Here is a 57,671-nt window from a genome sequence, read left to right as displayed (position 1 = left end):
GGAACACTAAAGAAGCCCTGGATCTGATCGGCGTGTAGGTCGACTGTTAATACGCGGTCAATACCGATCGCGTCCATCATGTCTGCTACAACCTTCGCAGTAATCGCAACACGTGCTGAACGTGGTCGGCGATCTTGGCGTGCATAACCGAAGTAAGGCACTACCGCGGTGATACGTGAAGCAGAAGCGCGGCGAAGAGCATCAGCTAACACAATCAATTCCATTAGATTGTCGTTAGTTGGAGCGCAAGTAGATTGAATGATGAAAACGTCTTTTCCTCGAACGTTTTCTTGGATTTCAACGCTTACTTCGCCATCACTAAAGCGACCAACATTTGCTTTACCCATAGGGATATCAAGGCGATCAACTACTTTTCGCGCAAGTTCCGGGTTTGCATTGCCAGTGAAGACCATCATCTCGGACACAGCGTGCACCTTTTCGATTGTAATTTGTTCGGAATCTATAGATCGGGAACCGTTCATAGGTTTTTTGGCTGGGGTAGGAGGATTCGAACCTCCGCATACTGGTATCAGAAACCAGTGCCTTACCGCTTGGCGATACCCCAACATTTCTCCTGGAGGTTCGGCCTCCCTTTGAAAGAGGCGCAGATTATCTAGGATTGCTATTTTAATGTCAAACCTAAGGCGTATGAGGCACTTAATTGAGAGGTTGTTTTTTTAGCGCTTAATCCAGCTATTTATAACGACAGTAATTCTTAAATCCTGCCGTGATAGGGTGAGTTTGCTGGGCAGTACAGGGCTTAGGCTGTTGTAACGCAGGTAATTGATATTCCATCCGTCTTGATGGAGTGTTTTAAGGCGATTATTTTCTAGCGTCTGGCTAAAATTCATTCTAGGGGAGGGTAGTCCTCTGATCCACCAGTAAATATCACTGATCGGAAGCTCCCAGCCTAATTGATTACGTAATATCTGTTCCGGATTTTCTCCTTTGAACTCTTTACCATCCGTCTGAATGGTCACATTACCGGGTTGACCTGTAATTGACGCGCCACCTTGTCCCCAGGGGCCGTGTATATCAATCTGATAGCTTTGTTGTGCTTGTAGCCACTTTAAATTAGCTGATTGGCTATCTTGAGATGTACGGATGCCCACTTTTCCGCTTAATTCCCAACTGGCATAGTTTTTTAATAAAGCCTGATGTTGCTCCCATGAAATAGGCGCTTCAGGAGATGTAGGCTGTGTTTTGAATATGCTACAACCCGCCAAAGTAAGACAGGTTATTATGACTAGGAGCTTTTTAAACATAAGGGCCTGCGATTTATAATCGTATATCGAAGTGTATGGATGGGTATTACTTCGCATTAATTATTTGAGTGGCTTCATCTAAATAAGGATTTTCAGGATTTTCCTTACGGCTAGCCTCTAGCAGCTGACTTGCTTTCTCCTTCTGTCCTGTGCCCCAGTAAACTTGAATAAGATGACTAGAAACTTCTGGATCAGAATAGAGTGCGTGTGCTTTTTTTAAATAGGGCAGTGCTTCATTTGAACGCCCCATTTTGTGAAGTACCCATCCCATAGAGTCTAGGATGGCAGGGTCTTCCGGCTCAGCGTTTAATGCAGATTGAATCAATTGATGAGCTTCATCAAAACGTTGTGTGTGTAGTAGCAGTGTGTAGCCTAATGCGTTTTGAACCGTCGGATTATTGGGTTCTAGAGAGAGGATCAATCTCAAATCTTTCTCAGCCTGAGGGAAATCAAATGATTCAATCATCATCGCACGGGTATAAAGCAGGGTCGTGTCATTTGGAAATAGGTTTATGGCATCGTCTAGTAATGTAAAGGCATCGTCGCTGAAATCGTGAAGGTTTAACCACTCAGCTTCTAATGTATAGATTTTAGAAGCTAGAGAGGGAGATATAGCGCGTGCATCCTTAAGAATATTCTGTACTTGCTCTTTATTCTCCGTGTTTTTTAATAAACTTACGGCTCTAGATAGTGCTTGTACTATATTCGCGCCACTTTTTACTGATGTGTAATGGGATATAGCCTCTTGCAGATTATCGAGCGATTGTGAGATATGTCCAAGATAAAAATGGGGGGCGCTGTCTTCAGGTCTAAGAATGAGCAGGTGTTTAAATGCTTTTTGCGCGCTTTCTAATTGCTCATTTTCAAGAAGCAATAGGGCTAAATAATAGGTGAGCTGATGGTCGGCAGCATTTTTTTCTAAGAGCTTTTCTGCATGCAGGGCCGCCTTCGTCGGCTGCTTGGTTTGGAAAAGTAGCTGGGTATATAGAATATGCAGTTGGCGGTTGTTTGGTTGTTGTTCATAGGCGGCTTGGATTAGGGATAATGCGCCGTTAAGGTCCTTATCTGCGCGTAAAAGTTCAGCCTTTTGTATCAACGCCTCAGGGTTTTCCGGATCAATTGATAATGCTCGGTTAAAGGCGATAAGTGCTTTGTCTTTTTGATTTGAGGCGCGAAGCAATAGTGCCAAAGTAAGCTCTAAGTCTGCGCGTGGCTCATTGCTCTTCTTATGTTCTTCCAGCATAGATACATAGCCAGTAATGACCTGAGCATCCATTTTTTCACTTTGGCCGCGAATCAAGGCTAAGGTTCTGAGTGCATCATATTCAAGTGCTTTTTTAATTAATGGCAGAGCACCGGCATAGTTGCCCTTATGCAGATGCATATTGGCTTCAATTTGATAAGGTTCTGGATTTTCTGGTGCTATATCACGCCACAGTTTCGCCGATTGGATGATTTTTTCCGAGTTTCTTAAGTATTGAGCAATGCGTGTTGTGCGTTCGGCGACGCTAGGGTCACGGGTTTTTTCGGTTTGGGATAAGTAATTTTCCAGAGCGACTGGAAATAAACGCCGTTGGCCCGCAATTTCAGCCAGCATTAATTCGTAGAGGGACTCCTGATTGAATTCCCCCGCAACATAAGGAGTGGGTTCTGGGGCTATAGTCTGTTTTTTGACAGACGTACTTTGGCAGCCCTGTAAAAGAGTGAATGTAATAATAAAAAATATAAGAGATCTATTCATAAAAACGCACTAATGTCTCTGTCATCCCTGAGGTTGTTTGGTCACTATAGTTGAATCTATAACGGCTTGTCAGCTACTTGAGTAGGTTTTACATAGTAATAAGGGGCTGTTTATTGCGATAAGTTCCCATATTTATGGCCCGGTGTTTTAACCTTTGAGGCAAAGCGTTGTATCATAGCGCGCTTATTTGGGTCAGTTTAGGCTGACTTGTTCAACTGTACAGCGATGGCTGTAAGTCGTAGTGGCGGAAAGAATGGCTTTATTAGCATTAGGCATCAATCATAAAACAGCTCCGGTAGAGGTGCGTGAACGCGTTGCGTTCGCCCCTGAATTACTGACGGAAGCGATGCTGGCTGCCCGTGATTTTGCGAATTTAGAAGAGATCGCCATACTGTCAACATGCAACAGAACCGAGTTGTATTGTTCGGCGGGTTTGGAAGGTACGCGCGCTTTATTAGAGTGGTTAGGCGAATATCACCAATTGGATCCCGATGAGTTACAAAAGTGTTCATATGCTTTTTGGGATGAGGAAGCCGCTCGGCATATGATGAGGGTCGCAAGTGGTTTAGATTCTTTAGTGTTGGGCGAACCTCAAATTTTGGGGCAGTTAAAGTCCGCTTATAGCTTGTCGCAAGAAAATGGGCATGTGAATGCAGGGTTAGGTCGATTGTTTCAGCAGACCTTCTCGGTAGCAAAACAGGTTCGTACTGATACAGCGATCGGTGAAAATCCAGTTTCTGTTGCTTATGCCGCAGTAAGTTTAGCACAGCATATTTTCTCGGATTTAAAACGAAGTAAAGCGCTGCTTATAGGCGCAGGTGAAACGATAGAGTTAGTAGCGCGCCACTTGTCTCAGGCGGGCGTGCAAGATATGACCGTAGCAAATAGAACGTTAAGCCGTGCTTTGACATTAGCAGAAGAGTTTAACGGTAAGGCTATTTTATTAGGCGATATTCCTGAAGCGTTAGGGGATGCCGATATTGTGATCGCCTCAACCGCAAGCCAGCTACCTATTCTAGGAAAAGGGGCTGTCGAAACAGCTTTAAAGAAACGTAAGCATCGTCCTATCTTTATGGTAGATATTGCTGTGCCGCGCGATATTGAAGCGCAGGTTGCTGAACTTGACGATGTTTATCTATATACCGTTGATGACTTAAAGGAAGTTATTGAGGAAAATCAGCGAAGTCGAGAGAATGCTGCTCGGCAAGCGGAAGAAATTGTTGAAGTTGGTGCTCATGATTTCATGCGGCAGCTTCGCTCACTTGATGCGGTTGATCTACTGACAACATTTCGTAGTCAGGCGGAATCGACCCGTGATCAAGAATTAGAAAAAGCGCTTAAGCAACTCGCGAATGGCAAGCCCGCAGATGAAGTTATAACCATGTTAGCGCGTGGGCTGACAAATAAGTTGCTCCATCATCCGACTATTCAAATGCGTAAAGCAAGTGCTGAAGGTCGTACTGATCTATTGGAGTTGGTGCAAGAGCTGCATCAGCTTGGAGATCATCAGAAAAATGAGAAACGATGAAAGAATCAATAGTTTTTAAGCTTGAAAAGCTCAGTGATCGTTACGAAGAGCTTGCCGCTTTATTGTCTGATCCGGATGTGATCTCGGATCAGAATAAATTTCGTGATTACTCTAAAGAGTATTCAGAACTAGAGCCAGTGGTTCAAGCTTTTGCTGCATTCAATGAAGCTTCTTCTGATCTAACAGAAGCAGAAGAGATGATGACGGATTCTGATCCGGATATGCGTGAGATGGCGAAGGAAGAGTATCCTGGTATTAAAGCGCGTATCGAAGGCTTGGAAGCGGATTTAGAAATCCTATTGTTGCCTAAAGACCCTAATGATTCGCGCAATGTGTTCTTGGAAGTGCGCGCGGGTACTGGTGGTGATGAAGCGGCTATCTTTGCTGGTGATCTGTTCCGTATGTATTCCCGTTATGCGGAAGTACAAGGCTGGCGTGTTGAAGTCGTTAGTGTCAACGACGGTGATCATGGCGGATATAAAGAAGTTATCTCCCGTATTGTCGGTACTGATGTATATTCAAAACTCAAATTTGAGTCAGGCGCGCATCGTGTTCAGCGTGTTCCTGAAACGGAATCTCAAGGTCGAGTGCATACGTCTGCTTGTACGGTGGCGATCATGCCGGAGATGGATGAGTCTGCTGATATTGAAATTAATAAAGGCGATCTGCGTGTTGATACGTTCCGAGCATCCGGAGCGGGTGGTCAGCACGTCAACAAAACCGACTCGGCGATCCGTCTTACGCATATTCCAACCGGCGTAGTGGTTGAGTGTCAGGAAGAGCGTTCGCAGCATAAGAACCGCGCTAAAGCGATGTCATTACTAGCATCGCGTTTACAAGCGGCTGAAGATGAGCGCAATGCAGCAGAGATGGCGAGTACTCGTAAGAGTTTGGTTGGTAGTGGTGACCGTTCTGAACGAATCAGAACCTATAATTATCCACAGGGCCGAGTAACGGATCATCGAATTAATTTAACTCTGTATAAACTGCAAGAGATTATCAGTGGTGAGTTGCAGCATGTGGTTGAGCCAATGCTGCAGGAGTATCAGGCAGAGCAGCTAGGCGCACTTTCTGAAGAGAGTTAAAAATTAAAGGGCCGTAAGGTCCTTTTCTTTATCTGGGTGATTAAGGATTATAGCAATGCAGATTCAGCAGGCTCTTGCGCTGTATAAGCAGTTAGAATCAAAATCTGAAAGCGCTGCATTAGATGTAGAGATGATGTTGTGTCATCTATTAAAAAAACCAAGTAGCTATCTTTTTACCTGGCCAGATAAAGAGTTAGATAAAGACGTAGAAACAGCGCTTAAGCAATTAATTTCTCGTAGGTCTAATGGCGAACCGGTTGCTCATATTTTAGGTAGTCGTGGTTTTTGGGATTTTGACTTAGAGGTTTCACCTCAGACACTGATCCCTAGGCCTGATACTGAGGCGCTTGTTGAGCAGGCGTTAGCGCTTTGTGTGCAAAATGAGGCTCGGGTTGCTGATCTTGGTACAGGAACGGGTGCAATAGCGCTGGCGCTTGCGTGGGAACGCCCTAAGTGGCAGATTATTGCTTCGGATTTTATTCCCGATGCGGCGGCGTTGGCTGAAAGGAATCGGCAGAAGTTAAAACTGGATAATGTTCAGGTAGTGGCAGGTAGCTGGTTTGAACCCCACTCAGGTAAATACGATCTAATTGTTAGTAATCCCCCTTATATTGATCCAGCTGATCCTCACCTTCAGTCTGGGGATGTGCGGTTTGAGCCCTTATCGGCATTAACTGCTGAAAATTCAGGTATGGCGGATATTGAGTTGATTAGTCAGCAAGCGCGGGATTATTTGCTTCCTAATGGTGTTTTGCTGTTTGAGCATGGATTTGATCAAGGCGAACGCTGTCGTGAGCTGTTGGCTTATTTAGGTTTTAGCAATGTCGAGACCGTTAAAGATTATGGCGGTAATGATCGCGTTACCTTTGGACGCTGGTTGGCAGGTAAGTAAGTACACGCTTGAAAGAGCAATGTTTAATTTTTGAATTGATAAAGTTGTGGAGAGTTTGATGCTGAATGATGAGCAGTTATTACGTTACAGTCGTCAAATTATGTTGCCGGATGTGGATATCAATGGGCAAGAGACGTGGTTGAACTCTACGGTTCTAATTATTGGATTAGGTGGATTAGGCAGCCCTGTGGCAATGTATTTGGCCGCAGCGGGTGTAGGTGAGCTTGTCTTATTGGATGATGATGAAGTTGAACTGTCTAACTTACAGCGTCAAATCGCCCACAACCATAAACGCATAGGTCAGGCTAAAGTTGACTCTGCACGAAATACGATTGCTTCATTAAATCCTGATATCCGTGTGCGATCTATCTACGATCGTCTAGATGAGGATGCTTTGCAGCGTTTGATCGCTACGGTTGATTTAGTTGTTGATTGTACCGATAACTTCACCACAAGATTTGCTATCAATCGTGCCTGTTTTAGGCATAAAAAACCCTTAGTCTCAGGCGCGGCTATTCGGATGGAGGGGCAGGTGGCTGTATATGATCCATTGAAGCAAGAATCCCCTTGTTACCAGTGTCTTTATAAAGAGGGCAGTGATGAAGCGTTGACCTGCTCTGAATCCGGTGTCTTATCTCCGCTGGTGGGCATTATTGGATCTATACAGGCAATGGAGGCGCTTAAAGTTTTAGCTTCAGTGGGTGACAGTTTAGTGGGGAGGCTAATGTTGCTGGATGCAAAGACAATGGATTGGCGTACGTTAAAATTGAGAAAAGATCCTCACTGCTCAGTTTGTTCTCCGGACGCAATGGCTGCTCATCAGGTATCGAATGATGAGTAGCGATCAAATTGTACGTGAGCTTTTAGAAAATGTAGCAACGATCGCTTTGGTTGGTGCAAGCAAAAAGCCTCAGCGAGCAAGCTATCGAGTGATGGCGTATTTGCAGCAGTGTGGCTATAAAGTGATTCCTGTAAATCCGATGCTGGCTGGTGAACGTTTGCATGGGGAAGTGGTAAAGGCAACGTTAGCTGAAGTGGAGACGCCTATTGATATGGTGGATATCTTTCGAAATAGTGATGTAGCAGGTGAGTCTGTGGATGAGGCAATTGCTATAGGGGCTAAGGCTGTATGGTTGCAATTGGGTGTGATTGATCATCAAGCTGAAGAGCGGGCAATGAAAGACGGTTTAACTGTGGTTATGGATCGGTGCCCAAAGATAGATATTCCTGCGCTTGCGATAAAAACGCCCGCTTAATCTTTTCTCAGTGGCTCCTTTATTTCAGTGACTCCTTTTTTTCAGTGCTTCTTTTTAGTGATTTTTTTGAGTGGCTATGGGCTTTCGGTTTATTTCTAGAGAAACATTTTTCTTATCTCAAGATCTGCCGCACACTTTTTTGCATACTCAAACGCTGCTTTACTGATGTTATCGTTTGACTGGTTTTCTGGAAGCTCTGCCCCGGAATTTATCAGGAAGTGAATAAGAGGTAGCTCCCCCAATTCAAGCGCTTTGATTAATATTTGTTGATCTATTTCAGCCCCGTATTGAAGTAGTAAGGCTATATGTAGCATCCGTTGTGTAGCAGGGCAGTGCTCAAAACATTGATCTAATAGATGGTTCTTGTCTTCTTCGTTACCCGCTTTTAGAAGTTCGCCAAGCAGTGCCAAGCTCTCATCTTTCTGGATGGCGATTATTGCGTAAGGTGTGTTATCTAGTCCAATGCCTGATGGCGCTGCGCCATGCTTTAAAACTAAGTTTAGAAGCTTAGGTTTTTGCTGCTGGATACAGGCTTCAATCAGTCCGGGTGTTTCTTCTGAGGTTGGTTTGTCTATATCTTCTTTTTTGATCTTCTTAAGCTGTTTAAGTAACTTGTCCTGATCATCTGTCAATATGGCTTGGTATGCTTTGGCCAGTCTGTCATTTTTGAATAGCGTTAACATATTGGATAGGGCCTTTTTCGTCAGATGAAAGGGTTAAGTCAAACACTACTGACATGATGCTGTCAGTAGGGCTAGTTTAGCATTGCTGCTGTCTTATTTAATTAGCCAAGGAGAAATAACATGACGACAGTAGTAGAGATGGTAACGTATCGTTTGAAGCAGGGAGTGGCGCCAAAAGAGTTAGAAGCGACCAATGAGGGTGTGAACGCTTTTGTTAAAGCCCAGCCTGGTTTTTTATACCGTTCCCTGAGTCAGGATGATGCGGATCAGTGGTTTGATATTGTCTACTGGGAAAACATGGACGCGGCTAAAAAAGCAGGGGAAGAGTTTTTGACTGCAGACATAGGTAAAGAGCTTTGTCAGTTAATTGATATGGATAGCTGTTTTATGCGGCATATGCCCGTTAATACAGAGATGATGAGTTGTGAAATAGCAGAAGGCGTCTAATGAGAAAAGCGGAGCGTTTGTTTCAGATATTAACCCTGCTTCGAGGGCGGCGCTCGGTGCTGACAGCTAAAAGCTTAGCTGATGCATTAGAGGTCTCGGAGCGGACTATTTATCGGGATATTCAAGCGCTTTCGCTTTCTGGTGTTCCGGTCGAAGGGGAAGCGGGTGTGGGTTATCGCTTACGCCCGGAATTCCATCTTCCGCCTTTGATGTTCGATGAGGAGGAGCTTGAGGCGTTGCTTTTGGGCGTAAGAATGGTTCAAGGGTGCAGTGATACACGGATAGGTCATGCTGCGGGAAGGGTATTAGATAAAGTGCGTGCAGCTCTCCCCGAGTCGTTAAATCAGCAGTACACTTTAGCTCCAGAGTGGATACTAGTGCCTGGATTTAATCGCAGCTGGAGTGCTAAGTACAGCGATGAGCTTAGGGATACAATTAAAAATCAGACGGTCATTGAAATTGAATATCGCCGTGAAGATGGGCAAGCTTCAACACGAGCATTGTGGCCCTTAGGTTTGTTCTACTGGGGTGCGGTTTGGACGCTTGTTGCATGGTGTGAATTGCGCAACGACTATCGAATGTTTAGATTGGATAGAATACAAAAGTTATCCCCACTCTCTCGTTTTTTTGAAACGACAGAGCATACTAATCTGCAGCACTATTTATCCTCAGTGGAAGAGAGCTCTTGTACTACTTCGAATTGATTTTGCTCTTAGTGCTAAGGCCGATTAAATCACGGCCGTAACACGCAACAAATAGATTCCTGCGCTGAGAGTGAGTACTGAGCCTAGAGTCGTCATTAAAATAATGTTTGCGGCTAATTCAGCGTTACCTCCCATTCCTTTGGCCATCACAAAGCTCGCGGCTGCGGTTGGGCAGCCAAACAGTATCATAAGCATTGCCAAGTCTTGGCCTTTGAATCCATAGCTCCATGCAGCGAACGTTAGGATCAGTGGCATTAATATCAGTTTGCTGATCGTGGCCCAGGTTGCGTGTGCGGAAGTGCTTCTTAAGCTTGCGAGGTTGAGTGATCCACCTATCGCTAATAGGGCAAGTGGTAGGGTTAGATTGGCAAAGTAACGACCGGTTTTCTCGGCGACTTCAGGTAATTGAAAGTCAAAATAGGAGAAAGGTAATGCGAGTAATACTGCGATAATGAGAGGGTTTTTTACAATCTCAAATACAGTGCTGCTAAAGCTTGAGACGCCGGTTTTTTTGGCCGGCAAGGCGAGCGCTATAATGGATAGAACGTTAAATAGGGGGATGACAAGTGCGAGTAGTAAAGATGCTTGTGCTAAACCTGAATCAGAAAAGAGATTATAGCTGACAGCTAGCCCAATAATTCCATAATTACTCCGGAACCCCCCTTGGATAAACACGCCTAAGTCTTGGGGTTGCTTGATCCAGTATTTGCCGATGACCCATAACCCAATAAAAAATATCAGGATGCTGATAAAAACAAACCCGAGCTGTTCAGGGTTAAATACCGCATGAAAATCAGTCCTTGAGATCGACATGAAAACCAATGCGGGTAGGGTGATGACAAATACCAACTTTGATGCGGTATTAATAAAATTATCATCAATAATATGCATACGTTTTAACAAGTAGCCTAAAAAAACGATAAAAAAGATTGGGGCTACAATATTGGCGGTAAAGCTAAGGGAGTTTAAGTAGAGTTCCACAGAAGGTATCTCGTCTTGATGAGATGCTATTTTAGCATAAGGGCTCAACTGTGCCTTAGTGGAGATGGGGTTACACAAAGTTTTATTTAAAGAATCGGGCCTATGATTCTCTTAAACCACCCGAGAAAGTAGCGTAGGGATATGCTCCGCGTTCGAGCTAAGTATCAATCCAAATGTTTTTTGAATACTCTGCAATCAAAGCCAGCAAAGCAAAAAGTGTTTGAATTTTCTACGCTACTTTTTTAATCAGGTGCCTCTTATCTTGTGCACAATAACGCCGCACTGCGTTAGATAGATAAGTGTTGATGCACCTTCTCGGATGGAGGGGCGATAAAGCCTAAAGGATTTGCTGTAGTCGTTTAGGCTCTATGTATGAGCTTACATTTTGCGTTAACTGATCGCTTTTGTTTCCAATATAGGGTTATTGGGTGCTGATTTTTCTAGGACTTTTTTCATGAGTGCTCGCATATGCTGCATGGAACGGCTGCCAGGGTGTTCTAGACGCATCGGTTTGTTGTGAAAAAGTCGGGAGTCCATCGGCGTTAAATCATCATCAATTAATGGCACGAAATCCATCTGGTCTAAAATATCTTTTTGAAGATCTAAGCCGGGTGCTATTTCAGTTAATAGCAACCCTTTTGCTGTTAGCTTGAATACTGCGCGTTCTGTGATGAAGGTGACTTTCTGGCGGCATTGTGTCGCATATTCGCCGTTGAACGTGATCTGTTGAACTTGTTTTTTGAATTTCTTAAGTTTGCCGTTGCTGATAATTGTTAGCTTACCATCACTAATTTGAATCTCTTGTTTTCCTGAGGTAAATGTCCCGAGAAAATATATATCCTGAGTGTTCTGTGTGATGTTAATAAAACCGCCAGCCCCAGCGAGCTTAGAACCAAATTTGCTCACGTTGACATGCCCCTCGGGGCAGGTTTCAGCAAGGCCTAAAAAGGCTTGGTCTAGGCCTCCACCATCATAAAAATCAAACTGGGCAGGTTGATCGACTACTGCTTCAGCATTGCTTACCGCTCCAAAGCTAAGACCGCTGGCCGGCTGTCCGCCGATTCCACCTGGCTCTACGGTGAGAGTAAAATCGTTGATTTTACCCTCTTCAGCAGCAACGGCTGCGATCATTTCTGGCATGCCAATGCCTAAATTTACGACGGAATTCTTTTGCAGGTCCATAAGCGCTCGACGCGCGATGATTTTTCGTGCGTCCAGCTCAGTGATACTCTCTTGTTCAGGTGTTGCTCTTATTTGGCCGGTATAAGCGGGGTTAAAGCTTTCTGCAAATGTCTGCGGGTGATCTTCAGGTTCAGAAATGATGACATGATCAACCAGAATGCCTGGAATGCGGATTCGATCTGGGGTTAGAAGGTGTTGGTCTGTGACCTGTTCAACTTGTACAAATACTTTTCCTCCGCTGTTCTTTACTGCTTGAGCAATGGCTAATGAATCGAGAGGTAGGGCTTCTCGTTCCATTGATATATTGCCGCTCTTATCCGCAGTAGTACCTCGCAGAAGGGCTATATTGAGAGGGAAGTGCTTATACAGCAAGCATTCTTGACCGTTTATGTCGAGCAGTTGAACTAGCTCCTCCTCCGAGCGGACATTTATTTTACCGCCTTCAAATCTAGGATCGACAAACGTGTTAAGCCCCACGCAGGTGAGTGTGCCTGGCTTACCTGCAGCAATATCACGAAACATATGGCAGATAACGCCTTGAGGTAAATTATAGGCTTCGATCTTATTGTCGATGGCAAGTTTGCCTAAGGAGGGTGCAAGCCCCCAGTGTCCGCCAATAACGCGTCTTATCATCCCTTCGTGACCAAAGTGATTAAGTCCACGGGTTTGAGCATCTCCTTGGCCGGCAGCGTAAAGAAGACTTAAATTATTGGGTTGGCCTTGCTCCAAGAAGCGTTTCTCTATCGCTTTGGCGAGAGTCTCTGCGAATCCAATACCAATGAAGCCGCCTGTAACGATCATATCATTTGATTGGATCTGGTCGGCGGCTTGCTCTGCCGTGATGATTTTGCATTGACTCATAGGATCTACCTGACGATTAATTATTTTTAGTATTAGTTAGGTATAGCAAAATCAGAGCCATTTAATGTTTGTTTATATAAAACAAGGCGTTACCTTTTTATGGTAGGCCGTGCCTTGTGTTTTTTGTTTGTTTTTTTAGACGCTGTCTTTTTTGCTGTCTAATAAAATAGACATTAAGGTGCTTGTTTTAGTCGAAGATATAAGCTGGCGCGTGAGATGCCTAAGTGCTTTGCTGCTGCTGTTTTGTTGCCGTTGCAGAGCTTTATGGCTTGATTAATCGCTTTTAATTCAGCTTGTGAACGGCTCTCTCTAAGAGTGTTTTCGAAAGGGTGTGTGTGTTCTGGCTGTTCATCTCGCTGCTTAGGTAGGTCATCCAGTGCGCCTAAGTCATCGGCTTCGATAAACTCGCCTTCAGCCATAACGCAGCCGCGTTCAATGCGATTACGTAATTCACGAATATTGCCAGGCCAATGGTAGGTTTCTAGCCACTGTAAAGCAGATGCTGATAGCGCTAATTCCGGTAGTTGGGATTGGTGCTGAATTTGTTTTAGCATATGAAAAGATAGGGTTTGTATATCGTTTTGTCTTTCCCTTAACGGTGGTAATTGAATAGGTAGAACGTTAAGACGGTAATAGAGGTCTTCTCTAAAAGTGCCCTTTTCAACTGCTTGACGCAGATCTTTCGCGGTGGCAGCAATGATGCGAACATCGACTTTTTCGAGTCTGTTGGAACCTAGGGCTTCTATCTCACGTTCTTGAAGTACACGTAGAAGCTTTGCTTGCATTTCGAGTGGCATTTCTGCTATTTCATCGAGAAATAAAGTGCCACCATCTGCAAGTTGTACTTTTCCGATACGACCTTTGCTGTGCGCGCCAGTGTATGCGCCAGGTGCGCTGCCAAAGAGTTCAGCCTCCGCCAGTGATTCAGGTAATGCGGCCATATTGATTCCGACAAAAGGCCCGCTTCTACGTGTAGAGGCGTGATGAATGCCTTGGGCCAGTAGTTCTTTGCCTGTACCGGTCTCGCCTAGAAGAAGTAAAGTGGTATCTAGTTGGGCTGCACGTAGCGCTTGTCTGCGCAATTGTTGCGTAGGAAGGGAGTTGCCCAGCATATCTTCCAAAGCATAGCGGCTCGGTCTAAGTATTTTCTCATCTTCAAATTTCCGCCTAAGCCTCGCAAATTTATCGAATAAAGGCTGTAAGCTATCTAGGTCATCGTAGAAGACGAAGCCAATCGCACCAATCGTTTGTTGGTCAGCATTTTTAATAGGGAGTCGAGTAACAACACACCATTGCTGTTTGATTTGCATCAAGTCAACAAAGCTAGGTTTGCCGCTCTTAATAACGCGAGGAAGTTGGGTGGTGGGCAGAAAGGTTTCTACCGGAGAGCCGACTGGGTTGGTGCCCTCAGGAATATCGATCAAGTTGCGATAAGCATCACTCATCCAAAGGATGTTGCAGTGCTCATCTACCGCAATTGAGCCTTGGCATAGGCTTGATAATAGATCCAGTAGACTGTGATTATTATCCTGTTCGATCAGTTCACGTAGAGAGTTCATGATTACCGTAGTTTTATCTGATTCCTGTCTAGATAAAACTACGCGTAGAGATCGATGCTGCCAAGCTTTTTAATAATAAAAATAGCTTATGCAGCATTTCTTTTGTTACGTTTTTGTCGGCGAGAGATAGAGCCTTTAAGCACCATTTCCCATTGCCCTGCAGTGCTCATCAGAAGAGAGCCGCATTGCCCGCATTTACATATTTGAGAGTGACCTAGATCGCTAACCGTTTTTAACAACGGATGATCCTTGCCCGTTTTAATCAGTTCAAAACAATGTACGCAGTCAGTATTCACGCTTTTATCCTTCCCTATATGAGGCATGAGGTGATGCTATATAAATATCGGGCAAGTTCAAAAAATCTTTAGATAAAACTTAATAAAAACATAAGTTTTTTACTGATACTTATCTTTCTATGTAAGAGTTTTATGTAACTTATTGAAATTGCTTGTGTTACATTTCGACGGTGGAGCCTTCCATGATGCTGCCGCCTGAGCCGTTCTTGGCTAATTCGCCAATCTCTTTGTCAATAAAGAATAGGCCCTTGCCATCTTCACCGATAATTTTGATCTTATCAAGAATACCATTGAATAGTTTTTCTTCTTCGTGCTGTTCAGCAACATACCACTGAAGGAAACTAAACGTAGAGTAGTCTTGATTTGTGAAGGCTGTGTGGGCTAGTTCGTTTATCTTACCAGTGATAAAGCACTCATGCTCGTACACTTTTTCAAATAGGTCACTGATTGACTCATAGGTGGCTTCTGGTGCTTCTATTTGACCTATTAGGGCGACAGCACCTGTTTCGTTAACGTATGTGAAAAGTCGCTTCATGTGTGACATCTCTTCATCAGCATGCTGATAGAGAAATTCAGAACAGCCTTCATAGCCTTTTGATTCTGCCCACGCGCCCATTTGGAGGTACAGGTTTGAAGAAAAGAACTCTAAATTGATTTGTTCGTTAAGCTTTTCAAGCATTGCAGGGCTAAGCATGGGTGAATCCTTTGTATAAGGTTTGGAAATTCAGTTAAATTAATTCTGGTTTACACAGCCAGCTTTTTGCATCGGCTGAGCGAGCGCATTTTTTACAAAGGTATCGGCTTGACCGAGTGATCTTTGCAATTTCCTTGAAATGGTTATCGATCTCGCTTTTTTTAAATTTGCAGAGGGTTTTTTGCTTGGTCATTGCAAACTCAGAGATTATTTTTGTTAATGATAATCAATCTCAAGCTTTATGGGAACTGCTTATTTTATATGCCGTGTCTGTATAGTCGCCATTTAAAACTATAAGTGACTTTGGGCATGTTCCAATAAAACGCTTGATGGACCAGGTTTTCCTAAGAGGAAGCCTTGGATCTCATCGCATTGGTGTGCCTTTAAAAATTCTAATTGTTCTTTCGTTTCTACGCCTTCGGCGACCACTGTTAGCTGTAAAGAGTGAGACATGGAAATGATTGCAGAAACGATATGCTCATCATCTTGATTGCCCGGTACGTCCATGACAAAAGAGCGATCAATTTTTACAGTGCTCACAGGTAATTTTTTTAGGTAAATCAGTGATGAGTAGCCTGTGCCGAAATCATCAACAGACATGCGGATTCCCATATCTTTGATTCGGTTTAATTTGTCGATAACCTTATCAAGGTCTTCAATGGCTAATGTTTCGGTGATCTCTAACTCCAAAAGCTCTGGTGGCAATTGACTAACGGATAATGCCTGAGAAATATCATCGATTAGATCAGGATCATAAATTTGTCGGGCTGAAAGATTTACGGAGACGGGTATAGGGTGGTCTGGATTAACGTTCCATGCTTTGGCTGCTACACAAGCAGTCTGAAGAATGTAGCGCCCAAGCTCTACAATGAGGCCTGTTTGTTCTGCTAGTTCTATAAATATACCGGGTGGGATGATCCCTTGTTGAGGGTGGTTCCAGCGCGTTAAGGCTTCAGCGCTTAATATGTGGGTACCATCAATATTAAAACGAGGCTGAAACGCTAAAAATAGCTCATCATGGATGAGTGCGTTTCTCAGGTCCTCTTCTAATTTTACTTGCTCTTCAGCTTTTTGGTTTAGGGCTTGATCATAGAACTGTATACCGTTTCGCCCTTTATTTTTTACTTGGTACATAGCGGTGTCTGCATGAGTAAGCAGGGTTTTTGCATCAGCGCTATCATCTGGGTAGAGCGATATACCAATGCTGGCTGGCGAGGAGCTTGAGAAGTTCTCAAGCTGAAACGGTGAGCGAAGAGCTTCCTGAATTTGATGGCAGATGTAATTGATAACTTCTAAACTTTGGACTCCTTGGATGATGACTCCGAATTCATCCCCCCCCAGACGAGATACAGTGTCATCGGGTCGAATACATTGTGTGATGCGGTTAGCCGTTTCGATTAATAGTTGATCACCTACCGCATGTCCGTATGTGTCGTTGATGTTTTTAAAACGATCGATGTTAATAAAAAATAGAGCGGTTTTGTTGTTTGCTCTGCTGGAGCGTTCAATCGCAGAGCTTAAGCGGTCAAAGAATAAACTGCGGTTAGGTAAATTCGTTAAATTGTCATAATTTGAAAGTCGCTCTAACTGAGTTTCGGCACTTTTAAGGGCTGAAATATCTGAGAAAATAATCAGGAACTGCGTCTGTTCATCATCGGTTGTAATGCTACTTGCAGACAACCAAATTGGAATTGATCGACCATCTTTATGCCGCAGTTCTGTTTCGCCTTGCCAGCGTTTATGCTGCTGCAGTCTAAGCTGAATGATGGGGTTGTCGATAAACAGTTTTTTGGAAAACTGTGAAATCTCGTCGACGAGTAATCCACTGAGGGCGTTGAATGCACTGTTGCTGGAGACGACTTCAAAATTAGTGTTGACGACGAGTATGGCCTCACCTGCTTGATCAAAGATTTGTTCTGCTAAATGATTGTGAGATTGGGCTCTTTTAAGGTCTGTAATATCGGTGATTATACCGCCAACAGCATAGATCAAACCGTTGTCGTCAGTTAATGGAAATTTGGTGCTCAGGTATTGTCGTTTATCCGTATCCTTGCCCAAGCTGTATTCTATTTGCTGAGAAGTACGTTGCTTAATGACATATAAATCACTTGTTTGGATAATATTCGCATGTTCTTTGCTGAAAATTTCTTCGTCAGTTTTGCCAATGATTTGACTTGAATCTATCTTTGCAAGCGTTGAGTAGTTGGCGCTTACCATTTTGTAACGTAGATCGATTCCTTTAATAAATAGGATGTTGGGTGTGTTTTCAATGATGCCGTTTAACTGGCTTTCATGCTCACTTATTTTGTGCACCATATGCTCAATGGTGTGCCCTAGCCCGTTGAATTCAGAAAAAGGGCCTGGAGGAAAGGGCTCTATCTCTTTGCGGGTTGCCATACGATCAGCATAATTAACAAGTTTGGTTAAAGAGCTTCTGGTTAGGTAAGAGATAAGGAATACGGTGATGATAATGATTAATATTATGCCGAGCAAGGCTGTGCCAAGGTCTTTGGTATATGCGTCTTCTAATACAATTAGTGATGTATTAGGTAGGGTCAGTTTTGTGTGGAAATGTTCGTTCTGACCTAACGATAGAGTGTACTGATGTATCGTTTTTCCGCTCTCGTTTATATTGAAAGGCTGGCTAGGGTCTAGATTTTCAAGAAGTGGTAATGCTTTGGGTGTGAGAGACAATCCTGAAATTAGTTTGTTTTTCGCAAATAAACCAACATTATCCGCCCCCGTTAAGCTTTGAATTTCACTTATTATTTGGAAATTGTCATTCAATAGTATAAAAGCGTTAAGCGTACCAATGACCTCACCAAGATGGTCGTTTATAACGGGAAAGGAGATATGAAGTAGATGGGACGAGCCTTCGTTGGTTGTTAGGCTTTTAATGCTCCAGTTGCGGTCTGTTTCAACAGATTCAAGCAGTTCTGTTAGATCAATCCTCATACCTAGAAGTGCAGTGTTAAAAACTTGAAGTGAGGAACTGCTTTCTGAGCCTTTATGCAGTGAAAAGGCATGTATGCTTTCACCTGCTTGTCCTGAAAGTTGCGCGTTCAGGAAGCTCCTAGCCGCTGAAAGGTTGTTGTTTTTTAGAGCAGTAACCAATAGCTTTCGTTGGCTGGTTTCTTCTGCATGGTGAGTAGCGACCTGAAGATATTTATCAAAGAACTGCTGTAAAACTTTTTGGTTTTTTTTGTGTGTAATACCGATCTCTTCAAGCAAGGCTCTTTGGGAGCCTTGATAAGCTGGGACAAGCAGCATCAAAATAACAGTGCAGAATGCTATTAAGGCAATAGATAGCAGGGCTGTGGAAAAGCGTAATTTTCTCATAGATATCACTTCAAGCCGCTATATCGAAATGCGCGTTGCTCAAGTTGTTCAATTCTTGAGGCATCAGCTTGATGATTTAGTAGAACTATATCCCCAGAATAAACATGAGGTACTTGATCTTCCATATTATCTAAGTCTAGTTTAATTGCTTCGGCTATAGCGACACTGCTATCGTCATTCATGCGCATGACAGTAAGGTCGATCTCTTTATTCTTAAGCGCTGTGATTTCGCTCTGACCGCCGCCCCAGCCATTAATGAGTACTTGTTCGAGTTTGTTTGTTTGTTTTAAAGCATCAACGGCACCTAAAGCAATATCAGTAGAACAAGCAAAAAGCATGTTTAGGTCCGGGTCTGCTTCAAGCGCGGCCAAGGTCGCTTGATAGGCAATATCTCTATCTCCTTTTGTATAGTAACTACTTACTTTTTGTAGATCAGGGCGTTCGGCTGTATGGCTAACAAAAGTATCCCCGCGCATTTGGCTGACATATCCAGGGGCAAAATATAGCATGCTGTATTTGCCTGTGGGCTGTTGAGTCAGCATCTCCTCTGCTAGTAAATGCGATCCATATTCATGATCAAATCCTGTGTACATGAAAGGGCGAACTTCGGACCAGTGGCTTAATGGTGTGGTGATGTTTTGTAAAATTAATTTAGGAGTGCCACGTAATAGTATGCGCTCCACCATGGCTTGATGCCTCAACGCATCCAGTGTGAATACCAAATAGTCAGGTTTCCAGTCGATAGCGATGCGGAGCTGCTGGCTCTGTAGTTCAATGTCGATCCCGGGTCGAGAGAAAAACGTCTTGAGTTCATAATCAACACTTGATTCAGTTAATCTTTTTTCGATAGTGGAAACACTGCGGCGCCAATAGTCAGACGTCTGCTCTCCAGGATAGATAATGGCCAGTTTTATGGGTGTTGTATTATTGGATTTTAGAGGAGAGGCCGGCTCACGAACCAAGGTCGAAAATCGATTCATTTTCTCGGTTTGTTCTGGGTGCAGGTTGACGTAATCGCTTAATCGGATGTATTGAGCATTAACTTCAGCTCGGACAGGTGATGAGCAAGAGATAGCCAAAAGAAGCCAGATTAGTGGATCGTATAAACGTCGGTACATCAATAACTCTCCGAGCGAATTTGTGATTAAAGTAAGGCTTATCTTCACTAGTCACAACTCTTTACAGTGAGCAAATGAAGTTATCTTACAGTAATAGGTTAATCTATCGCTTTAGCGGGGAATTGTCAGGTGTTTAATAGGGGCTTTTAGTCTATTTTTCATCGCTATGTTTTATTTGTGCACAAAAATTAAGGAATCACCGATCTATTGGCAACGAAAGTCGTACCTATTTTGTTGTCTTCTATTAAAAATTTCTTGCAAATCTGTCTGTTAGTTAAAAAGTGAATGCTCACTGTTAGTGGCTATTCCAACAGTGAACCTGGCTTTTTATTGTCTGATTAGTGTTGTATTCCGGCAGATATGTAGTTGTTTTCCTTTGGGAAAACTATGTATGAAAATTCTAATATGCTTGATTGGTTTTACTTGGATTAAAGTTCAGCGCTATCTAGTTAACGTTCTGTTTCTTGAAAAGAAAATGCAGGTTATTTATAGCGCATAGTAAGTTTAATTCCGCTGTTAGTTTCTTTTCCGGGATGTGAAATGAATATACCGATTGCCGAATTATTCCATTAAATTGTTTATAGTTTATGTATGGTGAAATGTTCGCGAATTAGATAATGGGCAGGAATTTGAATACTCATGACGCTTAATGTTAGTGAATCTGGGGTGGAATGTTATTGTGAATAGGTGTGGTGCTAATGCATGATTTTTGGATGTTGGTAAACCAAAAAAAATAATAATTGGGCTTACGATGCAAAGAATAGGGTCATCTTTTTTAATTTTACTCACTCTCTTACTGTTAACCCCATGGGCCAAGGCTGAACGGCTAGAACAAATAGCGTTACAGCAGTCCTCGCCAAGTACCGCCCTGTTGCTCACAATTGAGCAGGCAGGTGATCGACTTGTTGCGGCAGGGGAGCAGGGAATTGTTATTTTTTCTAATGATGATGGTGCTATTTGGCAGCAGGCCAATGTGCCAGCGAGTGTTTTGATTACTGGACTGCACTTCTTTGATAATCAAAAAGGCTGGGCTGTAGGTCATGATGGGATCGTATTGGCGACTACCGATGGTGGTGCCAATTGGACGCGTCAGCTTGATGGGGTTGTGATCAATCAGTTGAGAGTTGGAGCGATTAAGGAAGAGATAGCGCGTTTTAATGAGTTAACGGTTAAGGATGAATTAGCGTTAGAAGAGTTAGAGTTTTTGCTAGATGACGCTGAGTTAGCTTCGGAGGAAGGGCCAAGTACACCTTTATTGGACCTATTATTTCTGGATTCCCAACATGGGTATGCGCTGGGAGCGTATGGCCTTTTTTTAGAAACACGCGATGGTGGTAATAGTTGGGCCTATATAGGGCATAAGCTGCCTAATCCTGACGGTTTTCATCTGAATAAGATTTTTCAAACGCGAGAAGGAACTCTTATCATTATCGGGGAGGCGGGTTTGATGCTGAGCAGCGTTGACCTTGGTAATACTTGGAGTCGCATAAATGTGCCTTATGAAGGGTCTTTGTTCTCGATCGCTGAGGCTGATGAACTCTATGTCATGGGCTTAAGGGGAACGCTGTTACAGGTGCTTTCAGGGGAGTATCTTTTGGGCAGTGACGGTTCGCCTGCTGTTGGGTGGCGCACAATTCAGTTAGATATTACCTCAACGATTAATGATTCAGCTCTCGTTGATGGTCAGCTTTATTTAGTGGGCCAAGATGGGGTTTTACTACGACAAAATGGCAAGAGATTCGAACCATTTAGTAAACGAGGTTTAAGAAGCTATAGCGCTATTACTTCTTCGGGTTCATATTTGGTCTTGGTGGGTGAAGGCGGAGTTAGCCGCATTGCATTAAATGAGGGCGGAAAATAATGAAACAGCTGTCCTCTATTCTCTTATGGCCGATTAATAGTAGCCAGTTATTGGCAGAGTGCTTGTTGTTTAATTATCGAAAAGTATTTCTGTTGCTTTTCTTTATTATGACTTTGGGGCTGGCATGGCAGGCCGCACAAATTCGCCCTGATGCGAGTTTCGTTAAAATGATACCGGCTGAGCATCCTTATGTTGAAAACTATATCCGTTATCAAGATGACCTTTCCGGTTTAGGCAATAGTATTCGGGTGGTCGTGGCGGCTAAGCAAGGAGATGTTTTCACTCGAGAGTTTCAGTCAACGCTTAAAGATGTAACCGATGAGCTGTTTTTTATTCCCGGTGTAGATCGCTCAGCGTTGAAATCCATATGGACGCCCAATGTTCGTTGGACTGAAGTCACCGAAGAGGGATTTGTTGGTGGGCCCGTTATACCGCCTAAATATGATGGTTCTGATGAGAGCTTAGAGCAGGTTCGTAAGAATATACTTCGTTCAGGTCAGGTCGGTATTTTAGTGGGGAATGATTTCCGATCAGCGATGGTACAGGTGCCTTTATTTGATAAAGACCCTAAAACTGGAGAGAAGCTGAATTATAAAGAGTTCTCTCAGTTGATTGAGCGTTTAGTTCGGGATAAGTATAGCTCGGAAAATGTCAGCATTCATATCACTGGTTTTGCGAAAGTTGTAGGTGATCTAATAGACGGGGCGGTGCAGGTCGCTCTGTTCTTTGCTATCGCTTTTATAGTCACCATGGTTTTGCTGTATCTCTATTCGGGCAGTGTGATGGGAACGATTATTCCGTTGCTATGTTCGCTGGTGGCGGTGATATGGCAGTTGGGAATATTGAACCTGCTGGGCTACGGGATTGACCCCTACTCGATGCTCGTGCCTTTTTTAGTTTTTGCAATTGCGGTTAGTCATGGTGTGCAGATTGTAAATACGATTACCTTAGAGTCAGCAACGACAGGGGCGGGTAAATTACAAGCAGCTAAGCATGCTTTTAAAACAATCTATATACCGGGTTTAACGGCCCTAATCTCTGATGGCATCGGTTTTATGACATTGATGGTTATTGAGATAGAGGTGATACAGGACTTGGCTGTGGCTGCTTCCTTAGGGGTTGCTGTTATTATTTTGACGAATCTTATGCTGTTGCCGCTGTTAATGAGTTATGTGGGCGTAGGACGTCATGCGATTGCCAAAGCGAAAAGGGGGATAGAAAAACAGCATTCACGTTGGCATCTGTTAACCGTCTTTACTCAGCCTAAAGGGGCAGCTATTGCTGTAGTTGTTGCTTTAGGGCTGGCCTTATGGGGCGGCTATGCCAGTAAAGGGTTGCAGATAGGCGATCTGGATGCGGGTGCGCCCGAGTTACGTCCTAACTCTCGATATAACTTGGATAATGAGTTTATAACCTCTAACTATTCAACATCGAGTGATGTGTTCGTTGTAATGGTGTCCACGCCTGCTGAATATTGTAGCCGGTATGAAACCTTAGCCACAGTAGATCGTTTTCAATTCTATATGCGTGACATTAAGGGCGTTCAATCGAGCATATCTTTAGTGGATGTATCTGAACGTGTTACGGCAGGACTGAATGAAGGGAGTCTTAAGTGGCGTTCTATTATTCGTAATCAATACGTTATTAATGCGTCTCTCTCTTATGTGCCAGCCGGTTTAATGAACAGTGATTGCTCTTTGTTACCGGTGATTATTTTCTTAGATGATCACAAAGCCGAGACACTTAAGGGTGTTACGGCTGCCGTCGAGCGTTTTGCGGCTGAATATCAGACTGAAAGTCTTAAGTTTAATATGGCGGCAGGTAAAGCAGGCTTTGAAGCAGCGACTAATGAGGTCATAGAGAAGGCTCAGTATGAGATGCTCATTTGGGTTTATGCCGTAGTAAGTTTCCTTTGTTTACTGACTTTTCGTTCTATCCGTACTGTTATATGTATTATCACACCGTTAGCGTTAACTTCCGTGCTCTGTCAGGCGCTTATGGCCAAGCTAGGGATAGGCGTCAAAGTGGCGACACTGCCCGTTATCGCTTTAGGTGTGGGGATCGGGGTTGATTACGGTATTTATATCTATTCAAAATTACAGATGTATTTAGATCAAGGTCATTCCTTAACGAAGGCCTATCTCGAAACACTGCAAAGCACAGGTAAGTCTGTTGCGTTTACAGGATTTACTTTAGCAATCGGAGTGGTTCTGTGGACATTCTCGCCAATTAAGTTCCAAGCGGATATGGGGGTGTTGCTGACCTTTATGTTTATTTGGAATATGTTGGGCGCTTTAGTGCTGCTTCCAGCGATTGCTTGTTTGCTTCGTAAAGGTGGTTCGGCTGACGTAGCAAAATAAAGATGGGTAGCTGCCCTATAGGTGTTTTTTTACTTTAATGCATCTAGTGCTTTTTGCATGGCGGCTGCCTTACCCATTGTTTTTTTCTCTTTAACGAGGCTTTTCTTGTGTGTGTCGGCAAGTTTCATCGTACGGTTGTTTGTAGTTTTTACTTCTATTAATAAAGTACGCAGTTCTGCCTTGATAGAGTCTTCTGCTTCTGCAAACATTATTTTTTCTACGGTCTGGCTGTGTTTCCCTTGCAGTTCTGTTAGCTCTTCCCACTGAGCTTGTTTAGCAAACTCTTCCATTTGATTCGACTGATCTAAGGCTTGTTTCGCCAGCTCTATTAAAGAATTCATTTTTTTCTCCAAAAAACATTAATGATCAGTTTGAAGGTGCCGATAACAAAAAGCAACGAGGCATTAGATCGTTTCAAGAACGCTTGGGAAAGAATTTAACATTTTTTCTAAAGGGTTTTTAGAAACGGTCGATAACCTACTCAAGCTTGGATTTCTCGTCCCTTCAAGTTGGGAAGTTCAAATAGCAAACATTTTATTCCGGCCGGTCAGAATCGGCTGAATGTGAGGAGAATAACTCATGGCAATGGTAATTAATTCAAACATTATGTCGCTGAACGCTCAGCGTAACCTGACAATGTCACAAGGTGACCAGAACCAGGCGATGGAGCGTTTAACCAGTGGTAAGCGTATCAACTCTGCAGCAGACGATGCAGCAGGTTTGGCAATTTCTAACCGCATGACTTCTCAGGTTCGTGGTTTAGACCAGGCTATCCGAAACGCAAACGACGGTATCTCTCTAATTCAGACGGCTGAGGGTGCGTTGGACGAAACAACAAACATCCTACAGCGTATGCGTGAACTGTCTATCCAGTCTGCCAACGGTACTTACGATGAAGGTAACCGTGCAACTCTAGATGCAGAGGTTCAGCAGCTTATTTCTGAGATCGATCGTATCTCTGAAACTACTAAATTCAACGGCCTTCAGATTCTTGACGGTACTTTGGGTGAGGTTGACCTGCAGGCAGGTGCTGATGCAAACGAAACTATTTCTTTGAACATTGGCGCTACAGATACTGGTTCTCTGGGTAGTGGTTCCGGCGCATCAATTGTTGGTGCAACTAATGATAACAGTGACCTTCTAGCGGATTTGCAGACATTTGATGGCACTGAAACCATGTCTATTAATGGTATAGATATCGGTGATCTATCGGGCGAGACTGTGCTTCAGGAAGCTCTAGATACAATCAACAATAACATTTCAGGTGTTACTGTAGGTACTCTGGTTGAAGCAACTGCGACAACCGCAGGTGACGGTATTGTTAACCAGGGTGAATACATCCAGTTTGCTGTAACAATGGCAAATGCAGAAGTTCAAACATTCCAAGTTTCAGAGACTGGCTCTCTAGAAGAGCTAGCGAGTAAGATTACTGATCTTTCTGATGGCTTAGTAAAGGCTGAAGTTAATGATAGTGGCTACCTGAATGTATCCTCCGAGGGGGCTGACAACATTGCTATTACTGCAAGTGGTGCAACACTTGCTGATGCAGTCGGTACAATTGCAAACGTAGGTACCCTAGAGGCAGCATTGACGATGACTACTGATGCCGATGTGGATGGTGTTACAGTTGAGTATAACGATGCTGCTCATGCCAACGTTCTAGGTCTGGATGCTCGTCTTGAGCAAGGAACTATTACTGGATACCAAGCTCAAGCAGAGGCGAATATCGATGCAGGTCAGGTAACTATTAATGGTATTTCTTTGGGTGAGTATGATACTACTGTTGACTACGATGGTAACGATACTGCCGGTGAAGAAAGCGACTTGGTAGCTTGGATAAATACTTACACGAATGAAACTGGTGTCACAGCATCTCTTGATAGTGCAAATGGTATTACAGATGCTCTAAAACTGACTTCGGTTGATGGTAGCGATATCTCTATCTCTTATAAGGATGGTGATGAAGCTGCAATGGAAACTATCCTCGGTTTAAACGAAACGAATGCTGCTGTAGGTGCTGGAGGTAGCGTCTCAAGTATTGATATTTCTTCTGCTCGTGGTGCACAAGAAGCTATCGGTATCATTGACTCTGCACTAGAACAGATTAACTCGACTCGAGGCGACTTGGGTGCGGTTAATAACCGTCTAGACTTTACAGTGAATAACCTGTCTAACGTATCTGAAAACGTAGCGGCTGCCCGTTCACGTATCGAAGATGCTGACTTCGCTGCTGAATCAGCTGCTCTGTCAAGAGCGCAGGTACTACAGCAGGCAGGTACTGCAATGTTGGCTCAGGCGAACGCGGCTCCACAGCAAGTGCTATCACTGCTTCAGTAAGATAGCGGCTATACTATTAAACAAAGTACTAAGTAGAGTATCTATCCCCCTAAACCGTTCACGGTGAAGGGGGAACTCTCAAAAGGTTAAGAAGAGGATTGACTTATGGCTATTGAATCAATGGGGGCAGCTACTGCTAATGTTGTTCAGCCGTCACAGCAGCCTCAGCAAGCAGAGCAGGTTAAGCGTGAACCCGTAGAACCTCCTCAAAAGAGCGAACGTGTCCAGCAGCAGGCTAAAGAAACACAAGCGGTGTCTGCTGAGAAACTCGAAGCAGCTATCGATCGTTTAAATCAGATGATGGAAAGCAGTCAACGTTCTTTAAGTTTTTCTGTTGATAAAGCGTCAGATAAAGTTGTTGTTGAAGTACGTGATTTAACTACAGATAAAGTTATCCGCCAGATTCCAAATGAAGAAGCGCTAGAATTTGCTGAATCATTGGATCGGATGATAGGATTCCTTTTCGATAAGAAGGCCTGATCAACACAGGCTTTTTTCCATTCAATTAAAAACCAGAGGCAAACACCATGAGTGATAGCATCATTAGCTCACTGGGCGCCGGTTCTGGTATCAATACCACCAGTCTTGTTACCCAGCTTGTAGAAATTGAGAAAGCCCCTCGTGAGGAACGTTTAGATACCACCGAGGAAAAACTCGAAGCTCAAATTTCTGCTTATGGAACGCTACAAAGCAGTTTGTCTGAACTCCAAAGTGTTCTTGACCCTCTTTCAGATAACGATACCTTTAATGCTCGTTCTGTTGCCTTTCCTGATACCGATGTTATTACCCCTAATTCAGTTGATGCGGGTGCTCAGACCGGTACTTATCAGATTGAAGTCGTTGAGGTTGCTCAGTCACAGTCACTGGCAACCGGTGCATACGCTGATAAAGATGAAGCACTAAACGAAGCTGGAACGCTGACGATTAGTTTTGGTACCTGGACTTATGATGAAGATGCTGATCCCGGTGCAGATGTAGATACTGATCAAGATCCTTATTCTTTTGCCACTAACGATGCGCGCGCAGCATTGAATATTACCGTTGAGGCATCCGATTCTCTGCAAGACATCGCAGATAAAATTAATGCTGAAGATGCGGATGTGCAAGCCTCAGTATTATTGGTGGATGGGCAATACCAGTTACTTCTTACTGCTCCGTCAGGTGCAGATAACGCACTTAGGGTCAGTAGCGATGATGCAACAAAAGGCGATTCTACGGGCTTAAGTGTTTTTGAATATAATGAAACAGAGCACTCTCAGGTCACAGAAACTCAGCAAGCTCAGGATGCAGAACTGTTAGTTAACGGTCTTACAGTTTATCGTGAAACCAATGAAATTGATGATGTTATTCAAGGTTTTAACTTTTCATTAAACAAAGCTGAGCCAGGAACCAGTTTTACCTTTACCGTGAGTGAGGATACATCCACGGCAGAGCAAGCGATCAGAGATTTTGTTGAGGCTTATAACCTTTTCTACGAAACCGCGCAGAATTTAGTCGGTTATAGTACGGATGAGGAAAATCAGACTGTTAGGGGAGACCTAGCTACTGACGGTACTGCCAAGGCGTTAGTTAACCAGATTCGAGATACGATTGGCTCGCTAGTCCCAGGTATTGAAGATGGTTTCACTTCATTGACAAATGTGGGTATCCGTACGGAGTTAGATGGCTCCCTTTCAATTGATGAAGATGATTTTAGTGATGCTATGGCAAATAACTTTGCCTTAGTAGAAACACTGTTTGCTACAGATGTAGGATCTTCAAATGATGAAGTCAGTGTCTCTGTAGGTAGTTATGCCTCGGGTACCGTTCCAGGTAGTTATGATGTTGTTGTGACGACCGATCCGGAAAAAGCGACGGTTACTGCTGATGCAATGGTCGATGGTGGTAATATAGGATTCGATAGTGCAGCAGATACAGTTAGTATTGCCGATGCTAGTTTATTGGATTTGTCCTTTAAGGTAACGGTTGATGGTGTTGAGTCAGATACAATTACTTTGACTGGTAGCTATTCAACAGCGGATGAAATTCGTGCTGATCTGCAGTCTTTGATTAATGGTGATACTAATATAAGCGGGGCGAATGTTGCCGTAGATGTAACTTATGATGAAGCAACGGATCAGTTTGCTTTCACTTCTAGAAGTTACGGTTCAGCTTCCAGTGTCTCATTTGATGATACCGATTTTGGTGCTGATATTGCGGAGTTAGGGTTTATTACTCAGTCTGATACAGGTGTCGATGTTGTCGGTACTATTGATGGCGTCGCTGGATTTGGTTCTGGTAATGTATTGTTGCCCGCAATTGATTCTGATCCTTATGGTTTGAATTTTACGATTGGTGAAAATGCTGTCGCGGCAGGCTCAGTTACTGTTGATTTTTCCAGAGGTTTTGCAGGAGAGCTGGATAATCTGATTAATAGCTTTTTATCTTCAAATGGTGCCATTAAACTACGCGAAGAGAATATTAATAACGCTTTGGAAGGCGTGGCTGATGATCGGGTTGAGCTTGATCGTAAAATGGAGAAGTTAGAACTGCGATTATATTCACAGTTTTTAGCCATGGAAAGAATCGTGAATAGTTTCCAGAGTACTGGGAATCAGTTAGATGGTATTCTTGATCGATTACCGTTTACTGCATCCAATGGTTAAAACGTAAAGGTTAAAGGGCTTTCTTTAGAAGAATCGCGCTTAATATAATTAATTTAGGTAGGTATGTTTTATGAGCGTAAATTTGAACGCCCTTAAAGAATATAAAAGTGTAGATCTTAGAGCGACCGTTGAGACCGCAAGTCCGCACAAGCTTATTTCAATGTTACTGGAAGGTGCCTTGACTGCTTTAGCGCAAGCTAAAGGGGCAATAGAGCGGAAGCAAATTCAAGATAGAACCGAGAGCTTAAACAAAGCGACAGATATTATTGTGGGTTTAAAAGGCTCCTTAGATCATGAAACTGGTGGGGAGATGGCAGCTAACCTTGATGAATTGTATAACTACATGATTCGTCAAGTCGTGAAGGCTAATCGTGAGAATAGTGCAGAGACCGTTCAGGAAGTAATGGATCTTATTCTTGAAGTGCGCTCTGGGTGGGCTTCGATGCCAGTAGAAGTTCAGATTCAGGAAAGTAATAAGTAGGATGAATCAGCTTGCTCAGCAACAACTTGTAAAGAAAGCGTTAGATTTGGGTTTTCAATGTTACTCCTCGGGCAAGCTGGATGAATCTGAAATGGTATTCCAGAAGGTGCTTTCACTAGCGCCTTCAAATTTTGATGCGAACCACTTTCTTGGCATACTCTGCATTCGTAAACGATCTTATGAAGACGCCATTCAATATTTGGTAGCGGCTATACAGGCAAAGCCGAAGAGCGGTGATGCTTTTCATCACTTGGCCTGCGCTTTATTGGAATTAAAGCGAACGGAGGCTGCGCTCGAAAACTTCCAAATTGCAGTTACTTTGAAGCCCGAACTCGCCGCATCGTATCGAGGAATGGGGGATATATATTCAGCTACTGGAAATGTAACTGCCGCCATCAAGAATTATAAACTCTCACTAAAATACGATAAGAATTCAGTGAAGTCTTATAATAACTTGGGCCATGTATACAAAACCATTTCTGAGCTAATGCTTGCGGTTAAATTTTTTAAAAAGGCCTATGAACTTGATTCTAGTAGGTTGGATATATTTAGCAATATACTTATGTGTGTCGCTATGAGCGAAAAAGCAAATGAGTTATATGAACATGAGGCTGCTAGCTATGGAGCGGCGGCTGCAAAGAAGGCTAAGAAGTTTCAGGAATGGCCAAACTTAAACCTTAACCCTAAAAAAAGGTTGAGAGTAGGGTTTGTTTCGGGTGATTTTAGGAGCCATGTTGTCACTAAATTAACGGCGGCTTTTTTTGAACAACTCTCGCATTTAGATGTAGAATTAATTGCATATCACAACAATTGGACAAAAGATGATGCGATGACTACGGCTTTAAAATCCGTTTTTAGTGAGTGGTATCCGGTTAATTTTCTTGATGATTTAGCCCTTGCTAAAAAAATTCATACCGATTCTATTGATATCTTAGTCGATATGTCAGGGCATTCGGCTCATAATCGATTGCCTGTTTTTGCATATAAACCTGCGCCAATACAAGTTAGTTGGTTAGGCTTTTTCGCGAGTAGCGGTTTAGCTGAAATGGATTATTTTATTGCAGATAAAGTCGGAGCAGAAACAACAAGCTCGTTGTATGTGGAAGAATTGTGGACGGTAGATAGCTTTCAGTGCCTAGCGATGGGCGGTATTGATATAGATCGATGTTTTAGCTATCTTCCGTCAGAAGATAGTAATGTTTTTACTTTTGGCTGTATGAATCGTATAGATAAAGTATCCGATAGCGTTATTGATGTTTGGACTAATATTTTAGCAAAGTGTCCACAGTCGCAGTTATATCTTAATTCGTCGTTGTTTAAAGATGATGAATTTAAGCAGAGCTTTCTAAATCGGTTTTTGAGCAAAGGAATAGAATCAGACCGCTTGCTTCTTGAGTATCACGATGGCACCTATCAAGGGTACCTATCCAGCTTCAAAAAAATTGATCTGGTGTTAGACACCTTTCCCTATACAGGCTCTACCGTGAATATGGAGTCACTTTGGATGGGGGTTCCTTATGTTTCACTGCTTGGTGATACCATCATCGGTAGAACAGGGTCTTCAATACTCAAAGGGGTCAACTTATCGGAGTTAATTGCGAGTGATGAGCAAGAGTATATAGATACTGCGGTTAATTATGCGAAGGACCCAAGTAAGCTAAAAAATACTAAAATGATTTTGCATGAGAGCATCAAAACGAGTGGTTTTTTTAACCCTTCGTTAATAGCTGAGGATTTCATGCAGGCCTTTGAACAGATGTGGCAGAGATATGTTGGAGCCAAGTAATATATAGCTAAGAATATTGTTTGAATTTTAAAGGTTCACTTACCTGAATACCTGGTGTTATTTTTTTATCACTTAAAAACCTTCCTACACAATAATCACACGAATTTAGATAGTCTTTATTAAAGATGAACTCTTTGATTTTATGCCCGAGTTCTTTGGAAGATGATAGTAGATCGACATAGTCATCTTCATATAATGGCGTAGCTCTTAGTTTATCCACATGGGCGGAAAATGGGCATCTATAAAATTTTCCATCCATAATGGTAAATAGGCATTTGGCGCAGCAGTTTTTGAATACCTCTTTTTGGCTTTCTATACTGCGGTTATGTTCTTTAATCGAAGCGCAATCGGTCCAGTTTTGAGCCTTGTCGGTATGGTATTCAATGTTGTGTTCGTCGAGCGTGCCGATCAAACGATCATGATTCTTTGAGAGTTCATCATAATCTGTGATCATCATCATCACTTTTTTATTTTTGAGGCATTCCAGGGTCTGCCCTTTAGGTAAAATGGTACCATTGGTATAGATAATAACTCTACCGACCTTTTCTTGATTATTGAGCCAATCAATCGTCTCCGAAATATGCTTGTTCATGAAGGGTTCCCCCCCAATCACTCTGAATTCATTGACTTGATCGATATGGGAAAAGAAGGACTCTAGAGAAGCGGTTAACTCTGCAGCATCGTAATTTACAGGTTTCTCATAGTACTGCATAAGGTTTGAGCAGTCTTTGCAACGCATCGAACACTTTTCCGTGATAACTATATCCACGCTTCTAAGAAAAAGCTTATCAGGTGATTGATAAGCATCATGACACTGTATGCAGGTAGATACCGCATAATCTAAAAAAGAAAATTCAGTGTCGTACTTATGCTTGCCTATCTCAGCAAATTTTAGAATATCTCCCCCTGCATGCCATTGTGAATAGTGCAGGTCATTTAATTGGATGACCACATCGTTAATATCAGCCGCTGAAATAATGAAAATGGCTTCAGGGAAAAGGTCGTGTAGCTCGGAGCTGTGAATAATACGATGGCCAAGCATAAATTGGCCTGAATAGTTTTTTTTGTTATCACAGAACGCTGCTATTTCTACATTGTGGTCAATGCAAGTATTCAAAATAACCTGTCCTGCATAACCTGCCCCAAAAATAATTACAGGAACCTTCTGTTTTGTAATACGTTCAAAAATATTCATATACTGTTTACTCATGTATACCGTTTTCGGGCTTTGAAGTAACAAGCCAGTATGGTTAGTAGTGGGAGCTTTTTGAGTAGGAGTTGAGGGATAAGTACACTTTCACCAGGGTCGGGATTGTAATGAGAAAAATTATTACCAACCCATTCCCTTTTACTCAACTGTTTAATATATCGGTAGATAGGGAGAAAACTTGAAGGGGACAAATTTGCACAGAGCCTGATAAGCTGGATGATGGTGTATATAGTAATCGCGTTACCCAACAGGTTCTCGATTTCATTTTTAGTTACCTCATGACGTTTGAGGTATGTTTTTGAGAACTGAAGAGCATTCACATAGCCAAACATACTATGTGGGTCGCCGGTTAGTTTGGTGGTGGCAGAGCTAAGCATAGGGTGTGCGCGATAATGGCATAGGGGCTCAGAAAGGTAATAAATACTTTCAATGTGATGAAGTGTTTGAAAGTTGAATTTTACATCTTCATAGCTTGAAAGAGTTGTATCAAAAAAGCATGAGTTTTTTTGGATAATACTATTTCTAAATAGTCGTCCCCAGGAGTAAACAAATAATGAATGTCTATTGGGCTTGTTTAGATAGTTTTTTACATAGTGAGTAATTTCTTGGGCCCCTAGGAGTGTATTGTTTTCAAAGATTACGGTAGGTTTTTTTTTCGCATTATGTCCAAAATTATTGAATGCGCAGACGGTTAAATCGCTATTTACTTTTTTCTGGGCGAGCATGAGTTTTTGAATCGCTTCGCTTTCTAAGTAGTCATCAGCATCTAAAAAAAGTAAAAACTCACCTGTGGCATGTTCTATGCCGATATTTCTTGCAGCGGAAACGCCTTGGTTTTTGGAAGAAATCGCCGTTATTCTAGGGTCTGAATAGGTCTGAATTATATCCAAGCTATGATCTGTTGAACCATCATTGATGATGATCAGCTCAAGCTCAGTGTATGTTTGAGAGAGAATGCTATTAATGCAGTTCTTCAGATAAATTTCGGCGTTGTAGACCGGAACTACAATTGTTACTAATTTAGGTGTTAAGTTCTTATCAGTCATTTCAATACTAAGTGAAAAGGGTGCTGTAAAGTTTTTTATGAACCGCAATCAGATTTGTTGGCATTGTTGAGTGCCATTGCCATTGGTTGTTCTGAGGGTTATCGGTATTAAAGGCATTCTCTGGGGATAAGTTCTTCAGAAGTGTGCAGTTGTATAGTAAGGATATAAAATGCCCCCGCGTGTCACGTTCATGATTCATTAGCTCTTGAACCATACTCGGTGATTCATCGTGTTGAACGTTGGTACTGAGTTCTTTCTCGGCGACTTGATGTATTCGCTGGCTAAATGTTTCTTTGTGCCTGATTATTCCTCCTGGAATATGCCAACCTGGCCCGTAGAACTGGTCATCTCGCCAAGTAAGCAATAGTTGCCCTTCATCATTTTTGATGAGTAAATCAACATTGACCATAGGGGTACAGCGACTCACTAAAAAAAATAGATCTTCACCAAGGCCATTCTTTTGCTTAGCAATATGTTGATCAATCGTTTGTATCGCGCTTTGTAAATTTTTCATTTAAACCAACTCCAAACCACTATTTCTAAGTATGGCAACTTTTAGGTCTGGAGAGTATTCGGATCTGATAATTCGGGCTACTTCATCGGAATAGCTGGCGGCCATAATCAGGATCGCTTTTGTTTTATGGGTTTTGATTGCTTCAGGAGATAATATTTTTAGGTGACTTGCAGGTGTGAATTTACCTTGCTTAAATGTTGCCGAATCAACGACAAAAGAAAAGTCCTGGTGCAGTTCAAGTAAACTAATAACCGCAAGTGCTTGGTGGCCTGCTCCCCAGATAGCCGTTTCCTGTACGGTATAATCGTGGGTGAATTTTTTTATCTCCTGATGAATCTGCGTTTTGTCTTTTATCAGGCCGGTCAGGTCAGTGGAGGAACGCTTTTTTACTATGGCTGAAAGTGAATAATCGTGCCATACCGGTTTGCAGCTAATAATCTCAAATCCATTGTTTTCTAGAAGGTTAGATAGGCTGGCTTGGGTGAAGTAAAAAAGATGATCGCGAATAAATTCTGAGAAAAGTTTTTGTTTAACGACCATATCGAAATTAGGCACTTCAATCAGGCCAACACCATCAGGTGTAATGTTGTTGTGTACCGCTTGTAGAAATGAAACTGGATCAGGCATATGTTCCATAAAATTAAGGCAGTAGAACGCTTTGAATGGCGCTTCGGGAACTATACAGTCGGCACTGTCGAGGTAACACTTAAAAATACGCTCAGGGTTCTTTTGGATAGGTAGGTCACTCCACTCTGTTCCGAACGCTTGAACGTCTTGTTTAGCCATAAGTTGCAGATACTCACCTTGTCCAGCCCCTACTTCTAAAATACGTTCGCCCTGCAGCGAAAATGAATTCACAAAATCTGAAAACTGCTTTATGCGGAAGCTTTGCATTTCATCAGAGAAGGCTGCGGCCCGGATTACTTCACGATAATATGGAACAGGCTCTGAATTTAATTGAACTAGCCCGCATTTTTCACATTGATGCACCTCAAGAGTTTCGCCACAATCTTCTGTGACTGAAGCCTCATCAGGAAAGTTTTGTGCCATGCTAGGCATGTTTTCAAAGCAAAGTAGAGGGGGGGTGAAGAAATTTCCCTTACATACTCGACATCGGTTGATATGTTTAATTGTCATATTTCTGCTGTCAGAGCGGCTGCAGATGTATAAGGGCTGATCTCGAAACGGTCAAAATATGCTCGCCAAAGGGGGTCTTCCTCGTAGGCCTGAATTGCTTTAAGGCGATAGTTGGTAGCGGTTTCTTTATTTCCAAGTTTTTCGTGGCAGAGGCTTGCATAATGGTAGGCAAACCCATGATTGTCCAAGGCTCTGATCGCATTTTCAAAGCCTTTTAAAGCCAGCTTATATTCGCCTAGCTTTAAATCTGTGTTATGAATGAAGTTTACATCGAGGTTGATGTCGTATGTGATTTGTTGAATGTATTCCGGTGTAAAGTCTTCTGTTGATACAACGGCCTTTCGGAAATCACATCCAATATCTTTGATTTTTATGTATTTTTTATCGGTGCAAGTGTCATGCATTTCAGCGCCAACTAATGGTGTCGCAATTGAAATCATAAACCAGTTAGCATTTAGTTTTTTCAGAAATTCCCGAGTGTCTTCAATATCTTTTTTTGTTTCACCAGGCATACCAATAAGAATGTTGACGTTGGTATAGATTCCTAGATCTCGACAGTCATCAGCGACTCGTTCAGCAATGGATAATCTTAGAGGCTTTCGCATGAGCTCTTTTAGAACTCTAGCACTGCCCGATTCAACAGGGAGCACCAGCTGGTCTGCTCCTGCAGCTTGGAGTACTTCGAGCATTTCCCTGTCTAGTGCATATAGCGTTAAGCCATTTTGAAAGACTGCTCTAACTCCAAGTTCAGTGACATAACGTGCAATCTCTTTCGCTCTTTCAGTGTCAGCCATAAAGTGATCGTCCTGAAAGACAAATATTTGGGCCCCATACTGCTCTTTCAGTTTTTTTAAATCCTGTTTGACTCTATCCAGGCTGTAGTAGCGCATGGCTCTACCGTGTACTTTATGAGAAGCGCAAAAGGTACATTTAAAGGGGCAGCCCAAAGAGGTCATAATATGGAAATTATCAACTTTATTTTTTAAGGAACCATAAGCCATGATGGCAGGATTAGCACCATACTTTTCCATCTTGCATAGCTCATAATCATAGAATGGAATATCGTCTAGGTTTTCTATGAAATTATGTTGGAATGAGAGATTTTTTTGAGCTTTATCCGCCGTTATCCAGCTTGTATGTTGATCAATATATTGTTTTCGATCTTCCGCTTCGATAAGCCCTATAAAAGGTTTCTCTCCTTCACCGTAACATAGAGCATCAAAGGCCTCAGTTGAGGAGAGTATTTGTTGGTACATGCTGGTTGGAACGCCTCCTCCTGCTAGGATAAGGGCGTCTGGGAAAATATCCCTACAGCAATCAGCTATCTCTAATATATTAAAGTACGAAGAAGAAAATAGCGCAGAAAGGCCAATGATATCCGGTGTGGTTGTAAGCTGATTACGGAGATAGTCTTTGTAGTATTCAGATGGTGAGGGAAAAGCAAAGGTATCTAGTTCATTTAGCTCAATATTAAAATCTAATAGTTCAGTGTTAACGGGGGTTTTACTATTTTGTTTTACGTAGGCACTTAGAGATAGGGCCCCAAGAGGCATATCGGTAACTAAGCTGCCATACATTTTTCCATCTTTTTTGCGAATTTGTTTAGCATTACTAAGAGGGTTAAGAAAATCCTCGAATGCAATGTGAGGCGGAATAATGAAGAGAACATTAGTCATATGGGTATCTCTATTTTAACCTAGATTAACGTCTTTTGTTCTATTATTGTTGACGCTTTTTTAAAGGTCTATTTTTTTTGACTAGCGTTGAATTCCTTGTGAAAAGTTTTCATTCAACGCTGCTGTTTATCAGTTCGTATGCTAATTAATGTACTCAAGCGCTTCAGGAGGCAGCATTTTATCATCTATATAATAGGTAGCTGAGGGTTTACCTAAATGTAGTTCATGGTATTGTACGCCCCAGCTATCCATTTGCTGTTGAGTGAGTTCTGTCCAGTCAATGCCGGTTTCTGATCCTCTGGCAGTAAAGAGTACAATGTAGTTTCCTTGCGCGTAAAGTCTGTTTATATGTCGAATATTTTCTGCTAAAGGTGTGGATTGGGTATAGTCATTACCTTCTGTTATAGATGCGATGACACCGTCAATATCCACTACAAATTTCTTAGATTCAGGTGCGTAACTGGTTTTCTGTTCTGATGCTGTTTCAGTATTGTTTTGTTGCCACTTTATATGGCGTTTTAATGCATTAGGAAGTGAAGTCCAAACCCTAAGACCTAATTCATTACTGGCTTTAGTAATGTTAGGTACATAACATGAGCGATGCGCGTGTTTATTCTCTTTTCTTTTTACTTCCACTTCTTCATTGGTGTTGGTACTGGTTCTGATAAGTTCAGCGAGCGTTTTGATTGAATATGATTGGTCTGAACCAACATTGTATGGGGAGCCGGGAGCACCGAGAAGCAGTATGTGCCATAGCCAAACGGTGAGGTCTGACATGTAAAGGTATGAACGTATAGGGGTTCCATCACCTTCAATTGTAATTTTGTCTCCTTTCAACGCATTCTGTAGAAAATTACCTATGGCATAGTGTCCCATGGGTAGATGCGGACCTACAAATGAGAAGCAGCGTGCAATTTTTACATTTAGACCAAATTGTTTATGGTGTTGGGTGCATAGCTGTTCAGTAAGGCGTTTAGTTGTACCGAATAGGGACTCAGGGGCTGTGCAGTCAGGAGCAGGTTTGAAGTCTTCAGAAATACTCTCTTTTCCTGAAACGGGGCCATATATTGCTCCAGAGCTACAGTAAAGAAAGTTTTTTGTTTCGGCTCTTTTAGATGCAAAGTCTAATACTCTCCGCGTACCATTAATCGTGCCATCTATTATTTGCAGGTGTTGTTCTTCCGGTAAGTAACCCGGGTCCGTAGCTAAGTGGATGACATGGGGAAACGTCCCAGCAGGGAAGTTTGAGTGTCGAAGGTCCCCTGCATGTAAATGAATATTATGCTGTTCGCATTCTGGGAACTTATGCCGGAACGATTCTGGATCTCTTGACATCACTGTGACTTGAATATTGGCGCCTAAGATGTCATTGGCATAGGCGATACTAGCAAGAACCCACCTGCCAAAGAATCCCGTTCCACCGGTGATGAACACCCGTTCGCCTTTTAGCTTTTGCCAGATATCTTCTGTACGAGATAAAATTTCGGAAAGATCTTCATGAGGTATATTGAAATACATTGTAGATGAACTCATTAGTTGCTTCTGGCATGGTAGGACGTAGGCATTAGATCAACTCGCATATTCTTTTTTAATTCGTCTAGGGGTAGCAATGGAGACATGTCTTCTAAGGGCATGGAGAGCATAGAGCCGTCTGCTTGAGGGATTGCCGCTGATTTAGGCCACAGTGTTTCATTGTTTATAATTGAAACATCGCATATTAGTGGCCCGGTTGTAGCGAGAGCTTGTTTGATACCTTCTTCTAATTCTTCAACCTTAGTGATACGTTGAGTTTTTAGCCCTATAGCGTTCGCAACGGCTAAAATATCAGGGATGTATAAGCCCGCTTCTGAACCTGTTCCAACAAAACGGCTATCGAAATAGTTTCTTTGTGTATTTCTGATTGAGGCATAACCTGCATTGTTCATGATGAATATGCAGATAGGTAATTCTAGCCCTGCAAGTGTACTGAGTTCCTGTAAATTAAGTTGCATACTACCATCACTTTCAATAGCAACGATCGGTTGGCGCTCGTTCGCAAGACATGCGCCAATTGCTGCGGGTAATCCGTATCCCATTGAGCCGAGACCGGATGTCAGCATAATGCGTTGCCCTTCTTTATTTTTGAAAGCGGTATAAAAAGCTTCAATAGCTAGTCCGGAGCTTCCTGTGATTATTAATTGGTTTTCGGGGAGTGCATCCGAAAGTGCTTCAGTTAGATGATAAGAACTTATTTCGCCTTGAGTAGGAAAGGGTTGTCCGTCATTAATCGGATATTCTGTTTTCCACGATTTACAGGTGTTTACCCAGTGTTGCCAATTTGGAAGTGATTCCTCGCGGGACCTATCCAGCAGAGCTTTGAGGAATGTATTAGCATCGGCACAGAATGTTTGAAAGTTGCTCTGAGTAAACTTCTTAAGTTCGGTTGGATCAATATCAATAACGATACGTTGTGCGGAACGGGCAAAATTATCTACAGAATAGGCTGTCACTACAGGGTCTAATCGTGCGCCTATGCTGATAAGTAAGTCACAATTTTGAACTGCAAAATTTGCTCCGCGTAATGCAACAGAGCCTGGCTTGCCTGCATGTAGATCGTGTTCGTAAGGGATTAAATCCATTGCATTCCATGTTGTGGCGACAGGAATCCCTAGTTCTTCATAGACCGTTTTTAAGGCTTTTTCAGCGCCTGATAATCGAGTGCCGTGCCCTATTATAAATAGAGGGCGTGAAGCTGTTTTGAGCTTTTTTAGAGTGGTATCAACGGCGGTTACAGGTATTGTTTGGGTCTTTGAATCAGGCTCAATTGTTAAGCTACTTAGTTGTTCAGGGTCAATCATGCTGGCCTGAACATCGAGAGGAATGTCGAGCCAAACAGGGCCTTGGCGCCCGGTTGTTGCTAAGTGGTAAGCTTTTTCCAAATGTTGTCGAATTTCAAGAGGATCGGTGACTGTCACTGCATATTTCGTGACTGATTTGACCATTTCAACAATGTTGACCTCTTGAACGCCTTTCTGGCGTACTCCGCTATCTCCCATCAGGTCTGTTCGCTTTGCTTGACCTGAAATAATGATCATAGGAACAGATTCAATCCAAGCCCCGGTTACGGGGGTGATTATATTTGTTGTACCGGGCCCTGTCGTGACGAGCGCAACTCCAGGCTTGCCTGATACTCTGCCGTGTGTTTCAGCAGCAATGCCAGCGGCTTGTTCATGGTGACAAGGAATAGCTGTTAGTCCTTTTGTATTTGCAGCAGCATCGACAAGATACATGGCTCCGCCGCCGGGTAAAAGGAAAATGTGTTTGCTGTCGCGTTTGGCGAGAAAATCAAAAATATAGTCAGCAAGTCTGATGTTATTATTCATAGCAGATGAAACGTATCCTAAATTAAACTAAATCGTATTAATCATTAAATTCAAGGTTTTGCCAGAACCTTAAGTAAGTCTTTCGGTTTCTGTTTTGCATGATACTGTTGTCGGTATAGTATGAATCATCGGAAAAGTGGCGAGTGGAAACTTCTTCGAAGACACCTCCTGTTAATGATCTAAAGCTATGTTTTGTGTGAGCTGACACCGTGATCATTTCGCCTTCATTAAGTTGGTGCCAAGTCCCCTCTAGATTTACTTCTACAGAACCATGTAAAACGTAGAACGTTTCATCTTTCTTTTTGTGGAGGTGCTCTGGATGTCGTTGCCCCGCGAGTAAAATGATCAGTTTTTTACAATACTGACGATTCATAATCGTAATCATGGCAGCGCCTATTTCCGAGAAAGAGCTCTCTCCATAGTGATGAGAGATCTCTAGTGACGCTTCAGAAGGGATAACAATTTTTCCTTTGGTGAGAATATTATTAACCTCTTTCACAATATCAATGATATGCAGCCGGGTATTTTTTTCTTTAGAATTTATGGCCAAAAGAGGGCTGTTGGCCTCGATGGAGTGAGTCGTTGAGCGGTGGATATATTTAGACCATTCATTTGCAGTGACTTGGCCTTCCTGGCATGGAATTGCAAAATAAATGTCATCGTCTGTTATTTGCTGCCCCGCTTCAACGTTGTGCTTAAGGTAGGCGCCACGACGAAGCGATCTAAGACTATCAATTTCTTCTATAGGAGGTGTAACACGAACGGTTTCGCTAGTGCCGCAAAGTTTGAATGCTGTTTCAATAGCTCTCAGCCATTCTTTAAGTTGCTCTGGGGTAGCTGAGTACTCATTGGGTTGATATTTCTCTGATGGTAGGGCCACGTGTCGTTCAAAAAGAGTAGCTCCTTTGGCTACGGCCATAGATATTGAGCCTGTAAATGAAGGAGGCTCGTGGGTCGAATAACCAATCGGAATATTGGGGTAACGCTGTTTCAGGAAGTCGATTTGATTTAGTTGGATTTTTTCCGGAGGCGTAGGGTATTCAGCCACGCAATGATTAAGAGCAAACTCTTTACCCCTATTGGATAGAAAGGTCACAACGCTGTCTAATTCATCCACTGTTGCGGCGGCCGCTGACGCGATGATCGGCATGTTGGTATCTGCAATGGTTTCTAATAGCGGCCAGTCAGTAAATGAGCAGCTAGCAACTTTAATAATATCAAACCCCTGCTCAGCTATAAGTGGAACAGATTCGCTATCAAACGGGGTGCACATTGCTAAAAAACCACTGTCTTTAATCTTGCTAATGATCTCTTCGAACTGGGCTTGAGTTAAGCGTGTTTCCATAAAACGTTTGACGTATTTCAGATCCATTCGGTCCTGAAAAGACGGATGGATAAAGCTGCCCATCTGACGATATTGAAGTTTGATCGCAAAGTTGAAAGGAAACTTTTTACAAACTTCAGCAAGTGCCTCGATCATTTTTAGACCGTGGCTGATATCTCCCATATGATTGTTAGCTAGTTCTAATACAATCAAGGGTTTCGACAACGGTAAACTTTTCATTTGTTCGCTCTGTATCTGTGTTGTAAATCAGTTAGTAAATACTAGGCCATTGACCCAATATTCATCTGCATTGCCTAGGTGCATTCTATGATTGAAGGTCAAATTGTATCCATAAGCTTCCAAATGAAAACCTTCATTATGATTAGCTGTTTCTAAAGCTCCAAACCAAAGCAGTGGAGGGTAGCCATCTGTTCTCATTAAAAGGTCTGGACAGGCAATGAATGCTGCGCAGGTATCAACCCCCCCCGCTAGGCTGAACTGTTTAGGAAGTGAGGATATTCGTTCTCTGGCTGCAGCAAGGGAATACCCGTCCATAGCCGGGAAGTACAGCCCGATAATATCGGTTTGTCGTAGTTTATCTAAAAGTTCTTGATGCCGGGATTGAGGGCTAATGGTTAAGCGTTCAATAAGACAGCCTTTGTAGTGATTATCAAAGCTGTATTCGGGGTAACGTGAATTATAGGAGGAGCAGACAGCAGGTAAAAATGTGCTTTGTAACAGCTCGCCCGCATCATGAATGCTTTGCTTAGGAATGATGAAAGGAACATAAGGCGCATTGCAAATATTTTGTGTTTCAGGGTCAGCTTTTAATTGTTTTAATAGGGCTTTGATCTGACTTTTGAAATTAGTTAAATCGGTACTACCCTGCCCAAGTAGAGCCGTCATTTGGTGAAAGATGGCTTCTAAATCAATTTCAGGGGTATTACATTTGAAGTAACGGCGAACTGTTGTATGGGCCGATTCTGAAATGTTGTCGGGAATGCAGCGTCCAAATTCATCAAATAAGCTTGTCATTTATAAATACTCTAAGGCCGATTAGTCGTTAATTAATGTTATGTGGGCTGCTAATCAGTGAGGCTGTCTGAATCAGAAAAACCTTCACCCCAAGGCACAGGGAGAGTGGTGTATCTAGATGTGATCTCAGTGTGTTTTTTGATGAATTTTTCGTCTTCCCCAATTAGACAGTCAGGGCGGTGAGGTCCTAGCCAAGGGTTACGCATTCCTCGATTTAATATTTCTTGTAAAGGTGTTTGAAAAATATTGCCAATAGACATATCAATATAAGGGCAAGGTGTAATTTCGCCTGTTGAAGTCACCGTGATAATTCCTTTAACGGTAATGCACCCTTTGTAGGAACCATATGACGGTGTCATATGAGAGAAAACGTTATATTGCTTTTCTAATTCTCGCAAAATATCAGCATCTTCTTTTTCAATAACAAATTCAGGGTGCTCAGTGCATGAACCAGTCGGTTTCGCATATGATACATAAAGCCCTACTCCCTTATTTGTTGCGAATTCACACATCTCTTTAAATTCAGCTGTTTTAACTCGCCCTTTAATAAGCACGGTCGATAATAGGAGATTAAGCCCTGCATTGATAGAAGCGTCAATCGCACGCATGACACGCTTATATGAACCTTTTTTATTTCGGAAGTTATCGTGTTCCTCTTCGTTCATGCTATCGAGAGACAATTGAACTTTTTCTACTCCAATCTCTTTGAGATGCTTCGCTCTTTTATCATCAAGAAACCAACCGTTGGTGTCCGTAATTATATAATGTTTTTCTGGATCTATTGCCGCGACGACTTCATCAAAGTCTTTCATGACTAAAGGTTCCCCACCAGTGATAACGAACCTAGCTAAACCTAACTCATCGGCTTCCTCGGACAGCTTTTTAACCGCCTCTAAATCAATTTTACGGCGATCATCTTGAATGTGATGGATTTTGTTTAAGTGCCGATCCATGTAGTACTCTGCAGAACAATGAGTGCACTGAAAATTACATAGGTAGCTTTTCTCTAAGCGAATGATCGGGCTAATTTCTCCACGCGCTTCCATTTCTGAAACTTTGGCTAGCTTGGATGCGATGTAGGGTTTTCTTGTGGCTAAATCGTTTCGCCGAGTTAACTCGTAGCTAGTAAGCGCCGAGTTTGAAATATTTTCTGTTGAAGACATTAGATTGTCTCCTTGGCTGTTATCAGTGGAAGTGGAAAGCAGTGAATAATTGCTGCTTATATTAGTGCTGCTCTATATTATGCTTGCTTTAGCACTTGTGAGATCGTTTCTGCAGAGTACTCTAACATCTCTTTACTCAGAGCAGGCTGTACACCAATCCAAAAAGTGTCTTTCATTACTATATCGGTCATCTCTAGAGATTCTGAAATACGAAATTTTTGTGACTGCATATAAGGTTGGCAAGCTACATTGCCCGCGAAGAGTAATCTAGAGCCAATGTTGTGATGATCTAGGTGTTGCAGTAACTCAACTCGACTTATGGGGCTGTCTTCTCTCAAAGTAATGGGGAAGCCGAACCATGCGGGTGACGATTTGTGAGTTGCTTCAGGGAGAATGATATATTCTTCCAGATGTGACAGTGCTTGCTTCAAAAATGAAAAATTATCTTTTCTAGCGCTTATGAAGTCATCTACTTTTTCTAGTTGAGCGAGCCCGCATGCTGCTTGCATATCCGTAATTTTTAGGTTGTACCCTAAGTGGCTGTAAATGTATTTATGATCATAGCCTTCAGGTAGTGAGCCTTGTTGGCGGCAAAACCGCTTGCCACACGTATTGTCCTTTCCAGGTGGGCAAAAGCAATCTCTTCCCCAATCTCGGAATGATTCGATAATTGGTTTGAGCTTTCCGTTATTCGTGTAAACGGCTCCGCCTTCTCCCATCGTAATATGATGGGCAGGGTAAAAACTCAGTGTTCCAATATCTCCAAAGGTACCAACCTTTTTAATAGGATTGTCAGCTAATTCGCTGTTATAAGTGCTACCTAGGGCATCACAAGTATCTTCAATGACCCATAGATTGTACTTGTTGGCTATCTGCATAACCTTGTCAATATCAAAGGGATTGCCCAGTGTGTGGGCAATCATAATAGCCTTTGTTTTGGGTGATAATGCCGCTTCAATCTTATCCGGGTTTATATTGTATGTTGGGATGTCAATATCTACGAAGACGGGCACTAGACCATATTGAATAATGGGGTTGATGGTCGTAGGGAAGCCAGCTGCAACTGAAATGACTTCATCGCCTGGTTTTAGCGCTAAATTTCCTAGTTTTGGTGAGGTTAATGTGGCGAGAGCTAACAGATTTGCAGACGATCCCGAATTAGTCGTCAGGGTATGCTTAACGTCAAGAAAGCGGCTGAGCTGTTCTTCAAACTTATCATTATATCTTCCTGTGGTTAGCCAGCCGTCCAATGACGCTGAAACCATATATTGTAGCTCTGTTTCTCCCATAAGCTTTCCGGAAGGAGGGATAGGAGTAATTCCAGGAGTGAATGTCTTAGTATCAAATTTTTGGGCCGAGTATTGTGAAACGAGTTCGGCAATTTGTTTGCGTAGATCATCTTGTGTCATTATAAAGCTCGGCCTGTGATCGCGTGTCTATGATTCACAATATTTTTGAATTTGTTTAAGAGTGAATGCGCGGATATCTTCATCGTTGGAGTAGGCTTTGTACCAGCTTACTGTGTGGCTTAAGGCTTGCTCTATTGTCCATTTAGGCTGCCAGTTTAATGTTTTGATGGCTTTTGTACAGTCGAGTCTTAATGTCTGAGCTTCGTGCACACTTGTTGAGGTTTCTTGGAGTGTATAAACCGCGTTTTCTCCCCATAAGTTACTAAGCTCTTTAACAATATGCTTGACCGGTTTTATGTCATGCTTATGGGGTCCAAAATTCCAAGGTCCAGCGTATTTTTTATCTTGACGGTACATAGCCTCGCATAGAATAAGGTATCCAGATAAAGGTTCTAATACATGCTGCCAAGGTCTAGTGGCATTAGGTGAACGAATAATAGCGTTTTGTTGGGTGGAGAACGCTTGAATAATATCTGGAATTAAGCGATCTTGAGCCCAGTCTCCACCTCCTATCACGTTGCCTGCTCTGGCTGATGCTAAAATAACGCCACTTTCTTCAAAAAAAGATTTGCTATATGACGATGTTATGAGCTCTGAACATCCTTTGCTGGCACTGTAAGGGTCATGTCCGCCCATAGGATCAGACTCTGTAAAGGCATTATTATTTTCGATGTTTTCGTAGCATTTATCAGACGTTATATTCAAAATGCAACGTACGGTGGATGTGTTCCGTGCTGCTTCCAGTATGTTGACCGTACCTAAGACGTTTGTTGTGTATGTTTCGATAGGTTCTTGATAGCTTTTACGAACCAGAGGTTGAGCTGCAAAATGTATAACTATTTCCGCTTCAGATTTTCTAAGAGAATCTTTAAGTGTTGTTAGGTCTCTAATATCTGCAATATGCGATGTGATTCCCGTATTTATATTGGCAAGGGAAAAAAAATTGGGAGTTGTTGGCGGTATTAGTGAGTAGCCACAGATATCAGCGCCCAGCTCTTTAAGCCATAGAGTGAGCCAGCTGCCTTTAAAGCCTGTATGACCTGTAATAAATACTTTCTTTCCTTTCCAGAACTTAACGGTTATTTCCATACTTTCCACGGTGCTGAACCGCTTTCCCATAGCTCTTGAAGTAGGGTGTGATCCCTCAGTGTATCCATGGGTTGCCAAAAGCCTTCATGTTTATATGCTGCGAGATCGCCTTCTGTGGCTAGCTTACTAATGGGTTCCTGTTCCCAAGTAGTCGTGTCATCAACGATATAATCAAGAACGTCTGGAGATAGTACGAAAAAACCTCCATTGATCATTGCCCCGTCACCTTTTGGTTTTTCTTGGAAGCTATTGACCATATCCCCCTGCATGTCTAAAGCGCCAAACCTACCAGGAGGTATCGCCGCAGTGAGGGTTGCTTTAACTCCTTTTTGTTTATGGAAATCGATAAGCTCTTTTATATTAATATCACTCACACCGTCGCCATAAGTGAAGCAAAAGGCTTCTTCTCCTTGAAGGTATTCGGAAACACGTTTAAGCCTACCCCCGGTCATTGTGTCTGGACCGGTATCAACAAGTGTTACACGCCAGGGTTCTACAAACTGATGGTGTACTTCCATTTCATTTGAGCGCATATCAAAAGTAACGTCTGACATGTGTAGGAAATAGTTGGCGAAGTACTCTTTGATGACATAACCCTTATAGCCGCAGCAAATAATAAAATCGTTTATGCCATGTGCGGAGTAGATTTTCATGATATGCCATAAGATGGGCTTTCCTCCGATTTGAATCATCGGTTTAGGCTTAAGGTGTGTTTCTTCGGAAATTCGAGTTCCTAGTCCGCCAGCAAGGATTACTGCTTTCATGGTGTATCTTTCCTTATCTCTGGGAGTCGTTATTTAACTTGTTAAAAATAACGTCTGGCGTTGTTATGAATGTTAAACGGTTAGGTCGGCATTTTTGGGACAAACTTAAACTGGTTTTGCTTGTCTTTTTACAGATACCGTAAAACAAATGTTTATTTAGATCTATATAAAGGCTAAGCATAGAGGAATTATGCTAAAAGTCAAAAAAATGCCGCCATGTCATTTTTCTGTGAGGGCTTGAGTTCTATGTCATTTATTTGACATTGAGCTATATGATTGCCAATATACTGCTATCGAAGATAGATTGAGAATAGTAGGATGAGTGCGCAATCCCACGTACTAATTATTGATGATGACCTAAGTCGCAGAGAGCTGATTCAATCGGCGCTGACGTTTTTAGATCGCTCCTTCACTTTTTATGGCTTTGTTGATTGGCTGCAGTCTGCTGAATGTGAATTTAGTGGCGAATCAGTTTCTATGGTTCTATTAGGGCAAAGTCAGCTTCCTATCTCATTAGAAAAATTACTCAGAAACCTGCAAGAGAAAACACCTAATGCTGCGGTAGTCACTCTGGGTGAGTGGCTAGAAGTTGAAGAGTTGCCTGCGGCTCTTAAAAACGGTGTAACAGGTCAGTTGGATGTTCCCTTCAGTTACCAAGAGCTTCTTGATCAGCTGCATAAAGTGCAGTTGTTTACTCAGAAACAGTTAGCCGGTGAGGCTGCTTGCCAATTAAATGCTGATCAGTTTTCCAATCTTGTTGGTATGAGTCAGCCAATGCAGCTTGTGCGTCAGGCGATGGCTCAAGTAACAGGGCGAGATGTAAACGTCCTGATTACAGGCGAGTCAGGTACCGGAAAAGAGGTGGTTGCTCGAAATTTACACGATTTCTCTGCCCGTGCTAATGGTCCGTTTGTGCCTATTAATTGTGGTGCTATTCCTGCGGATCTGTTGGAAAGTGAGTTGTTTGGGCATGAAAAAGGTGCTTTTACCGGTGCGGTTTCAAGCCGAGCCGGTCGATTTGAATTGGCTAAAGGCGGTACGCTTTTTCTAGACGAAATCGGCGATATGCCCCTTCCGATGCAGGTCAAGTTGTTAAGGGTGCTTCAGGATCGAAAGTTTGAGCGTATTGGTGGTGTTAAAACTCTCGATGCTGATATCCGAGTCATCGCTGCTACCCACAAAAATTTAGAAGAGATGATTGAGGCGGGCGAGTTTAGAGAGGATCTTTATTATCGGTTAAATGTTTTTCCGATTGAGATGCCGCCTTTAAGGGAGCGTACTGAAGATATCCCGTTGTTATTAAATGAGCTGGTTCGGCGTTTAAATGATTTAGGTTTTGAGTCGGTCAGGCTTCAGGGTAGTGCGCTTGAATCTTTGTCGCAGCACCTATGGCCTGGGAATGTTCGTGAACTCGCAAATCTAATAGAGAGGCTCGCTATTCTTTACCCTAACGGTGTTGTGGGGGTGTCTGAGCTGCCGAGTCGGTTTCAGCATGTGGCGGAGCCTAATCCTGAAAGATATGTGGCGGATCAATCCGTTGTTCAGAGCGCGCCTGTGAGTTTTCAAAACGTTGAGCCCTCTCTGGATCTGCTGCCTGAGGAGGGAATAGATCTTAAAGCGCACCTCGAAATGATTGAGAAAGCATTGATTGAGCAGTCATTGACTGTAAATGATGGTGTGGTGGCTAGGGCTGCTGAGTTATTAACAATTAGACGAACGACGCTGGTGGAAAAAATGCGTAAATATGGGATGCAGCGTAAGTAATATGAGTAGTGAGCAGGTATATCAAGCGCGTATTGATGAGTTAGAGCGCGAGTTAGCTCAAGCTAAAGAGTTATTGCGTGGTGAAGCATTGCAGCGGCAGAAAAATGAAGATGTAAATGCTGGATTAAGTGATCGCTTTAAAAACTTGTTAGCTATCATGCCTGCGGGTGTTGTTGTGATTAACGGTGCGGGTTTGGTTGCTGAAGTAAATCCAGCGGCGGAAGCTTTTTTAGGTACCCCGTTAAAAGGGCAGCCGTGGTTTGAGGTGATAAGTCGTAGTTTTGCACCTAAAAGCGATGATGGGCATGAAGTTTCATTAAAAGATGGTCGGCGTGTAAGTTTAATGACGCGGGCTATGGATAGTGAGCCGGGGCAGTTGGTTCTTCTGACAGATCAGACAGAAACGCGCTTGTTGCAAGGGCGTTTATCTCATTATCAACGCCTTTCAGAAATGGGTAGGATGATGGCGTCGCTGGCGCATCAGATCCGTACACCGTTATCAGCAGCGCTTTTGTATGTTGATCATCTAACGCGTCAGGATCTGCTTCCCGAGCAGAGACAGAAGTTCGCGAACAAAGCCAAGTCTCGTTTAACGAATCTAGAGCAGCAGGTTAGAGATATGCTGATCTTCGCGCGAGGTGAGATGCGCTTAGATGATGTTATCAGCACGGTTGACCTGATGCGTGAATTGGAAGATATGCTGGACTTGCCACTTGTCCAGCATGATGCGGATTGTGATTGTATAAATGATGTCCCTGATTATCAGCTTCAGTGTAATAAAGAAGCGTTGTTGGGTGTATGTATCAACTTGGTTGAAAATGCTTTGCAGGCGAGCGGCAAAAATAGTGAGCTAGTCATTAAGTTTGAAGATACTGACGGTCGATTAGGTATAAGCATTATCGACCAAGGCCAGGGGATGGATGCAGCGGAAATCAAAAATGCATTAGAGCCATTTTATACCACCAAATCTCATGGTACAGGACTTGGCTTGGCGGTTGCGCAGGTGGTTGCGCATGCCCATCATGGCGAATTCAAATTACAATCAGCGTTAGGTGAAGGCACGGTAGCGACGCTTCTCTTGCCTTGTCTATCAACATAATAACTAAAAGTTAAAGATTAAAATCATGCCAAATAAAATAATGATTGTGGAAGATGATAATGAATTGCGTGAGGCGTTATGCGATACATTAGAGTTGGCCGGTTTTGATTATATTGAAGCGCCCGATGCTGAAGAGGCGCTGAAACTGTTGTCGGCTCATCAGGTTGATATGGTTGTGACTGATGTAAATATGCCGGGTATGGATGGGCATCAGCTCTTAGATGAGATTCACAAGCTGCATCCCGGTCTTCCGGTTATGTTGATTACTGCGTTTGGCCAAGTCAGCAAGGCTGTTGATGCGATTAAGGCAGGTGCCGTTGATTATTTAATGAAGCCGTTTGATTCGAGTGCTTTGATTTCGGCTGTTCGGCGTTTTGCTGTTGGTTCTGTTGAGGCTTCCGAAGTACAGCAGCCTATTGCTGAAGAAGCCAGTAGTAAGCAGTTATTGCAGTTGGCTAGGCGGGTGGCGTCATCTGATTCGACCGTCCTTATTTCAGGCGAGTCGGGCACAGGTAAAGAGGTGTTGGCTCAGTATATTCATAATAATTCACCTCGCTCAGGCAAGCCGTTTATTGCCATTAACTGCGCGGCAATACCTGAAAATATGTTGGAAGCTACCCTGTTTGGGCATGAAAAAGGTGCGTTTACTGGGGCTTATGCAAGTTCTCCGGGTAAGTTTGAACAGGCTGAGGGCGGGACGTTATTGCTAGATGAAGTTTCAGAGATGGACTTGGGGTTGCAAGCTAAATTGCTGCGTGTATTACAAGAGCAAGAAGTTGAGCGCATCGGTGGTCGTAAAGTTATTGCATTGAATGTGCGAGTGCTTGCAACCACAAACCGTAAGCTGGAATCTTATGTGGCAGAGGGGCGATTTAGAGAAGATCTGTATTACCGTCTCAATGTCTTTCCCTTGCAGTGGAAACCGTTAAGAGAGCGTCCCGCAGATATAGTGCCGTTAGCTGAGTTGCTCTTTCGTAAATATTGTCAAAAAATGCAGCGCCCCGCTGTTAGTTTATCAGCGGATGTAGGAGAGGCGTTATCTTCCTATTCATGGCCAGGGAATGTCAGGGAATTAGATAATGTTGTGCAGCGAGCCCTCATTTTGCAGTCGGGTACGGAGGTTCGCGTAGCTGATCTAATGTTAGATCCTGCAGATATCTCTCAGGCTGAAATTGTAGAAGATACACCTGCCGTTGAAGAGGATGATTTGGCTGGGCAGTTAGGGGAAGGTATGAGGCAACATGAGTTCCAATTAATTATAGATGCGCTCAAGTTAACTCATGGAAGTCGTAAGGATGCAGCCGAAAATCTAGGAATAAGTCCGCGGACATTGCGCTATAAATTGGCAAAGATGCGTGAATTGGGTCTTGATCTGGATAAATTGCTCGGTCGTTAACGTCTTTAGTTGATTTTCTGAGGCCCCGTAAATAGGGCTTCTAATGGCTTATAGGGACTAAGGTCTTAGGCTGGATATACCAATGTCTAATTCAGTGAGCCGTGCCCCCTTCTGTATAAATCTAAGTCTGATATTTAACCTCATTACGCCTGATAATAAAAAACAGTACAAAAGGCGATCTGAGGATAGTATATAAATACAACAATCAAGCTAAGGGCATCACGATGAGTGAAAAGGTATATCCAGTAAGTCCGGAGATTGCGGCAAACGCGCACATTGATAACGAAAAATATCAAGCGATGTATGAGCAATCTGTTAACGATCCGGATGCGTTCTGGGGTGAAGCAGGTAAGCGCCTGGATTGGTTCAAGCCATACACTAAAGTTAAGAACACATCTTTCGATCCACATAATGTTGATATTCGTTGGTTCGAAGACGGCACGTTGAATGCTTCATACAACTGTCTAGATCGTCATCTAGAAACACGTGGCGACCAAGTTGCAATCATTTGGGAAGGTGATGACCCAAGTGAATCTGAAAATATTACCTACCGCCAGTTACACGAGCGTGTATGTAAGTTCTCCAATGCATTAAAAGCACGTGGCGTTGAGAAAGGCGATGTTGTTACTCTATACATGCCAATGATCCCAGAAGCTGCTGTTGCTATGCTCGCTTGTACACGTATTGGTGCTGTGCATTCAATCGTTTTTGGTGGTTTTTCTCCTGAAGCACTTGCAGCGCGTATCGAGGGTGCAAACTCTAAGGTTGTTGTAACGTCTAACTACTCTTTGCGTGCAGGTAAATCTGTACCGCTTAAAGCTAACGTTGATAAAGCACTAGAGCATGATGCTGCTAAAGCTGCTGTAGAGAGCGTTATCGTTGTTAAGCGTGTTGACCAAGATGTTGCTTGGAACGACAGTGTTGATGTTTGGTACGAAGATCTTGTTGCTGATGCTTCTGCAGATTGTTCTGCTGAAGAGATGGAAGCAGAAGCGCCAATGTTTATCCTTTACACGTCTGGTTCTACTGGTGCGCCAAAAGGTCTTAAGCATACAACGGGTGGTTACATGGTTTACGCTTCCATGACTCACGAGTATGCATTTGATTATAAAGATGGCGACGTCTACTGGTGTACTGCCGATGTTGGTTGGGTAACGGGTCACAGTTATATCGTTTACGGACCGCTTGCTAACGGTGGCACATCTGTAATGTTTGAAGGTGTTCCAAGCTACCCAGATAACAGCCGTTTTGGCCGTGTTATCGAGAAGCATAAAGTTAACCAGTTCTACACTGCGCCAACAGCGATCCGTGCTCTAATGCAGCAGGGTGAAGACGTTCTGGGTGATTCTGATCTGTCTACGCTACGTATTCTAGGTTCAGTAGGCGAGCCAATTAACCCAGAAGCATGGGATTGGTATCACCGTATTATCGGTCAGGGTCGTTGCCCAATCGTTGATACATGGTGGCAGACTGAGACTGGCGGCATGATGATTATGCCTCTACCAGGTGCTACAGCCGCTAAGCCGGGTGCAGCTTCACGTCCATTCTTCGGTGTTCAGCCTGCTCTGCTTGATGCGGATGGCAAGGAACTAGAAGGTGCATGCGATGGTAACTTGGTAATTAAAGATTCTTGGCCTGGTCAGAGTCGTTCAATCTGGGGAGACCATGAGCGTTTCATCCAGACTTACTTCTCTACATATAAAGGTGTATACACTACGGGCGATGGCGCGCGTCGTGATGAAGATGATTACTACTGGATCACTGGCCGTGTTGATGACGTAATTAACGTATCTGGTCACCGTATGGGTACAGCTGAAGTAGAATCTGCTCTGGTTGCTCACGCAGCGGTTGCAGAAGCGGCTGTAGTTGGTTACCCGCATGAAGTTAAGGGTCAGGGTATCTACGTTTACGTTACTCTACAGTCTGGTTACGAGCAGTCTGATGAGCTTCTAAAAGAGCTTCGTCTACACGTTCGTAAAGAGATCGGTCCGATCGCTTCTCCAGATTTGATTCAGTTTGCGCCGGGCATGCCTAAGACGCGTTCTGGTAAAATCATGCGTCGTATCCTGCGTAAGATCGCTGAAGATGATTTTGATGCGTTAGGTGATACATCTACGCTAGCTGATCCAACGGTTGTAGATGACCTAATCAGCAACCGTATGAACCGTTCAGACTAATATTTTTTATAAATTAGTCTAAAAAACTCCCGTAAGCCTCGGAATATCGAGACTTGCGGGAGTTTTTTGTTTTATAGTAGTGGCTTAATCACTGGAAAACCGTTCCTTTAGCGGTCGGCGTTCGAGTAAAGATTTCTTAAGGGGGAATTGGACGCATGCAGTTAGCGCAAAAAATTATCATAGCAGATGATCATCCATTGTTTCGTGCCGCACTAAAGCAGGCGGTAACTCAGGCTTTGCCTGGAGTGGAAGTGATCGAGGCTGATTCTTTGCCAGCAGTGCAAGAAGCTGTTGATCAGCATTCAGATGCAGATTTGGTATTACTTGATATTCATATGCCGGGAACCAATGGTTTTTCTGGTTTAGTCTTTTTACGCGGCCAGAGTCCTGGAATACCGGTTGTTGTTGTATCGGGTAGTGAGCAGCCGTACATCATGAAGCGTGCTATTGACTATGGTGCGTCTGGTTTTATTCCTAAATCATCTTCTCTTGAAACAATAGCGGACGCTGTTGTTGCTGTTTTAGAGGGTGAAGAGTGGTTGCCGCAAGAGGTTGCGGATAACTTGCCTGATGTAAGTGAAGATGATCAAAAGTTTGCTGAAGCTTTAGCGGCGCTGACACCTCAGCAGTTTAGAGTTTTAACCATGTTGACCGAAGGTTTGCTTAATAAGCAGATTGCTTATGAGTTAAATGTCTCTGAGGCAACGATAAAAGCACATGTGACGGCGATTCTACGTAAGCTTGGCGTGCATAGTCGTACGCAGGCTGTCATTGCTGCTCAGCGATTAGGTGTTGAACCGCCTAAGACGGATGTTGATGCTTGATTTAGTAGTTAATAAAAAAGGCGCTTAAAGCGCCTTTATTATTGTCTGCTAGGTATGGATTTTCTATAGATTTTAGCTCTTTTCAGCGCGAGCTGTTGCAATGGTTTTGTTGATCATGGCGCGTAAGGCTGCAGGTTTAATCGGTTTTGTCAGTAGTTGAGCGTTATTTTCACGGATCTCTACTTTAACTTCATCAGTTCTATCGGCGGTGATAACGATGGCAGGCGCTGGGTCACTCAATAAGGGTTGTATCTCGTTAATCGCCATAATGCCTGTGAGTGTCTCAGATAAGTGGTAATCCGCTAAAATTATTTCAGGTTCGAATTTTTCTTTTTGAATCTTTTCAATAGCTTCTTTGGCTGAAAGTGCGGTTAATACTTCACAGCCCCAACCATTCAGTAGGGCGGACATGCCTTGCAAGATGGTAGGTTCATTGTCGATAACAATGGCGCGAATACCGTTAAGGCCTTTGCTGCGTATCCAGCCTCGGCTCTCAGGTTTCTGTTTAACGGCTTTTTCCGGGTCGCCTAAAGGAATTTCAATGCTGAAAACGGTTCCTTTGGTTGGCCACGAACGAACATTTAATTTATGGCCTAGCATTTTTGCAATACGTTCCGTGATGGCAAGGCCTAGTCCTAACCCTTGTACTTGGGAGTGTCTAGGGTTATCGATGCGGCGGAACTCTTCAAAAACCTCGCTTAGCTTGTCTTCTGCTATGCCAACGCCTGTATCCCATACTTCTATTCTGAGCATGTTTTTGCGTCGTCTACAGCCTAAGAGTATTTTGCCGTCCTGAGTGTAGCGAATGGCATTTGATAAAAAGTTTTGTATTACTCTGCGTAGAAGTTGTTGGTCTGATTTTACAATTTTGTTACAAGCTACAAAGTGAAATTTCAGATTTTTCTTTTCAGCAACGGCTGTAAATTCAGTGTTTAAAGCACGAAGCATATCGCTCATTGAGAAGTTGCTAATGGATGCTTCAAGAGCGCCAGCATCTAGCTTGGAAATATCTAGAATAGCTGTAATAAGCTCTTCTGCTGCTGTTAGAGAGCCATTGAGGTTTTCAACTAGTTGATTGGTTTCGCTGCTTTGGCTTTGGCTTTGCTGCGCAAGGGCGGAAGTAAACAGTCGTGCCGCATTTAAGGGTTGTAGTAAGTCATGGCTGGCTGAAGCTAGGAAGCGGGTTTTACCAATATTGGCATCATCGGCATCAGATTTTGCTTGCCTTAACTCGTCTTCCATAAGTGAGCGAATTGTATTCTCTTTACGCAACTCTTTGTTAACAACGGAGAGGGCGTGGGTTCTTTCTCGTACGCGTTGTTCAAGTGTTTCATTGGTTTCTTTCAGTGCTATTTCAGCTTTGCGTCGTTCAGTAATATCTTGATAAAGGGTAAAGCAGCCAAGGACGTCGCCGTACTCGCCAATATGAGGGATGTATTTCACTTCGGCGTAGCGGATGCTGCCATCCATAGTCGGTAGAGTGGTTTCAAAACGTTGCTGGATGCCTTTTAATGCTTCAGCAATATAAGGGCTGCGCAGTTCATATTCATCTTCTGGAATGATTTTGTATAAGGCTTTTCCTGAGATCGTGTTTCTATCTAAGTCAAATGTGTCAGCATAAGCTTTGTTGATGAATAGGTATCGCCTTTCAGGGTCTAGGTATGCAATAAGTACAGGTACATTATCTGTGTATATACGGATATTTTGTTCACTTTCACGCAGGGCTTCTTCGACGTGCTTGTGATCGGTGATGTCCATATAGGTATTAACATAGCCCCCATTTGGCATAGGGTTGCCGCGTACTTCTAAAACGGTCCCATTTGGACGAAAGCGCTCGTAGCTGTGTCGTTTGCCTGATTTGAGAACGCGGAGCCTTTTCTTTACCTGTTCTTCATGTTTTCCAGCACCGTATTCACCTTTGATGGCATTGAATCTAAAAACTTCTTCGATGGGGCGTCCTATGCAGATAAGGCCTTCTGGGTAATCAAACATCTCCACATAGACGCGGTTCCATGCAACAAGTCTCATCTGCTGATCGACAACGCTAATGCCTAGGCTGATATTTTCAATAGTGGATTGTAGTAAAGATCTGTTGAAGCGCAGTGCTTGTGATGCTTCGTCTACAATGGTTACGACATCGCCTATGTGCATGTCTTTGCCACGTAGAGTTGATGCTAAGACGATGCGTGCTGAGGATGCGCCGATCACGCCAGCAAGAAGGCGTTCTGTAAATTGTATGAGTTCTGGCGTCGCTTTATCGCCTGTGAGTGGTGGTTCTTCTCCTCGTTGTAGGGCGAAACCTGTGAATGCATGTTGAGTTCGGCTAAGTCCTAGAAAGCGCTCTGTGAGCATCTGTAGGTCGCCAACAGTGACCTGGCCATATTGTCTTGAGCTCTCAGTGAGGTCTTTATTGTATACATCAACAAATGCACTTGCTTGAATGCGGTCGACTAGGCGGGGGTTGGTGTATCTAGATACCAGAACGTAGAGAACGGTATTTACAAATAGAGACCAAAAAACGCCGTGTGTTAGTGGGTCTAATGCGTGTAGGCCGAAAAGTCCTGTAGGTGTGAGCCAGGTGATACCAAAAATGCCATTTTCAATGTATTCAGGGCCCAGTAGGCCTGCTTCGCTGAAGGAGGGGAGTACGAGTGTGTAGAGCCATAGTAAAAAACCACCAATTAGCCCCGCGAGTGCTCCGTGGCGAGAGCCTGTTTTCCAATAAATTCCTCCAATAATCGCAGGAAAGAATTGTGCAGCAGCGACAAATGCGAGTAAGCCAAATGAAGCAAGGGGGGATTGCTCGCCAAGAATTCGATAGTAGAAATAGGCAAGTATCATCAAGCACATGATTGTTATGCGCCTAACGCGTAATAACAGGGCGCCTACGTCTTTATTGTCCGAGAGTCTTAGCCAGGAAATGCGGAAGAGTAATGGCATTATGATGTCATTGCACACCATTGTTGAGAGGGTAATGCTGGCAACAATAACCATACTGGTTGAGGCTGAGAGTCCGCCGATAAATGCGAATGTTGCGAGTTCTTTGTAATCAGCAGCCAGTGGAAGCATGAGTACGAATGTGTCGGCGTCAACGTCGGTTCCGTCGAAATACAGCATGCCGGCTGTTGCGATTGGAAGGACAAAAATAGCCATCAGAATGAGGTAGATAGGGAATAGCCAGCGAGCAAGTTTGAGGTGGCCTGAGTTTGTGTTTTCTACAATAGTGACGTGAAATTGACGCGGAAGGCAGATGATAGCGGTGCAGGCGAGCAATATTTCCGTCAAAAAACTGTCGTCAAGAAAAGAGCTGTAGTTACTGTTGTTATGTAATTGGGTTGCTACGTTGTAGGCTAAATCATCAAAACCCTCAAATACTTCCAAAGTAACAAAGATACCTACTGCCAAAAAGGCGGTTAATTTCACAATCGATTCGAATGCTACGGCAAGAACTAGGCCTTCATGGTGTTCAGTGGCATCTATATGTCTTGTACCAAATAGAATGGCGAAAATTGCCATCACAATGGCAACGAATAAGGCGGTATCACTACCTTTACTGATTACATCCTCTGTCCCGGGGGTTA

Annotated in this window: 45 protein-coding genes, 1 tRNA gene and 1 pseudogene (1 of these 47 running past the window's edge); 20 read left to right on the top strand and 27 right to left on the bottom strand. The window is 43.1% G+C overall.

Annotated features, from left to right (window positions below; all coding sequences use genetic code 11):
* From B4K11_RS00875 to B4K11_RS00860, 4 genes are all read right to left on the bottom strand, one after another.
* Positions 1 to 425: the 5' portion of a ribose-phosphate pyrophosphokinase gene (locus B4K11_RS00875; protein WP_292956475.1), read on the bottom strand. The gene continues 517 nt to the left of window position 1, outside the view; 425 of the gene's 942 nt are visible here — the first part of the coding sequence; its start codon is at positions 423 to 425; its stop codon lies off the left edge, out of view.
* 65 nt (positions 426 to 490) lie between these two features.
* A tRNA-Gln gene (locus B4K11_RS00870) sits at positions 491 to 565 on the bottom strand.
* A gap of 112 nt (positions 566 to 677) precedes the next feature.
* Positions 678 to 1,265: a lipoprotein insertase outer membrane protein LolB gene (lolB, locus tag B4K11_RS00865; protein ID WP_292956478.1), complete on the bottom strand. Its 588-nt coding sequence runs from the start codon at positions 1,263 to 1,265 to the stop codon at positions 678 to 680.
* A gap of 46 nt (positions 1,266 to 1,311) precedes the next feature.
* Entirely contained in the window at positions 1,312 to 3,006 is a 1,695-nt protein-coding gene (locus B4K11_RS00860; RefSeq protein ID WP_292956481.1) for a tetratricopeptide repeat protein, read from the bottom strand.
* A 253-nt stretch (positions 3,007 to 3,259) separates the two neighbouring features.
* Between B4K11_RS00860 and hemA the strand changes: the two genes are divergently transcribed.
* Genes hemA through B4K11_RS00835 form a run of 5 tightly spaced genes read left to right on the top strand, consistent with a single transcriptional unit; the run spans position 3,260 to position 7,767 of the window.
* On the top strand, positions 3,260 to 4,534 hold the full coding sequence (gene hemA, locus B4K11_RS00855; protein ID WP_292956484.1) for a glutamyl-tRNA reductase: 1,275 nt from the start codon (positions 3,260 to 3,262) through the stop codon (positions 4,532 to 4,534).
* Positions 4,531 to 5,619 (top strand): peptide chain release factor 1, encoded by a 1,089-nt coding sequence (gene prfA / locus B4K11_RS00850; RefSeq protein ID WP_292956487.1) that lies wholly within the window; start codon positions 4,531 to 4,533, stop codon positions 5,617 to 5,619. The genes hemA and prfA overlap by 4 nt, the downstream gene beginning before the upstream one ends.
* 55 nt (positions 5,620 to 5,674) lie before the next feature.
* Positions 5,675 to 6,511 carry a peptide chain release factor N(5)-glutamine methyltransferase gene (prmC, locus tag B4K11_RS00845; RefSeq protein ID WP_292956490.1) on the top strand — a complete coding sequence of 279 codons (837 nt, stop codon included), beginning with the start codon at positions 5,675 to 5,677 and terminating at the stop codon, positions 6,509 to 6,511.
* A gap of 58 nt (positions 6,512 to 6,569) precedes the next feature.
* On the top strand, positions 6,570 to 7,352 hold the full coding sequence (locus B4K11_RS00840; RefSeq protein WP_292959188.1) for a HesA/MoeB/ThiF family protein: 783 nt from the start codon (positions 6,570 to 6,572) through the stop codon (positions 7,350 to 7,352).
* Positions 7,345 to 7,767, top strand: a complete 423-nt coding sequence (locus B4K11_RS00835) for a CoA-binding protein (protein ID WP_292956691.1) — start codon at positions 7,345 to 7,347, stop codon at positions 7,765 to 7,767. The genes B4K11_RS00840 and B4K11_RS00835 overlap by 8 nt, the downstream gene beginning before the upstream one ends.
* A 95-nt stretch (positions 7,768 to 7,862) precedes the next feature.
* Here B4K11_RS00835 and B4K11_RS00830 read toward each other — a convergent pair whose 3' ends face one another.
* A complete protein-coding gene (locus B4K11_RS00830; protein ID WP_292956496.1) occupies positions 7,863 to 8,450 on the bottom strand; it encodes a hypothetical protein in 588 nt (195 codons plus the stop codon).
* Between the two features lie 120 nt (positions 8,451 to 8,570).
* Here B4K11_RS00830 and B4K11_RS00825 point away from each other — a divergent pair, with 120 nt between their 5' ends.
* Positions 8,571 to 8,897: an antibiotic biosynthesis monooxygenase family protein gene (locus B4K11_RS00825; RefSeq protein ID WP_292956499.1), complete on the top strand. Its 327-nt coding sequence runs from the start codon at positions 8,571 to 8,573 to the stop codon at positions 8,895 to 8,897.
* On the top strand, positions 8,897 to 9,601 hold the full coding sequence (locus B4K11_RS00820) for a helix-turn-helix transcriptional regulator (protein WP_292956502.1): 705 nt from the start codon (positions 8,897 to 8,899) through the stop codon (positions 9,599 to 9,601). Before B4K11_RS00825 ends, B4K11_RS00820 begins: the two co-directional genes overlap by 1 nt.
* Positions 9,602 to 9,625: 24 nt before the next feature.
* On the opposite strand, the gene B4K11_RS00815 is transcribed toward B4K11_RS00820, so the two are convergent.
* The 7 genes from B4K11_RS00815 to B4K11_RS00785 all read right to left on the bottom strand — a co-directional run bounded on the left by B4K11_RS00815 (position 9,626) and on the right by B4K11_RS00785 (position 19,631).
* A complete protein-coding gene (locus B4K11_RS00815) occupies positions 9,626 to 10,582 on the bottom strand; it encodes an AEC family transporter (RefSeq protein WP_292956505.1) in 957 nt (318 codons plus the stop codon).
* 390 nt (positions 10,583 to 10,972) lie between these two features.
* Complete coding sequence (locus tag B4K11_RS00810) at positions 10,973 to 12,625, bottom strand: acyl CoA:acetate/3-ketoacid CoA transferase (protein ID WP_292956508.1); 1,653 nt, start codon at positions 12,623 to 12,625, stop codon at positions 10,973 to 10,975.
* A 173-nt stretch (positions 12,626 to 12,798) separates the two neighbouring features.
* On the bottom strand, positions 12,799 to 14,184 hold the full coding sequence (locus tag B4K11_RS00805) for a sigma-54 interaction domain-containing protein (protein ID WP_292956511.1): 1,386 nt from the start codon (positions 14,182 to 14,184) through the stop codon (positions 12,799 to 12,801).
* A gap of 86 nt (positions 14,185 to 14,270) precedes the next feature.
* Entirely contained in the window at positions 14,271 to 14,480 is a 210-nt protein-coding gene (locus B4K11_RS00800; protein WP_292956514.1) for a hypothetical protein, read from the bottom strand.
* A gap of 157 nt (positions 14,481 to 14,637) precedes the next feature.
* Positions 14,638 to 15,174 (bottom strand): non-heme ferritin, encoded by a 537-nt coding sequence (gene ftnA / locus B4K11_RS00795; RefSeq protein WP_292956517.1) that lies wholly within the window; start codon positions 15,172 to 15,174, stop codon positions 14,638 to 14,640.
* A gap of 291 nt (positions 15,175 to 15,465) precedes the next feature.
* On the bottom strand, positions 15,466 to 18,513 hold the full coding sequence (locus B4K11_RS00790) for an EAL domain-containing protein (RefSeq protein ID WP_292956520.1): 3,048 nt from the start codon (positions 18,511 to 18,513) through the stop codon (positions 15,466 to 15,468).
* Between the two features lie 5 nt (positions 18,514 to 18,518).
* Positions 18,519 to 19,631, bottom strand: a complete 1,113-nt coding sequence (locus tag B4K11_RS00785; protein ID WP_292956523.1) for a substrate-binding domain-containing protein — start codon at positions 19,629 to 19,631, stop codon at positions 18,519 to 18,521.
* A gap of 751 nt (positions 19,632 to 20,382) precedes the next feature.
* Between B4K11_RS00785 and B4K11_RS00780 the strand changes: the two genes are divergently transcribed.
* Both B4K11_RS00780 and B4K11_RS00775 read left to right on the top strand, forming a co-directional pair.
* Positions 20,383 to 21,492 (top strand): WD40/YVTN/BNR-like repeat-containing protein, encoded by a 1,110-nt coding sequence (locus B4K11_RS00780; protein WP_292956526.1) that lies wholly within the window; start codon positions 20,383 to 20,385, stop codon positions 21,490 to 21,492.
* Positions 21,492 to 23,852 carry an efflux RND transporter permease subunit gene (locus B4K11_RS00775; protein ID WP_292956529.1) on the top strand — a complete coding sequence of 787 codons (2,361 nt, stop codon included), beginning with the start codon at positions 21,492 to 21,494 and terminating at the stop codon, positions 23,850 to 23,852. Before B4K11_RS00780 ends, B4K11_RS00775 begins: the two co-directional genes overlap by 1 nt.
* A 29-nt stretch (positions 23,853 to 23,881) precedes the next feature.
* On the opposite strand, the gene B4K11_RS00770 is transcribed toward B4K11_RS00775, so the two are convergent.
* A complete protein-coding gene (locus B4K11_RS00770) occupies positions 23,882 to 24,193 on the bottom strand; it encodes a hypothetical protein (protein ID WP_292956532.1) in 312 nt (103 codons plus the stop codon).
* 238 nt (positions 24,194 to 24,431) lie between these two features.
* Between B4K11_RS00770 and B4K11_RS00765 the strand changes: the two genes are divergently transcribed.
* The 6 genes and pseudogenes from B4K11_RS00765 to B4K11_RS00745 all read left to right on the top strand — a co-directional run bounded on the left by B4K11_RS00765 (position 24,432) and on the right by B4K11_RS00745 (position 31,101).
* The gene (locus B4K11_RS00765) at positions 24,432 to 26,189 is read left to right on the top strand and encodes a flagellin (protein ID WP_292956535.1); all 1,758 of its coding nucleotides are present in this window, start codon (positions 24,432 to 24,434) and stop codon (positions 26,187 to 26,189) included.
* 105 nt (positions 26,190 to 26,294) lie between these two features.
* Positions 26,295 to 26,669, top strand: a complete 375-nt coding sequence (locus B4K11_RS00760; protein ID WP_292956538.1) for a flagellar protein FlaG — start codon at positions 26,295 to 26,297, stop codon at positions 26,667 to 26,669.
* A 47-nt stretch (positions 26,670 to 26,716) separates the two neighbouring features.
* On the top strand, positions 26,717 to 28,834 hold the full coding sequence (gene fliD / locus B4K11_RS00755) for a flagellar filament capping protein FliD (protein WP_292956541.1): 2,118 nt from the start codon (positions 26,717 to 26,719) through the stop codon (positions 28,832 to 28,834).
* A 70-nt stretch (positions 28,835 to 28,904) separates the two neighbouring features.
* Positions 28,905 to 29,315 carry a flagellar export chaperone FliS gene (fliS, locus tag B4K11_RS00750; protein ID WP_292956544.1) on the top strand — a complete coding sequence of 137 codons (411 nt, stop codon included), beginning with the start codon at positions 28,905 to 28,907 and terminating at the stop codon, positions 29,313 to 29,315.
* A 1-nt stretch (position 29,316) separates the two neighbouring features.
* Positions 29,317 to 29,535: pseudogene (locus tag B4K11_RS18560) on the top strand (hypothetical protein); the annotation flags it as partial.
* A 45-nt stretch (positions 29,536 to 29,580) separates the two neighbouring features.
* Positions 29,581 to 31,101: a tetratricopeptide repeat protein gene (locus tag B4K11_RS00745; RefSeq protein WP_414689256.1), complete on the top strand. Its 1,521-nt coding sequence runs from the start codon at positions 29,581 to 29,583 to the stop codon at positions 31,099 to 31,101.
* A gap of 7 nt (positions 31,102 to 31,108) precedes the next feature.
* On the opposite strand, the gene B4K11_RS00740 is transcribed toward B4K11_RS00745, so the two are convergent.
* The 13 genes from B4K11_RS00740 to rfbF all read right to left on the bottom strand — a co-directional run bounded on the left by B4K11_RS00740 (position 31,109) and on the right by rfbF (position 46,830).
* Positions 31,109 to 32,296: a radical SAM protein gene (locus B4K11_RS00740; protein ID WP_292956547.1), complete on the bottom strand. Its 1,188-nt coding sequence runs from the start codon at positions 32,294 to 32,296 to the stop codon at positions 31,109 to 31,111.
* An 11-nt stretch (positions 32,297 to 32,307) separates the two neighbouring features.
* Complete coding sequence (locus B4K11_RS00735) at positions 32,308 to 33,357, bottom strand: glycosyltransferase family 2 protein (RefSeq protein WP_292956550.1); 1,050 nt, start codon at positions 33,355 to 33,357, stop codon at positions 32,308 to 32,310.
* Positions 33,358 to 33,364: 7 nt separating this feature from the next.
* Positions 33,365 to 33,871, bottom strand: a complete 507-nt coding sequence (locus B4K11_RS00730) for an NUDIX domain-containing protein (protein ID WP_292956553.1) — start codon at positions 33,869 to 33,871, stop codon at positions 33,365 to 33,367.
* The gene (locus B4K11_RS00725) at positions 33,872 to 34,921 is read right to left on the bottom strand and encodes a class I SAM-dependent methyltransferase (protein WP_292959187.1); all 1,050 of its coding nucleotides are present in this window, start codon (positions 34,919 to 34,921) and stop codon (positions 33,872 to 33,874) included.
* Between the two features lie 83 nt (positions 34,922 to 35,004).
* On the bottom strand, positions 35,005 to 36,684 hold the full coding sequence (locus B4K11_RS00720; RefSeq protein WP_292956559.1) for a B12-binding domain-containing radical SAM protein: 1,680 nt from the start codon (positions 36,682 to 36,684) through the stop codon (positions 35,005 to 35,007).
* 141 nt (positions 36,685 to 36,825) lie between these two features.
* Positions 36,826 to 38,217: an NAD-dependent epimerase/dehydratase family protein gene (locus B4K11_RS00715; protein ID WP_292956562.1), complete on the bottom strand. Its 1,392-nt coding sequence runs from the start codon at positions 38,215 to 38,217 to the stop codon at positions 36,826 to 36,828.
* Positions 38,217 to 40,046: a thiamine pyrophosphate-binding protein gene (locus tag B4K11_RS00710; RefSeq protein WP_292956565.1), complete on the bottom strand. Its 1,830-nt coding sequence runs from the start codon at positions 40,044 to 40,046 to the stop codon at positions 38,217 to 38,219. The genes B4K11_RS00715 and B4K11_RS00710 overlap by 1 nt, the downstream gene beginning before the upstream one ends.
* 37 nt (positions 40,047 to 40,083) lie before the next feature.
* Positions 40,084 to 41,610, bottom strand: coding sequence for an N-acetylneuraminate synthase family protein (locus B4K11_RS00705; protein ID WP_292956568.1), 1,527 nt, complete (start codon positions 41,608 to 41,610; stop codon positions 40,084 to 40,086).
* Between the two features lie 27 nt (positions 41,611 to 41,637).
* Positions 41,638 to 42,405, bottom strand: coding sequence for a hypothetical protein (locus tag B4K11_RS00700; protein WP_292956571.1), 768 nt, complete (start codon positions 42,403 to 42,405; stop codon positions 41,638 to 41,640).
* A gap of 50 nt (positions 42,406 to 42,455) precedes the next feature.
* Entirely contained in the window at positions 42,456 to 43,568 is a 1,113-nt protein-coding gene (locus tag B4K11_RS00695; protein WP_292956574.1) for a radical SAM/SPASM domain-containing protein, read from the bottom strand.
* A 77-nt stretch (positions 43,569 to 43,645) separates the two neighbouring features.
* Positions 43,646 to 44,977: a lipopolysaccharide biosynthesis protein RfbH gene (gene rfbH / locus B4K11_RS00690; protein WP_292956577.1), complete on the bottom strand. Its 1,332-nt coding sequence runs from the start codon at positions 44,975 to 44,977 to the stop codon at positions 43,646 to 43,648.
* Positions 44,978 to 45,004: 27 nt separating this feature from the next.
* Positions 45,005 to 46,066, bottom strand: a complete 1,062-nt coding sequence (rfbG, locus tag B4K11_RS00685; protein ID WP_292956580.1) for a CDP-glucose 4,6-dehydratase — start codon at positions 46,064 to 46,066, stop codon at positions 45,005 to 45,007.
* Positions 46,057 to 46,830 (bottom strand): glucose-1-phosphate cytidylyltransferase, encoded by a 774-nt coding sequence (rfbF, locus tag B4K11_RS00680; protein WP_292956583.1) that lies wholly within the window; start codon positions 46,828 to 46,830, stop codon positions 46,057 to 46,059. Before rfbF ends, rfbG begins: the two co-directional genes overlap by 10 nt.
* A gap of 318 nt (positions 46,831 to 47,148) precedes the next feature.
* On the opposite strand from rfbF, the gene B4K11_RS00675 reads away from it, so the two are divergent.
* From B4K11_RS00675 to B4K11_RS00655, 5 genes are all read left to right on the top strand, one after another.
* Complete coding sequence (locus B4K11_RS00675; RefSeq protein ID WP_292956586.1) at positions 47,149 to 48,594, top strand: sigma-54 dependent transcriptional regulator; 1,446 nt, start codon at positions 47,149 to 47,151, stop codon at positions 48,592 to 48,594.
* A gap of 1 nt (position 48,595) precedes the next feature.
* On the top strand, positions 48,596 to 49,693 hold the full coding sequence (locus B4K11_RS00670) for a sensor histidine kinase (RefSeq protein WP_292956590.1): 1,098 nt from the start codon (positions 48,596 to 48,598) through the stop codon (positions 49,691 to 49,693).
* Between the two features lie 25 nt (positions 49,694 to 49,718).
* Positions 49,719 to 51,089, top strand: a complete 1,371-nt coding sequence (locus B4K11_RS00665) for a sigma-54-dependent transcriptional regulator (RefSeq protein ID WP_292956593.1) — start codon at positions 49,719 to 49,721, stop codon at positions 51,087 to 51,089.
* 224 nt (positions 51,090 to 51,313) lie between these two features.
* On the top strand, positions 51,314 to 53,266 hold the full coding sequence (acs, locus tag B4K11_RS00660) for an acetate--CoA ligase (RefSeq protein WP_292956596.1): 1,953 nt from the start codon (positions 51,314 to 51,316) through the stop codon (positions 53,264 to 53,266).
* 155 nt (positions 53,267 to 53,421) lie between these two features.
* Positions 53,422 to 54,090, top strand: a complete 669-nt coding sequence (locus B4K11_RS00655) for a response regulator transcription factor (protein WP_292956599.1) — start codon at positions 53,422 to 53,424, stop codon at positions 54,088 to 54,090.
* Positions 54,091 to 54,162: 72 nt separating this feature from the next.
* Here B4K11_RS00655 and B4K11_RS00650 read toward each other — a convergent pair.
* Positions 54,163 to 57,671, bottom strand: a 3,509-nt coding sequence (locus B4K11_RS00650) for a hybrid sensor histidine kinase/response regulator (RefSeq protein WP_292959186.1), incomplete at its 5' end; no start/stop codon positions are given.

The organism is Neptuniibacter sp. UBA6509, assembly GCA_002435145.1.
Classification (GTDB): Bacteria; Pseudomonadota; Gammaproteobacteria; order Pseudomonadales; family Balneatricaceae; genus Neptuniibacter.
Note: the sequence above shows the minus strand (reverse complement) of the source record. Positions and strands in the feature narration are given on the sequence as shown.

Coding starts and splice junctions, on each gene's coding strand:
- lolB (WP_292956478.1), bottom strand. CDS start 1,265: ATGTTTAAAAAGCTCCTAGTCATAATAACCTGTCTTACTTTGGCGGGT.
- B4K11_RS00860 (WP_292956481.1), bottom strand. CDS start 3,006: ATGAATAGATCTCTTATATTTTTTATTATTACATTCACTCTTTTACAG.
- hemA (WP_292956484.1), top strand. CDS start 3,260: ATGGCTTTATTAGCATTAGGCATCAATCATAAAACAGCTCCGGTAGAG.
- prfA (WP_292956487.1), top strand. CDS start 4,531: ATGAAAGAATCAATAGTTTTTAAGCTTGAAAAGCTCAGTGATCGTTAC.
- prmC (WP_292956490.1), top strand. CDS start 5,675: ATGCAGATTCAGCAGGCTCTTGCGCTGTATAAGCAGTTAGAATCAAAA.
- B4K11_RS00840 (WP_292959188.1), top strand. CDS start 6,570: ATGCTGAATGATGAGCAGTTATTACGTTACAGTCGTCAAATTATGTTG.
- B4K11_RS00835 (WP_292956691.1), top strand. CDS start 7,345: ATGAGTAGCGATCAAATTGTACGTGAGCTTTTAGAAAATGTAGCAACG.
- B4K11_RS00830 (WP_292956496.1), bottom strand. CDS start 8,450: ATGTTAACGCTATTCAAAAATGACAGACTGGCCAAAGCATACCAAGCC.
- B4K11_RS00825 (WP_292956499.1), top strand. CDS start 8,571: ATGACGACAGTAGTAGAGATGGTAACGTATCGTTTGAAGCAGGGAGTG.
- B4K11_RS00820 (WP_292956502.1), top strand. CDS start 8,897: ATGAGAAAAGCGGAGCGTTTGTTTCAGATATTAACCCTGCTTCGAGGG.
- B4K11_RS00810 (WP_292956508.1), bottom strand. CDS start 12,625: ATGAGTCAATGCAAAATCATCACGGCAGAGCAAGCCGCCGACCAGATC.
- B4K11_RS00805 (WP_292956511.1), bottom strand. CDS start 14,184: ATGAACTCTCTACGTGAACTGATCGAACAGGATAATAATCACAGTCTA.
- ftnA (WP_292956517.1), bottom strand. CDS start 15,174: ATGCTTAGCCCTGCAATGCTTGAAAAGCTTAACGAACAAATCAATTTA.
- B4K11_RS00790 (WP_292956520.1), bottom strand. CDS start 18,513: ATGAGAAAATTACGCTTTTCCACAGCCCTGCTATCTATTGCCTTAATA.
- B4K11_RS00785 (WP_292956523.1), bottom strand. CDS start 19,631: ATGTACCGACGTTTATACGATCCACTAATCTGGCTTCTTTTGGCTATC.
- B4K11_RS00780 (WP_292956526.1), top strand. CDS start 20,383: ATGCAAAGAATAGGGTCATCTTTTTTAATTTTACTCACTCTCTTACTG.
- B4K11_RS00775 (WP_292956529.1), top strand. CDS start 21,492: ATGAAACAGCTGTCCTCTATTCTCTTATGGCCGATTAATAGTAGCCAG.
- B4K11_RS00770 (WP_292956532.1), bottom strand. CDS start 24,193: ATGAATTCTTTAATAGAGCTGGCGAAACAAGCCTTAGATCAGTCGAAT.
- B4K11_RS00765 (WP_292956535.1), top strand. CDS start 24,432: ATGGCAATGGTAATTAATTCAAACATTATGTCGCTGAACGCTCAGCGT.
- B4K11_RS00760 (WP_292956538.1), top strand. CDS start 26,295: ATGGCTATTGAATCAATGGGGGCAGCTACTGCTAATGTTGTTCAGCCG.
- fliD (WP_292956541.1), top strand. CDS start 26,717: ATGAGTGATAGCATCATTAGCTCACTGGGCGCCGGTTCTGGTATCAAT.
- fliS (WP_292956544.1), top strand. CDS start 28,905: ATGAGCGTAAATTTGAACGCCCTTAAAGAATATAAAAGTGTAGATCTT.
- B4K11_RS00740 (WP_292956547.1), bottom strand. CDS start 32,296: ATGAATATTTTTGAACGTATTACAAAACAGAAGGTTCCTGTAATTATT.
- B4K11_RS00735 (WP_292956550.1), bottom strand. CDS start 33,357: ATGACTGATAAGAACTTAACACCTAAATTAGTAACAATTGTAGTTCCG.
- B4K11_RS00730 (WP_292956553.1), bottom strand. CDS start 33,871: ATGAAAAATTTACAAAGCGCGATACAAACGATTGATCAACATATTGCT.
- B4K11_RS00725 (WP_292959187.1), bottom strand. CDS start 34,921: ATGGCACAAAACTTTCCTGATGAGGCTTCAGTCACAGAAGATTGTGGC.
- B4K11_RS00720 (WP_292956559.1), bottom strand. CDS start 36,684: ATGACTAATGTTCTCTTCATTATTCCGCCTCACATTGCATTCGAGGAT.
- B4K11_RS00715 (WP_292956562.1), bottom strand. CDS start 38,217: ATGAGTTCATCTACAATGTATTTCAATATACCTCATGAAGATCTTTCC.
- B4K11_RS00710 (WP_292956565.1), bottom strand. CDS start 40,046: ATGAATAATAACATCAGACTTGCTGACTATATTTTTGATTTTCTCGCC.
- B4K11_RS00705 (WP_292956568.1), bottom strand. CDS start 41,610: ATGAAAAGTTTACCGTTGTCGAAACCCTTGATTGTATTAGAACTAGCT.
- B4K11_RS00700 (WP_292956571.1), bottom strand. CDS start 42,405: ATGACAAGCTTATTTGATGAATTTGGACGCTGCATTCCCGACAACATT.
- B4K11_RS00695 (WP_292956574.1), bottom strand. CDS start 43,568: ATGTCTTCAACAGAAAATATTTCAAACTCGGCGCTTACTAGCTACGAG.
- rfbH (WP_292956577.1), bottom strand. CDS start 44,977: ATGACACAAGATGATCTACGCAAACAAATTGCCGAACTCGTTTCACAA.
- rfbG (WP_292956580.1), bottom strand. CDS start 46,066: ATGGAAATAACCGTTAAGTTCTGGAAAGGAAAGAAAGTATTTATTACA.
- rfbF (WP_292956583.1), bottom strand. CDS start 46,830: ATGAAAGCAGTAATCCTTGCTGGCGGACTAGGAACTCGAATTTCCGAA.
- B4K11_RS00675 (WP_292956586.1), top strand. CDS start 47,149: ATGAGTGCGCAATCCCACGTACTAATTATTGATGATGACCTAAGTCGC.
- B4K11_RS00670 (WP_292956590.1), top strand. CDS start 48,596: ATGAGTAGTGAGCAGGTATATCAAGCGCGTATTGATGAGTTAGAGCGC.
- B4K11_RS00665 (WP_292956593.1), top strand. CDS start 49,719: ATGCCAAATAAAATAATGATTGTGGAAGATGATAATGAATTGCGTGAG.
- acs (WP_292956596.1), top strand. CDS start 51,314: ATGAGTGAAAAGGTATATCCAGTAAGTCCGGAGATTGCGGCAAACGCG.
- B4K11_RS00655 (WP_292956599.1), top strand. CDS start 53,422: ATGCAGTTAGCGCAAAAAATTATCATAGCAGATGATCATCCATTGTTT.